The 57,024-nt window shown below is 45.8% G+C and carries 56 protein-coding genes (1 of these 56 only partly in view); 33 read left to right on the top strand and 23 right to left on the bottom strand.

The window, feature by feature from the left end; translation table 11 throughout:
- The 4 genes from R8N28_RS16095 to R8N28_RS16080 form a co-directional block, all read right to left on the bottom strand.
- A protein-coding gene (locus R8N28_RS16095; protein WP_065275112.1) for a hypothetical protein crosses the window boundary here: on the bottom strand, positions 1-174 show its 5' portion. Its footprint begins 261 nt before the window's first position; the window shows 174 of its 435 coding nt (coding positions 1-174); the start codon lies at positions 172-174; its stop codon lies off the left edge, out of view.
- Between the two features lie 20 nt (positions 175-194).
- Positions 195-758, bottom strand: coding sequence for a YtfJ family protein (locus R8N28_RS16090; protein ID WP_065275113.1), 564 nt, complete (start codon positions 756-758; stop codon positions 195-197).
- A 79-nt stretch (positions 759-837) separates the two neighbouring features.
- Positions 838-1,557 carry a carbonic anhydrase gene (locus R8N28_RS16085; protein ID WP_021821301.1) on the bottom strand — a complete coding sequence of 240 codons (720 nt, stop codon included), beginning with the start codon at positions 1,555-1,557 and terminating at the stop codon, positions 838-840.
- A 78-nt stretch (positions 1,558-1,635) separates the two neighbouring features.
- Positions 1,636-2,979, bottom strand: coding sequence for an OmpP1/FadL family transporter (locus R8N28_RS16080; RefSeq protein WP_065275114.1), 1,344 nt, complete (start codon positions 2,977-2,979; stop codon positions 1,636-1,638).
- Between the two features lie 772 nt (positions 2,980-3,751).
- Here R8N28_RS16080 and R8N28_RS16075 point away from each other — a divergent pair.
- The 3 genes from R8N28_RS16075 to R8N28_RS16065 are packed head-to-tail and all read left to right on the top strand — an operon-like array spanning position 3,752 to position 8,284.
- Positions 3,752-4,927 carry an efflux RND transporter periplasmic adaptor subunit gene (locus tag R8N28_RS16075; RefSeq protein ID WP_005384341.1) on the top strand — a complete coding sequence of 392 codons (1,176 nt, stop codon included), beginning with the start codon at positions 3,752-3,754 and terminating at the stop codon, positions 4,925-4,927.
- A 1-nt stretch (position 4,928) separates the two neighbouring features.
- Positions 4,929-6,893 (top strand): MacB family efflux pump subunit, encoded by a 1,965-nt coding sequence (locus R8N28_RS16070; protein ID WP_065275115.1) that lies wholly within the window; start codon positions 4,929-4,931, stop codon positions 6,891-6,893.
- 14 nt (positions 6,894-6,907) lie between these two features.
- Positions 6,908-8,284: an efflux transporter outer membrane subunit gene (locus tag R8N28_RS16065; protein WP_081048933.1), complete on the top strand. Its 1,377-nt coding sequence runs from the start codon at positions 6,908-6,910 to the stop codon at positions 8,282-8,284.
- Between the two features lie 96 nt (positions 8,285-8,380).
- On the opposite strand, the gene R8N28_RS16060 is transcribed toward R8N28_RS16065, so the two are convergent.
- Positions 8,381-8,923 (bottom strand): carboxymuconolactone decarboxylase family protein, encoded by a 543-nt coding sequence (locus tag R8N28_RS16060; protein ID WP_262635374.1) that lies wholly within the window; start codon positions 8,921-8,923, stop codon positions 8,381-8,383.
- 111 nt (positions 8,924-9,034) lie between these two features.
- On the opposite strand from R8N28_RS16060, the gene R8N28_RS16055 reads away from it, so the two are divergent.
- Complete coding sequence (locus R8N28_RS16055) at positions 9,035-9,634, top strand: TetR/AcrR family transcriptional regulator (protein WP_054728629.1); 600 nt, start codon at positions 9,035-9,037, stop codon at positions 9,632-9,634.
- 155 nt (positions 9,635-9,789) lie between these two features.
- On the opposite strand, the gene R8N28_RS16050 is transcribed toward R8N28_RS16055, so the two are convergent.
- Positions 9,790-11,046, bottom strand: coding sequence for a type 2 secretion system lipase (locus tag R8N28_RS16050; RefSeq protein WP_017819748.1), 1,257 nt, complete (start codon positions 11,044-11,046; stop codon positions 9,790-9,792).
- 466 nt (positions 11,047-11,512) lie between these two features.
- Here R8N28_RS16050 and R8N28_RS16045 point away from each other — a divergent pair, with 466 nt between their 5' ends.
- Both R8N28_RS16045 and R8N28_RS16040 read left to right on the top strand, forming a co-directional pair.
- On the top strand, positions 11,513-13,543 hold the full coding sequence (locus R8N28_RS16045; protein WP_065275116.1) for a S8 family serine peptidase: 2,031 nt from the start codon (positions 11,513-11,515) through the stop codon (positions 13,541-13,543).
- A gap of 9 nt (positions 13,544-13,552) precedes the next feature.
- Positions 13,553-13,915: an ATPase gene (locus R8N28_RS16040; RefSeq protein WP_065275117.1), complete on the top strand. Its 363-nt coding sequence runs from the start codon at positions 13,553-13,555 to the stop codon at positions 13,913-13,915.
- A 191-nt stretch (positions 13,916-14,106) separates the two neighbouring features.
- Here the strand turns inward: R8N28_RS16040 and R8N28_RS16035 are convergent, their stop codons facing one another.
- Genes R8N28_RS16035 through R8N28_RS16025 form a run of 3 tightly spaced genes read right to left on the bottom strand, consistent with a single transcriptional unit; the run spans position 14,107 to position 16,162 of the window.
- Complete coding sequence (locus R8N28_RS16035) at positions 14,107-15,363, bottom strand: PTS ascorbate transporter subunit IIC (protein ID WP_005384349.1); 1,257 nt, start codon at positions 15,361-15,363, stop codon at positions 14,107-14,109.
- Positions 15,364-15,372: 9 nt separating this feature from the next.
- Positions 15,373-15,660, bottom strand: a complete 288-nt coding sequence (locus tag R8N28_RS16030) for a PTS sugar transporter subunit IIB (RefSeq protein WP_065275118.1) — start codon at positions 15,658-15,660, stop codon at positions 15,373-15,375.
- Between the two features lie 58 nt (positions 15,661-15,718).
- Positions 15,719-16,162 (bottom strand): PTS sugar transporter subunit IIA, encoded by a 444-nt coding sequence (locus R8N28_RS16025; protein ID WP_025768034.1) that lies wholly within the window; start codon positions 16,160-16,162, stop codon positions 15,719-15,721.
- 248 nt (positions 16,163-16,410) lie between these two features.
- On the opposite strand from R8N28_RS16025, the gene R8N28_RS16020 reads away from it, so the two are divergent.
- The gene (locus R8N28_RS16020) at positions 16,411-17,439 is read left to right on the top strand and encodes a LacI family DNA-binding transcriptional regulator (protein ID WP_005442357.1); all 1,029 of its coding nucleotides are present in this window, start codon (positions 16,411-16,413) and stop codon (positions 17,437-17,439) included.
- An 86-nt stretch (positions 17,440-17,525) separates the two neighbouring features.
- On the opposite strand, the gene phnX is transcribed toward R8N28_RS16020, so the two are convergent.
- The 3 genes from phnX to phnW all read right to left on the bottom strand — a co-directional run bounded on the left by phnX (position 17,526) and on the right by phnW (position 20,940).
- Positions 17,526-18,341, bottom strand: a complete 816-nt coding sequence (phnX, locus tag R8N28_RS16015) for a phosphonoacetaldehyde hydrolase (RefSeq protein WP_065275119.1) — start codon at positions 18,339-18,341, stop codon at positions 17,526-17,528.
- Between the two features lie 89 nt (positions 18,342-18,430).
- On the bottom strand, positions 18,431-19,810 hold the full coding sequence (locus tag R8N28_RS16010; RefSeq protein ID WP_065275120.1) for an aspartate aminotransferase family protein: 1,380 nt from the start codon (positions 19,808-19,810) through the stop codon (positions 18,431-18,433).
- Positions 19,811-19,836: 26 nt separating this feature from the next.
- Positions 19,837-20,940: a 2-aminoethylphosphonate--pyruvate transaminase gene (phnW, locus tag R8N28_RS16005; protein WP_005432490.1), complete on the bottom strand. Its 1,104-nt coding sequence runs from the start codon at positions 20,938-20,940 to the stop codon at positions 19,837-19,839.
- Positions 20,941-21,206: 266 nt separating this feature from the next.
- Here phnW and R8N28_RS16000 point away from each other — a divergent pair, with 266 nt between their 5' ends.
- The 5 genes from R8N28_RS16000 to R8N28_RS15980 all read left to right on the top strand — a co-directional run bounded on the left by R8N28_RS16000 (position 21,207) and on the right by R8N28_RS15980 (position 27,068).
- Positions 21,207-22,217, top strand: coding sequence for a putative 2-aminoethylphosphonate ABC transporter substrate-binding protein (locus tag R8N28_RS16000; protein WP_005384363.1), 1,011 nt, complete (start codon positions 21,207-21,209; stop codon positions 22,215-22,217).
- Between the two features lie 325 nt (positions 22,218-22,542).
- Complete coding sequence (locus tag R8N28_RS15995; protein ID WP_065275121.1) at positions 22,543-23,649, top strand: putative 2-aminoethylphosphonate ABC transporter ATP-binding protein; 1,107 nt, start codon at positions 22,543-22,545, stop codon at positions 23,647-23,649.
- Between the two features lie 8 nt (positions 23,650-23,657).
- Positions 23,658-25,382: a putative 2-aminoethylphosphonate ABC transporter permease subunit gene (locus tag R8N28_RS15990; protein WP_065275122.1), complete on the top strand. Its 1,725-nt coding sequence runs from the start codon at positions 23,658-23,660 to the stop codon at positions 25,380-25,382.
- A 9-nt stretch (positions 25,383-25,391) separates the two neighbouring features.
- Complete coding sequence (phnR, locus tag R8N28_RS15985; RefSeq protein ID WP_005442366.1) at positions 25,392-26,096, top strand: phosphonate utilization transcriptional regulator PhnR; 705 nt, start codon at positions 25,392-25,394, stop codon at positions 26,094-26,096.
- Between the two features lie 66 nt (positions 26,097-26,162).
- On the top strand, positions 26,163-27,068 hold the full coding sequence (locus tag R8N28_RS15980) for an EamA family transporter (protein ID WP_065275123.1): 906 nt from the start codon (positions 26,163-26,165) through the stop codon (positions 27,066-27,068).
- A gap of 68 nt (positions 27,069-27,136) precedes the next feature.
- Here the strand turns inward: R8N28_RS15980 and R8N28_RS15975 are convergent, their stop codons facing one another.
- Both R8N28_RS15975 and R8N28_RS15970 read right to left on the bottom strand, forming a co-directional pair.
- On the bottom strand, positions 27,137-27,688 hold the full coding sequence (locus tag R8N28_RS15975) for an outer membrane beta-barrel protein (protein ID WP_005374044.1): 552 nt from the start codon (positions 27,686-27,688) through the stop codon (positions 27,137-27,139).
- A gap of 12 nt (positions 27,689-27,700) precedes the next feature.
- Positions 27,701-28,627, bottom strand: coding sequence for a VirK/YbjX family protein (locus R8N28_RS15970; RefSeq protein ID WP_005384371.1), 927 nt, complete (start codon positions 28,625-28,627; stop codon positions 27,701-27,703).
- A gap of 412 nt (positions 28,628-29,039) precedes the next feature.
- On the opposite strand from R8N28_RS15970, the gene R8N28_RS15965 reads away from it, so the two are divergent.
- The 5 genes from R8N28_RS15965 to R8N28_RS15945 all read left to right on the top strand — a co-directional run bounded on the left by R8N28_RS15965 (position 29,040) and on the right by R8N28_RS15945 (position 34,757).
- Positions 29,040-29,399 carry a DUF3316 domain-containing protein gene (locus R8N28_RS15965; RefSeq protein ID WP_064369428.1) on the top strand — a complete coding sequence of 120 codons (360 nt, stop codon included), beginning with the start codon at positions 29,040-29,042 and terminating at the stop codon, positions 29,397-29,399.
- Positions 29,400-29,617: 218 nt separating this feature from the next.
- Positions 29,618-31,018, top strand: coding sequence for an FAD-dependent oxidoreductase (locus R8N28_RS15960; RefSeq protein ID WP_065275124.1), 1,401 nt, complete (start codon positions 29,618-29,620; stop codon positions 31,016-31,018).
- A 113-nt stretch (positions 31,019-31,131) separates the two neighbouring features.
- Positions 31,132-32,256 (top strand): M14-type cytosolic carboxypeptidase, encoded by a 1,125-nt coding sequence (locus tag R8N28_RS15955; protein ID WP_065275125.1) that lies wholly within the window; start codon positions 31,132-31,134, stop codon positions 32,254-32,256.
- A gap of 454 nt (positions 32,257-32,710) precedes the next feature.
- Positions 32,711-33,691, top strand: coding sequence for an OmpA family protein (locus R8N28_RS15950; protein WP_065275126.1), 981 nt, complete (start codon positions 32,711-32,713; stop codon positions 33,689-33,691).
- A gap of 196 nt (positions 33,692-33,887) precedes the next feature.
- Positions 33,888-34,757 (top strand): LysR substrate-binding domain-containing protein, encoded by an 870-nt coding sequence (locus tag R8N28_RS15945; protein ID WP_065275127.1) that lies wholly within the window; start codon positions 33,888-33,890, stop codon positions 34,755-34,757.
- A gap of 68 nt (positions 34,758-34,825) precedes the next feature.
- On the opposite strand, the gene R8N28_RS15940 is transcribed toward R8N28_RS15945, so the two are convergent.
- Positions 34,826-35,701 carry a LysR family transcriptional regulator gene (locus R8N28_RS15940; RefSeq protein ID WP_065275128.1) on the bottom strand — a complete coding sequence of 292 codons (876 nt, stop codon included), beginning with the start codon at positions 35,699-35,701 and terminating at the stop codon, positions 34,826-34,828.
- Between the two features lie 248 nt (positions 35,702-35,949).
- On the opposite strand from R8N28_RS15940, the gene R8N28_RS15935 reads away from it, so the two are divergent.
- Positions 35,950-36,186, top strand: coding sequence for a hypothetical protein (locus R8N28_RS15935; protein WP_005374030.1), 237 nt, complete (start codon positions 35,950-35,952; stop codon positions 36,184-36,186).
- A gap of 121 nt (positions 36,187-36,307) precedes the next feature.
- On the opposite strand, the gene R8N28_RS15930 is transcribed toward R8N28_RS15935, so the two are convergent.
- A complete protein-coding gene (locus R8N28_RS15930; protein WP_065275129.1) occupies positions 36,308-37,678 on the bottom strand; it encodes an L-serine ammonia-lyase in 1,371 nt (456 codons plus the stop codon).
- Between the two features lie 131 nt (positions 37,679-37,809).
- Between R8N28_RS15930 and R8N28_RS15925 the strand changes: the two genes are divergently transcribed.
- Positions 37,810-38,652, top strand: a complete 843-nt coding sequence (locus tag R8N28_RS15925) for a YdcF family protein (RefSeq protein ID WP_065275130.1) — start codon at positions 37,810-37,812, stop codon at positions 38,650-38,652.
- On the opposite strand, the gene R8N28_RS15920 is transcribed toward R8N28_RS15925, so the two are convergent.
- Positions 38,642-39,298, bottom strand: coding sequence for a hypothetical protein (locus tag R8N28_RS15920; RefSeq protein ID WP_005374025.1), 657 nt, complete (start codon positions 39,296-39,298; stop codon positions 38,642-38,644). The genes R8N28_RS15925 and R8N28_RS15920 overlap by 11 nt on opposite strands.
- Positions 39,299-39,547: 249 nt before the next feature.
- Entirely contained in the window at positions 39,548-39,814 is a 267-nt protein-coding gene (locus R8N28_RS15915) for a DUF333 domain-containing protein (protein ID WP_065275131.1), read from the bottom strand.
- A 277-nt stretch (positions 39,815-40,091) separates the two neighbouring features.
- Between R8N28_RS15915 and R8N28_RS15910 the strand changes: the two genes are divergently transcribed.
- The gene (locus R8N28_RS15910; protein WP_005374021.1) at positions 40,092-40,610 is read left to right on the top strand and encodes an NUDIX hydrolase; all 519 of its coding nucleotides are present in this window, start codon (positions 40,092-40,094) and stop codon (positions 40,608-40,610) included.
- 435 nt (positions 40,611-41,045) lie between these two features.
- Here the strand turns inward: R8N28_RS15910 and R8N28_RS15905 are convergent, their stop codons facing one another.
- The 4 genes from R8N28_RS15905 to flgA all read right to left on the bottom strand — a co-directional run bounded on the left by R8N28_RS15905 (position 41,046) and on the right by flgA (position 43,445).
- Positions 41,046-41,792 carry a lytic transglycosylase domain-containing protein gene (locus R8N28_RS15905; protein WP_065275132.1) on the bottom strand — a complete coding sequence of 249 codons (747 nt, stop codon included), beginning with the start codon at positions 41,790-41,792 and terminating at the stop codon, positions 41,046-41,048.
- Complete coding sequence (gene flgN, locus R8N28_RS15900; RefSeq protein ID WP_005374018.1) at positions 41,773-42,210, bottom strand: flagellar export chaperone FlgN; 438 nt, start codon at positions 42,208-42,210, stop codon at positions 41,773-41,775. The genes R8N28_RS15905 and flgN overlap by 20 nt, the downstream gene beginning before the upstream one ends.
- A 20-nt stretch (positions 42,211-42,230) precedes the next feature.
- Positions 42,231-42,512 carry a flagellar biosynthesis anti-sigma factor FlgM gene (flgM, locus tag R8N28_RS15895; protein WP_005374016.1) on the bottom strand — a complete coding sequence of 94 codons (282 nt, stop codon included), beginning with the start codon at positions 42,510-42,512 and terminating at the stop codon, positions 42,231-42,233.
- Positions 42,513-42,647: 135 nt separating this feature from the next.
- Positions 42,648-43,445, bottom strand: a complete 798-nt coding sequence (gene flgA / locus R8N28_RS15890) for a flagellar basal body P-ring formation chaperone FlgA (protein ID WP_065275133.1) — start codon at positions 43,443-43,445, stop codon at positions 42,648-42,650.
- Positions 43,446-43,522: 77 nt separating this feature from the next.
- Between flgA and flgB the strand changes: the two genes are divergently transcribed.
- The 12 genes from flgB to R8N28_RS15830 are packed head-to-tail and all read left to right on the top strand — an operon-like array spanning position 43,523 to position 53,514.
- Positions 43,523-43,885 (top strand): flagellar basal body rod protein FlgB, encoded by a 363-nt coding sequence (gene flgB / locus R8N28_RS15885; RefSeq protein WP_005374013.1) that lies wholly within the window; start codon positions 43,523-43,525, stop codon positions 43,883-43,885.
- 2 nt (positions 43,886-43,887) lie between these two features.
- A complete protein-coding gene (gene flgC, locus R8N28_RS15880; RefSeq protein WP_005374012.1) occupies positions 43,888-44,322 on the top strand; it encodes a flagellar basal body rod protein FlgC in 435 nt (144 codons plus the stop codon).
- Positions 44,322-45,005, top strand: a complete 684-nt coding sequence (flgD, locus tag R8N28_RS15875; protein ID WP_005384410.1) for a flagellar hook assembly protein FlgD — start codon at positions 44,322-44,324, stop codon at positions 45,003-45,005. Before flgC ends, flgD begins: the two co-directional genes overlap by 1 nt.
- A gap of 27 nt (positions 45,006-45,032) precedes the next feature.
- Entirely contained in the window at positions 45,033-46,229 is a 1,197-nt protein-coding gene (flgE, locus tag R8N28_RS15870) for a flagellar hook protein FlgE (RefSeq protein WP_005374010.1), read from the top strand.
- A 12-nt stretch (positions 46,230-46,241) separates the two neighbouring features.
- On the top strand, positions 46,242-46,973 hold the full coding sequence (gene flgF, locus R8N28_RS15865; protein WP_005374009.1) for a flagellar basal-body rod protein FlgF: 732 nt from the start codon (positions 46,242-46,244) through the stop codon (positions 46,971-46,973).
- Between the two features lie 25 nt (positions 46,974-46,998).
- Complete coding sequence (flgG, locus tag R8N28_RS15860) at positions 46,999-47,784, top strand: flagellar basal-body rod protein FlgG (protein ID WP_005374008.1); 786 nt, start codon at positions 46,999-47,001, stop codon at positions 47,782-47,784.
- Between the two features lie 32 nt (positions 47,785-47,816).
- Entirely contained in the window at positions 47,817-48,488 is a 672-nt protein-coding gene (gene flgH, locus R8N28_RS15855) for a flagellar basal body L-ring protein FlgH (protein WP_017635111.1), read from the top strand.
- On the top strand, positions 48,473-49,609 hold the full coding sequence (locus R8N28_RS15850; protein ID WP_086026720.1) for a flagellar basal body P-ring protein FlgI: 1,137 nt from the start codon (positions 48,473-48,475) through the stop codon (positions 49,607-49,609). The genes flgH and R8N28_RS15850 overlap by 16 nt, the downstream gene beginning before the upstream one ends.
- 10 nt (positions 49,610-49,619) lie before the next feature.
- Positions 49,620-50,168 carry a rod-binding protein gene (locus R8N28_RS15845; RefSeq protein ID WP_005384422.1) on the top strand — a complete coding sequence of 183 codons (549 nt, stop codon included), beginning with the start codon at positions 49,620-49,622 and terminating at the stop codon, positions 50,166-50,168.
- The gene (flgK, locus tag R8N28_RS15840; RefSeq protein ID WP_005374000.1) at positions 50,169-51,542 is read left to right on the top strand and encodes a flagellar hook-associated protein FlgK; all 1,374 of its coding nucleotides are present in this window, start codon (positions 50,169-50,171) and stop codon (positions 51,540-51,542) included. It begins immediately after the preceding gene.
- A 13-nt stretch (positions 51,543-51,555) separates the two neighbouring features.
- Positions 51,556-52,455 carry a flagellar hook-associated protein FlgL gene (gene flgL / locus R8N28_RS15835; RefSeq protein WP_005373998.1) on the top strand — a complete coding sequence of 300 codons (900 nt, stop codon included), beginning with the start codon at positions 51,556-51,558 and terminating at the stop codon, positions 52,453-52,455.
- A gap of 18 nt (positions 52,456-52,473) precedes the next feature.
- Positions 52,474-53,514: a flagellin gene (locus tag R8N28_RS15830; protein WP_005373996.1), complete on the top strand. Its 1,041-nt coding sequence runs from the start codon at positions 52,474-52,476 to the stop codon at positions 53,512-53,514.
- 88 nt (positions 53,515-53,602) lie between these two features.
- Here the strand turns inward: R8N28_RS15830 and R8N28_RS15825 are convergent, their stop codons facing one another.
- Positions 53,603-56,266 carry a DUF2339 domain-containing protein gene (locus R8N28_RS15825; RefSeq protein ID WP_065275134.1) on the bottom strand — a complete coding sequence of 888 codons (2,664 nt, stop codon included), beginning with the start codon at positions 56,264-56,266 and terminating at the stop codon, positions 53,603-53,605.
- A gap of 440 nt (positions 56,267-56,706) precedes the next feature.
- On the opposite strand from R8N28_RS15825, the gene R8N28_RS15820 reads away from it, so the two are divergent.
- Positions 56,707-57,024 (top strand): cation:proton antiporter (locus tag R8N28_RS15820; RefSeq protein ID WP_318183392.1); only part of this gene is annotated, 318 nt, incomplete at its 3' end.

Below are 57,024 nucleotides of genomic sequence, written 5' to 3'. Positions count from 1 at the left end.
GATGTGGCTAAAACGAGCGTTAGCAAATGGTGACAGTGGATTGACTGTGTCGGTTTCCGATTTAAAACTGACGGTTTTATCTGCAATCTTGTCCCAATCGTTGTCTCCAGCAATCGATTGGAAAGAGGCTACAGCCGCTAAAAGACAGAGCGCGATGGTGTTGAACAGTTTCATAACTTTTCCTTACCTTAGGTTTAGATATTCTGTTTAATCAGTTCGATGACGTGTGTGACTTCGTCTTGAGTTAAAGCCCCTTCTTTCACGAATAAAATTTCACCTTGTTTATTTTGTACGATAATCGCAGAACTTTCTTGCTGCAGATCCCAAGTTGTTGCTAATACGCCATTTTTGTCTAACACCATGGAAGACCAAGAGAATGTCTTTTTGCTGTCCTCTGCCGACGATTTAACAAATGTACCGGTTCCCCAAATGGCGTCTTCTTGGTTGATCACGGTTGTGGTCTGATACTGATCTTCAGGAAAGTGAGCGGCAGTGATTGCTGACATCAGCGGCGCGTTCATCTCTTTGGCTTTACTACGACCTGCAATGGCTTGTATCACACGGACTTTGCCTAACATCTGCTGAGTTGCCCAAGGTTGATAAGCCACATCGTCTCCTTGCAGCGTCATTTCGCCATAGGTATCAATGCTGACGGAAGGGGTGGTTTGACCGACAGAAAGGTTATGAGAGAAGGCGAGTGTCGGGGCGAGTGCGAGTGCGAGTGCGAGTAAGAGTGACAGAACAGATGGAGTTTTCATTGGGGGTTCCTGTAACGAAGTGAGGTTAGAGCGAATCAAAATAAGGGGCAAATACGATGCCCCTTATCGGATGTGGCGTTTAGTTAGAAAGTACAACGCGCGCATTTAGCGGTTGCAGCGGACGATTGTTTTGTCCCATGACTTCCATCAGTTTCTCAGCTTGATCTTTGGATAAGGTTTGAGTGTCTTTAAGCACAAACCAGCGCACACCTTCTGAACATGGCGGTGTGGTTAAAGAGCCGTTAAATCGATAGTAGTTTGCAGTTTTTGGCAGTAAGTCGTTAATCTCAAACGTATCTTTAAAGAAAGTGGTTTGATTCTCTTGTGGGATTGCGTTGATCAGTTTAGACAGTGCTGCGTTTTGATCACCAGCATCAAACATCACCGAAATTACCGCCAACTCGCCGTCTGCGTTGGCGTGTACAAAGTGCGCTTCAAGTGGATATTGGCGGCCTTTGATTTGGTTTTCTGAAGGTGTGTGGAAATGGAACTGTTGCAGCTCGAACGTCTCGCCATCGATGGTGAAGCTGTTACGTCCGTTCACTTGCGCTTGCAGCGTATGACCATTGTTGGTTAAACCAATGACCTGACCAGTGTACGAAAGGTTCAGTGCTTCCAGTTTTGCGTCGGCTGGGTTGTCGATGTTGATTGGGCTTTGGTTTTTCGTGGTTGCGCAGTCTTTGGCGATTTCTCCCCAGTGCTCTGGCCCGTGTTTGTCATTGCCATAGCCCCATTCCGAAGCCTGAGCCGCGCTTAGAGTGAGAAGTGAGAGTGAAAAAGCAAGTAGTGTTTTGTTCATAATAATGTCTCTGTTCGGTCGCTTCGATAAGCGTTGTTACAAGGCAATGACCTAGAGGTTTGATCACTGCCTGACAAATTAGAAACGGTGGCTGAGTTGGGCACCAATTAGGAACGCATTTGAATGGGTCACGCCCGTCACCATAGGTGCAGGAACACCTTCATACGCGTACTCTTCTACGTTGACATCTTCACCAATCAAGTACGTCATGCCGATGTCAACCGTGGTATCTGATGACCATTGGTAAGAGGCGCCCGCAGATAACCAGTGACGGTTCGAATCTGGGATAGAAAGCGAAGTCAGCTCATCGACAGGTGTTTTGTCGAACATGTAACCCGTGCGTAGTGTCCAACGTTCATTGGCGTACCAAGTCGCACCGATGGAGTAGTGCGCGGAGTCTTGCCACTGAAAATCTTTTAGCAACTGATCATCAGCTTTCAAGCTGTCAAATGCTGACCAACCAATCCACTGCACAGAATAGTGCAGGGCAAATTTAGGTAAGACGCGGTGATAACCGGAAAACTCCGCAATATCCGGTAGCGGCATAGCAAGTGAGTCGTACGATTCGCCAGCAAAGTGGATGTCACCCTTGGCATTGATGTTAGGGCTGTGCTTGTAGCTTAAACCTAAGCGATGACGTTCGTTAAACTCGTACATCATGCCAATATTCGCGCCAAGCCCAATGCCGCCAGCTTCCACATCAAGTGCGTTGCCTTTTACGGATCCACAGCGTTGTTCTAGTTCGTTTCCAAGTATGTTCCCACCAACGCAAACACCCACGTCCATATCGCGGTACAGCTCACCAGAGCCGTAAATCACATCAATACCACCACCGATACTAAAACGATCGTTCACCTTGTATGCCAAGCTTGCGCCAAGGTTGACACTCGCTACGCTGGTGACACCGCCAAAAACAGGTGCGCCATAGTTTGGTTTAAACTCCATGTCGGTTCCGAAGTTGGAGTATGCCGATAAGCCTAGATACCAGTCGTCGTTGATAGGGTGAATAAAGTAAAAATTGGGTACAACGGCTGGTTGACCAACGCCATCGACGTCATCAATGTCGGTCACGGTTTGAGAGAAGGACGGGGTAATGTCAACTTGAGGGGACGGAGGAAAACCGCCCATACCAACATTGACATCCGCATTAATGTTAGCTCGATGATATTGCGCATTTTTAACGGTAACGTCAGGTTTGACGTAAGTGACACCGAACGATAAGGCATTTTGTTTAAACAGCGTCATCGCTGCGGCGTTGCGGCTGACTACAGATGCATTATCACCAATGACGGCATCACCAGCAAAAGCACGACCAAGACCCGTCGCCGAATGTTCGTTAATTTGAAAACCACCGGCATACGCCGTCGATGAGGCTAAACCGATTAATAAATAAATCGGTGAAAGAGTGAATTGTCGATGCATGTTTTTTCTCATGAATTAATTAGAGGTTGTATTGCAACGAAAAGCAGTAAAATAAACAAATCTGACCAGTATATTTAGGAGTAAAACTAACAATATGTTGACAATAAATTAATTTAACTTAATAAATATTTATTGATGAATTTATTAATGGTTCATGTCGTGAATGTGGTGATTATTTTACGTGTAAATTAAAATCAGAGCCTCTATTTTTATTTTTGCGGTATTACTTCTCTATTTTTGTTGTGCTGACTGTTCCCTAACAAACAGAGGCAAATCCAGCGATAAAGTGTCCGTGATGGAAACTCTGAGTCATTTGTATTTCCATTGCATCCCAACGTTGGTAGTTCGAATCAGCAAGAGAACTATCGTTTTAAACCCACATGACACACTCCTCTCGGTCTTACCTGTGTTATGTGGGTATTTTTTATTTAACTTATCACTTAACTCCTCTTGAAATTCAATAATTAAAAATGGCCATAATGAAATTTAAATGGATGGAATGTTGAATAATTTTGGATTTTACTGGTTTGTTGGTATTTAAAAGTTTTGTTTATAATACTTATAACTTGAATTTCTATATTAAAAATGGTCTTTGCTATATTTATTGGATGATAAAGTTTTGAAGTGACTATAATATTTATGATTTTTCACGTTAGTGAAGTTATTCCTTCAGTATCTTGACGTTAATTTACCTATCTTTACGTCTCGTACCCTGTACGGCTAAGGCAAATAGCAGTATAAAATCAAAACGATTATTTACTTCACTCCTGCTATGAAACTCAATAAAAAATGGCTCGTTTTGTGTGGCCTACTCGCTATTGGTGCTGGTGGTTATCATTATCTGCAACGTCCAGAACCCATTTCTCCTTACGCGACAGAAGTCGTTCGCAAAGGCAATATCGAAAAGGCGGTATTAGCCAACGGCATGTTGCAAGCGTCCAAATTGGTGAATGTAGGTGCGCAAGTATCTGGGCAAATTCAACGCCTCGCTGTGAACTTAGGGGATGAGATCAAACAGGGGGACTTGATTGCACAGATTGACAGCCTGACTCAGCAAAACAGCCTCAAAGAAGCCCAAGCGTCTCTTAATAGTCTCAACGCTCAGTACCAGGCTAAGCAAGCGCAGATTAAACAAGCAAACTATGAATACGTGCGCCAAAAAGGCATGTTGGCAGCGAAAGCGAGCTCACGAGCTGATTACGAGAATGCCGAAGCGACGCTCGCCATCTACAAAGCCGAGTTAGCGCAACTGGATGCCGAAATCGAGAAAGCCAAAATCAACGTCGACAATGCGCAGTTAGATCTCGGTTACACCACCATCAACGCACCGATGGATGGCACGGTGGTCTACACCGCGGTGGAAGAAGGACAAACCGTAAACGCCAATCAAACCACGCCAACTATTATCGAGTTAGCCAAGTTAGATACGATGACGGTGAAAGCCGAAATTTCGGAAGCCGATGTGATTTTTGTTCACCCAGGCCAAACGGCGCTGTTCACCATTTTAGGCAAACCGAATCAGCAGTTTAAAGGCACACTGCGCGCCATTGAGCCGGGGCCAACCATCATGGATGGCGATGACAGCGATTTGAGCATTTCAGATAGCGACGCCATTTACTACAACGCTGTATTTGATGTGAAGAACCCGCAAGGTATTTTGCGCATCGGCATGACTGCGCAAGTTTCGATTGTCCTTGAGCAATCGGAAAATACCTTGATTGTCCCTTCACAAGTGCTGCAAAAATCTGGCGGCAAAGGCAACTATACCGTGCCAGTGCTTGAACAGGGCCAAGTGGTGCAAAAGCCCGTGACAGTGGGTATTAACAACAAAGTGAACGCAGAAATTCTCTCAGGTTTGAAGGAGGGCGACCAAGTTGTTCTTGGCAATGCTATGGATGGAGAATCATCAAGCCGAGGTGATCGTCGTCGACCTCCAATGAGGTTCTAAGATGAGTGACGTGCTTTTAAAAGTTGAGGATTTAACTCGACGATTTGTCTCTGGCGACGAATCGCTTACTGTGTTGAACCACATTAATTTAGAGATAAAACGCGGTGAAATGGTCGCGATCGTGGGAGCATCAGGTTCAGGTAAATCGACGCTGATGAATGTGCTCGGCTGCTTGGATAAACCGTCCAGCGGTCGATACTTCATTAATGGGCAAGATGTCTCGACGTTGGAATCTGATCAACTGGCGGAACTGCGCCGCGAGTATTTTGGCTTTATATTCCAGCGTTACCATCTGCTGGGGGATTTAACCGCGGTGGCAAACGTGGAAGTACCGGCGGTTTACGCGGGAGTTCCTCATCGTCAAAGAACGGATCGAGCGCAGTCACTATTGGCTCGCTTGGGGCTGGAAGATCGTTTGACCCACAAGCCCAGCCAACTGAGTGGTGGCCAGCAACAGCGCGTGAGTGTTGCTCGTGCACTGATGAACGGTGGTGAGGTGATTCTCGCTGATGAGCCCACTGGCGCATTAGACAGTCACAGTGGGCAAGAGATGATGGCACTGCTTAAAGAGTTGCATCAACTTGGGCATACTATCATCTTAGTGACTCATGATATGAACGTGGCGAACTTTGCGGATCGCATCATTGAAATCAAAGATGGTGAAATCATTGCAGATACGCCAAATGCACAAGTTGTAATCAATGAGCAAGCAGCAAAGACACCGAGCGCATCTTTTCATCGCCCAGCGCAAGCCGCCAGTAAGTGGTGGAAGTGGGACAGTTTTATTGACGCGCTAAAAATGGCGCTGCTGGCGATGTCTAGCCACAGAATGCGCACGTTTTTGACCATGCTCGGCATCATTATTGGTATAGCCTCGGTGGTTTCCGTGGTGGCACTAGGTAATGGTTCACAACAGCAAATTTTGTCGAATATTTCATCCATGGGAACAAACACCATTGATGTCAGGCCGGGCAAAGGGTTTGGTGACCGCCGCTCCGGACGAGTGAAAACGCTAACCGGCGACGATGCTAAATCGTTGGAGAGTCTACCTTTTGTCGACAGTGTCACGCCGTCTTTATCCAACAGCTTAACCGTGCGTTACGCCAATCAGGATGCAACCGCGTCTGTGGAAGGGGTTGGGGAAGATTATTTCCGTGTGCGCGGTTATGAGATTGCCAAAGGTCAGTTTTGGGATGAAGAGAGCGTGAACTCACTCGCCCAAGAAGCAGTGATTGATGACAACACCAGAAAGGAAATGTTTGCGGATAGAAATCCGATTGGTGAAGTGATTTTTCTTGGTTCATTGCCAGTGCGTATTGTGGGTGTCACGCAGAAAAAAGAAGACGCGTTTGGTAACAGCGACGCGCTGAAAATTTGGGTGCCATACACCACTATGTCGGGACGCATGATGGGACAACGCTACCTCAACGGCATTACTGTACGGATTGATGAGAACGCCCCAAGTGCGGCGGTAGAGCAGAGCATCATCAACTTGTTAAAAATGCGCCACGGTACAGAAGATTTCTTCACGATTAACACTGACACCATTCGTCAGAGCATCGAGAAAACCACCGCAACCATGACGTTACTGATCTCAGCGATTGCGGTGATCTCCCTAATTGTCGGCGGAATTGGCGTAATGAACATTATGTTGGTGTCGGTGACAGAGCGCACGAAAGAGATCGGTGTGCGAATGGCTGTGGGTGCGCGGCAAGCGGATATTTTGCGTCAGTTTTTGATTGAAGCGGTACTGGTGTGTTTGTGTGGTGGCATTGCTGGTATTGGCTTGGCGTTTTTGATTGGTTTTGCATTCAGTACATCTGGCAGCAGCTTCCAAATGATTTACTCAATGAACTCGATCATCTGGGCGTTTATTTGCTCAACGTTGATTGGCATCGCTTTCGGCTTTTTACCCGCTCGCAATGCCGCCAAACTCGATCCGATAGAAGCGCTAGCGAGAGACTAAAAATGAGTAACACAATGAAATTCAAAACTCGATTGGTCGCGGCTGCCTTAAGCGCAGTGTGGTTGTCAGGTTGTGGTTCGCTTATGCGTAGCGACTATCAAGCTCCTGAGGTGCAAGTGCCTGCAAATTGGCAACAGATGCATGTTGCGGGTGATGTCAGTATGGATCCTTGGTGGTTGGCGTTTAACGACCCAACGCTTAATCAATACATTACTCAGGTGTTGGCTCAAAACAACGATTTGACGCTGGCAACGCTAACGCTAAAGAAAGCGCGTTTACAGCTGGGTTTAGCGCAAGATGACCTTTTCCCTACGTTGAGTTCTTCCACATCAGGACAAGTTCAAAAATCTCTTGATGGCGGGGAATCGGCAGATAGCTACAGCACTAACTTGTCCGTCAATTACGAGTTGGATTTGTGGGGAAAAATCTCGGCGGACGTTGACCAAGCCAAGTGGACGGCGATGGCAAGTCAACAAGATCGCGAGGCGACCGCACAAAGTTTGGTGGCAACGACGGCATCGTTATATTGGCAAATCGGCTATCTGAAACAGCGCTTAAACCTCAGTCAGCGTAATGTGGAAGACGCAGCTCAAACGCTACAATTGATTGAAAAACAGTACCAACTTGGCGCTGTGGATCAGTTAGATGTGCTTGAAGCCAAACGTACGTTGGCAAGCTTACAAGCGCAGCAAAGTGAGTTTGAACAGAGTTTACTTGAGGCAAACAACGCCTTTGCGATTTTGTTCAATCAACCGCCGAAGAGCATCAGTGCAAACATCCAAATGCTGCCTGAAGGCGATATGCCATCGTTGAGTGTTGGTGCTCCGTCTGATTTATTGATCCGCAGACCCGACATTAAAGCAGCGATTTATGAAGTCAAAGCCGCGCTAGCAAATAAAGACGCAGCAGATTTGGACTACTTGCCTAAGCTGACGCTCACTGGGGCTTTGGGTGGATCGTCACAAGCGCTCAAAGACCTGCTTTCCAACCCGATCGGCAGTTTAGGTGCAGATATGACGTTGCCGTTTTTGCAGTGGAATGAGATGAAAAATAGCCAAGCCATTGCCGATTTAGACTATCAATCAGCTATTGTAAGTTATCGCCAAGTGTTGTACGCCGCATTCCAAGATGTCGAAAATGCCTTGTCGGCACGCGAGAAATTGAAGTATCAGGCGGCGCGTTTACAAGAACAATATGATGCCGCAAGTGCCGCTGAGTCCATATATGCCGCGCGGTATCAGTATGGCTCGACATCGATCATGGACTATTTGAATGCCCAAGAAGACACCAGAAACGCACAAGCTTCTTTGTTGGAGAACCGCTACAACCAGTTTCTCACTCAGGTTACGCTTTACCAGTCTTTAGGAGGAGCCGACGTTGCGCCGTTGTAATTAGGTGTCAGCTCACACTAGCGAAGCGCCATGCAACAAAGCCTTTTTTGAAGGTATTACTGGTCCCATGAATGGGACCAGTAATAAAAGCTTAAGTTACTTGGCGAACTTCTTGAAAGGTGCATCAACCGGGGTGTCAGCTAGGTGATTGGTGTAGTTACTCATCACTTTTTGCGCTAGACCAAGAACAATTTCAAGCAGTTGCTGCTGTCCGTAACCTGCCGCAAAGAATTTCTCTATCTGAGACTCTTCCACTACACCACGTTGACGCACCATTTGAAGCGTTGTTTCTCGTAGTGTTTCAAGTTTTTCGTCTGCCAATGGTGTTTGGTTGACGAGAGCATCGACAATCTCCTGATCCACTTTCATTGACGCCGCGATCGCACTATGAGCAGGAACGCAGTAGTGACAACCATGTTCAACGTTGATGGTTTGCCATACGACGGTCAATTCTTCTGCGTTAAATGATGTTTGTTGAAAGAGCTCATGCACAACTTGATAACCCTCAAGCAAGGTTGGCGCTTCAGCCTTAACAGCATGAAGATTTGGTAGCATGCCAAACGCTTTGACTGAATTTTCAATCAGATGCTTTGATCCTTCGGGTGCGTTTTCTGCGGTATACAGTTTAAATTCTGCCATGTTTAAATCTCCTGTAGTTGGATATGAGCGAATTAGGCAAGAACAGGATAGTTGATTTTGAGCGGTCGCTCAATATAAAATTGAGCATATGTTCAAAATTGATAATTGCTCATGGCGAATACAAAGAAATTCCAACGTGATGAAGTGGTGAAAGCCGCCTCGGATCTATTCTGGAAGAAAGGTTTTCATGCAACATCTACACGTGATTTACAAGATAGCGTTAATCTGCGTCCTGGAAGTATTTATGCGACGTTTGGGTCAAAAGAGGGGCTATATTGTGAAGCGCTAAAAATGTACGTTGCGAACTTACAAGCCCTGTTTGAGTTGCATTTAGCTCAGAACACAACGGTTCTAGATGCAATAGAAGCTTTCGCGATTGATGTGGTTATCAATCAGCGAGACTCCAATCCCAGTGAAGTGTGCATGTTAGTCAAATCAGCAAGTGAATTTGCTGAGGATTTTAATGCGCTGCGCAATCAAACAAACAGCTTAGCAAACCAATTTGAATCTTTTCTTGCAAAGCTGTTTGAGCGAGCAATCGAGAATGGCGAAATTGAAGCTCAGGATACATTGCTTCTTGCTCAGTTGTTCCAGGTTCAGTTTACGGGTATACGAGCCTACTCATACCGTAGTGATGATGTAACCTTAAAGACGTTGATCTCTATTATGGTGGACAGCTTCCGCGGTAACGTATCAAAAACAGAAAGCTGAATGAGGCTGCTCAAAGTCAACGTCTCTAAATCAACGGCTTGAACTAAGCGAGCTCAAATAAACCCGTTATCGGGGGTCGATATCGATAAAAAATGACCACGAAGCATCGTGGTCATTTTTATGCAGATTAACTTGCAATGAACAACAACGGCTTATTAAAAGCGAAACTCTTCTAAGTTATTGCTGCTTTCTAACATTTTTTCAGCCACATAACGATGCGTTGCTGTGGTTGGGTGAGTCACATCCCAGAACACGAACTTATCTGCGCCAGATGCTGCACATTCAGAACGTAATGAGTGAGTGTACATGTAGTCAACAGAGGATGAACGGTTGATGTCTAAGCAAGGGTCGCTTGCATTTACGAAACCGTGTTCTTCTGGTGCCGAGGTTAACTTCTCAAACAGTGCGTGTGTATCAAACAATGCGATGTTGTAGCCTTGGGCTTTGTAGTACATCGCTTGTGCTTTGATGAACTCGTTCATTTTCAATACTTTCGCACGAATCGTTTCAATTTCTTCCTGTGTTGAGTATTTGAACTGTGGTGCTTTGGTTGCATCAGGCAGTGTCATCAACATGAAGTTCTTAGCGCCAGCGTCTGTTAAACGAATCAGAGCTTCAGCGTAATCCGCTTTTACTTCCGGCACGCTACGGTTGTAGTTCATGAAATCATTTAAACCAAACTCTAACGTAAACAATGTGTTAGCAGGGTTGTAGTTCTTCGCCAGCTTTGTGTAGGTTAAGTAAGAAGAAACTTGTTCGCCGACACCAGTTAGCGCGATGTATTGGTTTTCACCTGCTGCGCCACCAACTGCCCAGTTGTATAGCGGTAAGTTTTTGGCTTTAGCAACGTATTCCGTCCAAACAAAACCGTTTGAGAAGTGACCCAAGAACCAGCTATTCGGGTTAGGAAAGCGCCATTGGGACGCGTTAAAGATGTTGCCTGTATCAGACAAGCTATCGCCTAAAGCCACTACTTTGTTTATCTGATCTGGTTGCATTGCAGCATCATTGCTCCAGATCGTGTGGTTATAAGAATAACGATTGTCAGCAGCAAAAAATGTAATGTCTGCGTTCTCGTTCGCTAGATCTAGTGTTTCTTCACAACGCTGACGAATTACGTTTTGTGAGGTATTGGTGTAGAACATGTTTTTAAATGAAACAGAGCTCCACCAATAGCCATCGATAGTGAAGTCACTACCATCTTGGTTTTTTGCCCATTTCCAATCGGTAGCCGCATCGTCCTTAGAGTGGCTCGTACGATACCAGCATCGAACGTACGTATAAGTTTGATTTTCTTGCGCGCTAACCACTTCAGCCGCAGAAACCATTGCTGGTGATAAAGTTGGCTCCTCTGCAATGGCGGAGGCAAGCGGAAGTAATGCAGTTAATAGTGTGATTGTTTTTTTCATCATTCACTCTTCTTGTAATGGTTATTGTTCCGAATGCGTGAATACGCTCGGCTATAACAGTATTTAGATGAGAATTTTTCTCACTAAACCTTCTAATTCTGAGTAAATGCTCAAGACAGTCAACAACTAAATATTCAATATTTCAGTTTTGGCACCACGGTCAAAAAATCCATTCAGCATAGCAATCGATTAAATGGGTGATATTTAGAATAATTACTCACTAACATTAATTTAACATTCACTTTTTGTTAATTAAGTAATTGCTTTATAAGGTTTTGTCGGTGATTTTTAATGTTAACTTAAAGTGTTTATTGAATGATCTTTTGTACAAATTTGTATATTCATGAAACAAATTGTTTGGCATTTTTGCTCTGTAAACTATAGCTGAAGCTCTCATGTAAACATCATGATGATGACTTTTCATGAGAATATAGTGAATAAAAATTAGCTCAAATAAGGAATAGGGCAAATGCACTACACAACAAGTAAAAAACAAGGCTTATTTTCGTTGTCTGCCGTAGCAATAGCACTGACCACTTCGATGTCAGCGTTTGCGGCTCCACCAATGGGATTTGATGAATCTAAATTACCGACGAAGTACATCGTCAAATTCAAAGAAGATGCAGTCAGCCGTTCTTCAATGGGGGGGAACTCATTCTGGGGGCCACGAATCGCGCAGGAGTCTGTTCTAGAACAGGTGAAGGCACGTAAGGTGGAAAAACTGGGCAATCGCGCCATTTACAGCGTTGAATTGGATGGCGATGACTTAGAGCCGCTTCGCAACCGTAGTGATGTGGAATACGTGGAAGTCGATCCACCTCGCTATTTGCTCAGCGAAACGACTCCATGGGGATATGAAGCGGTTAATGCTCAACTGTTAGCTGACTTCAATGCGGGTAATCGCACTGTATGTATTATCGATTCAGGGTACGACATTTCGCACAACGACCTAAGCGGTAACCGCGTTGCCGGTACTAACGATAGTGGTACGGGATCATGGAGTGATCCGGGTAACAACAATGCCCACGGTACTCACGTCGCGGGTACGATTGCTGCGATTGCCAACACCGAAGGTGTAAAGGGTGTGATGCCAAACCAGAATGTGAATTTGCACATCGTGAAAGTATTTAACGAATCGGGTTGGGGTTACTCATCTGGGCTTGTTAAAGCAATCCAAACCTGTGCCGATAATGGTGCTAACGTTGTGAACATGAGCCTTGGTGGTAGTCAATCAAGCCGAACTGAGCAAAATGCACTGCAAAATATTTACGATCAAGGCGTTCTATTGATCGCCGCTGCGGGTAATGATGGCAATACAGCGCACAGCTATCCAGCTTCTTATGACTCAGTGATGTCTGTTGCGGCTGTTGATAATCAAAATGATCATGCGGCGTTCTCACAATCTACTAATCAAGTTGAGATCTCAGGCCCGGGTGTGGCGATCTTATCAACGGTTACGGTAGGTGAAGGTAAACTTTCTGATATTACCTTGAATGGTGTAAGCCAGTTTGATCGTGGGATTGTTCCTCACAATCGTTTGATCAATAACGGTTCTTCGTATGTTCCGGATCCAATCGCGGGTTCAGTAACGGCAACGCTAGATAGCTGTGATGTATCTGGCGGTAACTTTAACTGTGGTGATATGTCGGGCAAAATTTGTTTGACTGAGCGCATTGGCAACCAGTCTTCAGGAAACTACCCTGAAGTGGATGCGGTTCAGGCTTGTTACAATGCGGGTGCGCGAGCTGCAATCGTATACAGCAACTCTGAACTACCTGGTTTACAAAACCCATTCTTGGTAGACACAAACAACGCTTATCGTATGGTTTCGGTAACGGTTGATCGTGCATTTGGTCAAGAGCTGTTGGGGTATGTTGGTCAGGAAGTTACTGTTGCAACAACCTCTGGTGAAGATTACGAGTACTACAATGGTACATCAATGGCGACACCGCACGTAACGGGCGTAGCTGGTTTGGTGTGGAGTTACCACCCAACCTGTACAGCAGCGCAAGTACGTAATGCCCTAGTGAAAACTGCAACAGATATTGATGTTGCTGGTCGAGACAACCGTACTGGCCACGGCCTAGTTAATGCTGAAGCGGCGAAGCTGTTCTTGGACGCTGGCTGTAATGGACCTGATGGTGGTAGCTCTTCGGACTCTAGCTTCTCAAATACCAGCCCTGTTGCGATTCCAGATAATAAATCTTCTGGCGCAATCAGTGCAGTAGAAGTCGATCGCTCTGGTGATTCAGGCACAGTAAGTATTGACGTTGATATTAGCCACACTTACATCGGTGATTTACGAGTGACTGTAACGTCACCGACTGGTGGAGAAGTTGTACTTCACAATAATACCGGCAGCAGCGCTAACGATATAAAAAATACGTTCCAAGCGGATTTTTCTGGTTTTGAATCGCAAGGTACATGGGAACTAAAAGCGGTGGACAGTGCCAGAAGAGACACAGGCACCATCAACAGTTGGACTCTGACCTTTCAATAAGGAGTGACTATGAAGAAGTTGACCTTACTTTCTTTGTCTGTGGTAGGCGCTACCGCACTATTGGCAATCGGACTGAGCTCAAGCAGCTTGGCAAACAATCAAGGATTTCCTCTCGTGGATGAACGCCAAGATCAAGCCGAGCAGCAACCTGCACGTTACTTTGTTAAGTATCATGAAGGGAAAGAGAGCGAAGTGAGAGCGCTTCTTCGTCAGCACAACATTGAAGTGATCGACGCTCTGGTGAAACAACACGTGTTGGTTGTGGTGGGTGAACAGGCGGAAGTCGATAAACTCGCGGATCACGATGCGGTCGAATACACCGAGCAAGAGCCGACAAGAAAGCTGCTATCTAACGGAACTACGCTTCAATAAGCCAAACTTTCTTAAGATAGTACCAAAAAGAAAAACGCCCCTCACGTGCGGGGCGTTTGTTTTCTTTCATGCTCCGGTTCTTCTAAAGTCAGTCGCTTGCTATGACTAGAGACTCTTTAGGATTGATGCCGATGAGCCTATTCCCGCATCAATCAAGTCAGTTATCAGCTAGTCATATTCAGACTAACTACTTAACGAACAATCAGACCCAGTAGGATACCAACGGCGCCGAAGTCTGCGTCACTAAAGGTCGTGTTAGCAAAGCCTAGGTCACCCAGTACTGGCATTAGGAATACTGGTAGGAAGGTAATCAGTAGACCTTGTGCAAAAGCACCCAAGATTGCACCGCGACGACCACCTGTAGCGTTACCAAATACACCTGCCGCTGCACCTACAAAGAAGTGTGGAACGACACCAGGGATAATCACAGTAAGCCCCATCACGTAAAGTAGGAACATACCCAAAAGACCCGCCGCAAAGCTCGATAGGAAGCCAACCAATACTGCGTTTGGTGCGTATGGGAATACAACCGGACAATCAAGCGCAGGTTTTGCGTTTGGTACTAGTTTGTCTGAGATACCTTTAAACGCTGGAACGATTTCTGCGATAACCATACGTACACCTTGAAGGATAACGTACACACCACCGGCGAATGTGATGGATTGCATCAGCGCGAACATGAACCAGTGCTTACCACCGCTAACTTCGCGCACAAAGTCACCGCCAGCGAAGATACACGTCACCATAAAGATGATGCCCATGGTGAACGAGATTGCCACTGGCGTATCACGTAGGAACAACAAGCTCTTAGGTACGTTCATCTCTTCAGTAGAGTGTTCTTTGTTACCGAACTTGCTGCCAATAAAGCCCGCTAGTACGTAAGAAAGGGTAGAGAAGTGACCAATCGCAACGTCGTCAGAACCTGTTACTTGCTTCATGTACTTGTGAGCAATCGCAGGGAAGAACACCATCACAGAGCCCACAACCAGAGAGCCAAGTGCGATCAGTGGAACACCTTTCATGCCGCTAGAAGCAAGGATCGCCGCTACCATCATCGACATAAATAGCGTGTGGTGACCTGTTAGGAAGATGAATTTCCATGGCGTGAAGCGAGCGATCAAGATGTTCACTAACATACCGAAGAACATGATCATCGCCATCTCTTTACCAAATGCTTCTTGCGCGATAGAGACGATAGCTTCGTTGTTTGGAACCACGCCTGTGATGCCGAACGCGTGTTGGAAAATCGTCGCAAAGTCACCCAGAGAAGTCACAACTAGACCTGCACCTGCACCAAGCACGATGAAACCAAGAATGGTTTTTACCGTACCTTTAATACATTCAGTGACTGGTTTTTTCTGGGCAATTAAGCCGATTAGGGCGATAAGACCTACCAGAACCGCCGGCTCTGATAGGACATCGTTCATTAAGAAACTGAAAAATTCCATAACGCCACCTTATAGAGCGTCAAGCTCTTGAAGTGCCACAGATAGACGCTCTTTCATTGCCACTTTGTCGACCATGTTATCAAGCGCAACGATGCGAGGTTCAACGCCAAGTGCGTTCAACTGTTCAACGATATCGTTAGTACCGATGAAGATGTCACAATCCGTACCTTTTGCAGAACCTAGATCGATATGATCCACTTCTGCGTTTACATTCAATTCTTTCACGATGCCTTTGATGCTCATTTCCATCATTAGGCTAGTACCAAGACCGTGACCGCAAACAACCATAATTTTCATAATTCAGACCTTTTCTTTTTATAGGGGTGTATGCCCATTTTGAAGGGCACATCAGGAGTTAGTATTTTTCGATGATCGCGAGAACATCTTGTGTGTTTTGAGCGGAGCAGATGGCTTCTACATGCTCTTCATTCATAAACAACTCAGCCAGTTTAGAAATCGCATCCACGTGCGAGTTACTGTCTGTCGCGGCTAGCGTAACCAGCATTTTCACTGGGTCGTTACCTTCAGAATCGAAGTTCACGCCGTTTTGAATCACTGTGATGGCAAGAGACAAACGGTTAACGCCATCTTCAGGGCGAGCGTGTGGCATTGCCATACCAGGACCTACCACGTAGTAAGGACCGAGCTCTTCGTGTGAGCGGTAAATAGCGTCCACGTAGCTTGGCTCAATCGCGCCATTTTCAATCAGTGCTTCACAGGATTTACTCACCGCATCTTTCCAGTCAGTAGCATCAGAATGGATGCGAATCACATCAGAGGTAATCAGTTCACGTAGCATTGGATCTTTCCGGTTTGTTGTTTTGTTGATGGGTACTTTATCGATCAATTTGTCAGAAAAACCTGAGAATGATCACAAATGGTAGCGCTATCTGATAGCGCTATCATAAATTGTGATAGCGCTACCATTTTTATCAGTCATCCGAGTTTCATATGCTTGTGATCGACTTCTAATGCGCTAATATCAAAACCACTAAAACGCTGTGGTAAGATGTCGCGGCAGAAAATAGAGAACACTAAATAAAAACAATGAGCGAACCTCGCAAACGAAGAAGTACTGGCAATGTCACCTTGGCGGACGTCGCTAAAAAAGCCGGCGTAGGCACCATGACGGTGTCGAGAGCATTACGAACGCCCGAGCTAGTATCTGACAAGCTGAGAGAAAAGATTCAACAAGTGGTTGATGAGCTCGGCTATATCCCGAATAAAGCGGCAGGGGCTTTAGCGTCTGCTGAAAGTTACTCCATCGCTCTTATCATTCCTTCCCTGTTTGAAAAAGCGTGCGCGCTTTTCTTACCGAGCTTTCAACAAGCGTTGAACAAAGCGGGTTATCAGTTGCTGCTTGGCTACAGTGATTACTCGGTAGAGCAAGAAGAGAAACTGCTTTCGACATTTCTTGAGAGCCGCCCAGCGGGAGTGGTGTTGTTTGGTAATGAACACAGCCAGCGAACCAATCAGCTTTTGGAAGCCTCGAACACGCCAGTATTGGAAATTGCAGAGTTAAGTTCGAAAGCCAGTTATCTCAATATCGGCGTTGACCATTTTGAGGTGGGTAAAGCCTGTACCAAGCATGTGATTGAACAAGGCTTCAAGAACGTGGGCTTCATTGGTGCGCGTGGCGATCACTCCACTTTGCAACGTAAGCTACACGGCTGGCAAAGCGCGATGATTGAGAACTATCTTGCGCCGGATCATTTCTTAACCACGCACGAAGCACCATCTTCACAATTGGGTGCGGAAGGGTTGGCAAAGCTATTGCTGCGCGATTCAAGTTTGAATGCTTTGGTATGTAGCCATGAAGAGATTGCGATTGGCGCGTTGTTTGAGTGTCATCGCCGAGTGCTGAAAGTCCCGACCGACATTGCGATTATCTGTTTGGAAGGTTCTTCCATGGGTGAGCACGCCTATCCAAGTTTGACCTGTGCGGAATTCGACTACGAACGCATGGGGACGAAAGCCGCAGACAAGTTACTGCAAGCCATTAAAGGTGAGCCTGTAGAGCATGCAACGGATATGGGCTTTAAGCTAAAACGCCGAGCGAGTACTGCGATCAACTAACCTCATTTGGTTAGAAACTAATACGTGATACAAAAAACCTCTCGATGTTGAGAGGTTTTTTTATGCGTGAGAATAGTGACTGTCGGCTAAGGACGCTCACCTGCTGCTAGGCGACGTTCGATATCTGCAACCACTTCTGGGAAGTCAGCAATGGTGTCAATTAGGTAATGCGGCGAGCTCTTGAGCAATTTTTCACGTGCTTTTTCACGAGCAGCATTAAGTGTTGCTCCGTCCGCAGCTTGGTATTCTTCAAACGTTAGACCTGCTTCGTTACCAGAAAGCAGCAAGCCAACGGTCCACATACCGGCGTTGTGACCTTCGTCGATACCCGGTGCGGCGTCATCCACTTTGATACACGCATTAACGTCGGTAACATTCAGCTCAATCACGTTTTTCAGTGCCATAAATGGTGCAGGGCGACCACCTTGCGGTAGGTCATCCGTTGCTACTACGTAATCTGGCTTGTAACCGTAATCCGCTGCAACAGGAATCAGTACATCCATCACTTCGCGAGGGTAACCAGAACAAGAACCGATCTTGATGCCTTTGTCTTTCAGACTGTTCACAACTTCAATCGCATTTAAGATAGGCTCTGCATGGTCAGCCACTTTTGCTTTTTGCAGAGGCATAAATGCTGCGTAGATAGCGTCGATGTCTTCGCTGGTCATTGAGCGACCAAACTTCTCATTCCAACGCTTATCAACCGCAGGGATGCGACCCACTGCTTGGATGTGCTCCCACTTACCAAGACCCATTGGTTCGCGCGCTTCTTCAAGGTCGATTTCAAAATTAAAGCCTTGTTTGAATGCTTCCACAAAGATGCTGGTTGGCGCAAAAGAGCCGAAATCGACGATAGTGCCAGCCCAGTCAAAGATCACTGCTTGAATTGGTGAGTTGCTCATGTTCAATCCTTTTTCTTGCTTGCCAGAGCGCTGCCTACACATTGGAACCGCGCTCTGAATCAATTGGTGTTTGTTGAGGTCTATTGACCCTAGAAGTAGTTAAAGTCTTTGCACACTTTGGCGATCGCTTCTTCGAAAATTGCCAACGCTTCTGTCAGCTGTTCGTGAGTGATGATCAGCGGTGGGCTGAGTTGAATCACGTTACCTTGCGATACCTTGAAGCTCACTCCGTTGTTGAGGCATTGGTACAGCACAGCTTCCGCTTCGTCATACGCGCGTGCTTTGCTTTCGTGGTCGGTGACCAGTTCAATGCCCCATAACATGCCGATGCCACGCACATCACCAATCACTGGGTATTTGGCTTTCATCTCTAGCAGCTTTTCACGCATGAACTGGCTGTCGGCTTTGGCTTTATTTAGCAAGCCGTCTTGTTCAATGGCTTCCATGGTTGCCAGTGCTGCAACACAACCGATAGGGCTTTTCTCATGAGTGTAATGACCCATGGAGATTTGCTCGGCGGTGTTGTATTTGTCTTTGGTGACCATGGCTGCGATAGGCACTAAGCCACCACCCAAGCCTTTACCGATGCACAGCATATCTGGCTCGATGTCGTAGGCTTGGTAGGTAAACCATTCACCGCTGCGACCCATACCGTTAGGGATGTCGTCGATGATCAGCATGACATTGTGTTTGTCACAGATTTCACGGATGCGTTTCCAGTAGGCTTTGCTCGGCACTTGAACATCCGTGTTGCGAACCGCTTCTGCGATAAATGCGCCCACGCCGCCTTCTTTCTCAATCACGTATTCGAGGTAATCGGCGTAATGCACGTCGCTGCCGTCCTCTACTGGGAAAGCGCCTCGGTAAGACACGGCTGGTGGAATGCGCTCAACACCTGCCATTAATGGTCCCATACCTTGGCGGAAACACGCTTCGCCACCTACTGAGATGGCATCCAATGATGCGCCGTGGAAGGAATCCCACAGCGACACCACCTTGTAATTGCCCGTGATGTGGCGTGCTAATTTAAGAGCCATACCAACCGCAGATGTGCCACCCGGAGCAAACAGCACGCGGTTCAATTCGCCGCCACAGATTTGGGTGAGTTTTTCGGCACATTCAATCGCAGTTTCATTGGTAAAACGACGTGGTGAAAACGGCAGTTTGGCAATTTGCTCTTGCACACGTTTAATCACATGCGGATGACCGTAGCCCAGCTGATGGACGTTATTGCCATGGAAGTCCATGTACTTTTTGCCGGTGGCATCTTGGATGTAGATGCCTTCTGCTGCTTCCAAGGTATCTAAGCAAGGCGTCGACATGGCTTGATGAAGAAAGACTTCCGAGTCACGCTTCAATAATGCTTGCGTGCGTTCGTCGTCCATCGATGCATTCCAAGTTTGGCGCGCTGGTGTCGTGTTGACATCACCTTCGCTGCGGAAATGAGTCGGTTTGATATTCTGAGTCATAACGCTTTCTCAATCAGAAGGCTGCTTTACGCAACTTGCCAGTACATTGCTTTTTCAATTGCACCGATTAAGCGCTCGATATCTGCTGGGTAAACTTCGCCAATGTTGCCGATGCGGAAGCAATCTGCGTTCGATACTTTACCCGGATAAATCACGAAGCCTTGCTCTTTCAAACGCGTGTAGAACGCTTTGAATTGGTAATCACTGTGAGTTGGAGAGTAGAAAGAGGTGATGATAGGCGAGTGAAGGTCATCACTCAGTAGCGGCTCAAACCCCAAAGAACGCATACCTGCAACCAGTGTTTTCTGGTTAGTTTGGTAGCGGTTATGACGAGCCTCAATGCCGCCTTCTTGTTCCAGTTCTAGCAATGCTTGATAGAAAGCGCGAACTGTGTGCGTTGGAGACGTGAAACGCCATTTGCCGTGGTTCACTTCCATACAGTGCCACTGGTCGTAAAGATCAAGGCTCAAAGAACGCGCCTGACCTTGGCACTTTTCTAGCTCAGTTTGTTTCGCAATCACAAAGCCAAAACCCGGTACGCCTTGAATACATTTGTTTGCAGAGCTGATCATAAAATCGATGCCTAGCTCTGCGATATCGATAGGAATGCCACCAAAGCTCGACATGGCATCGAGAATCACGACTTTACCGTGTGCTTTTGCCGCAGAAGCAAATGCCTCAATTGGATTCAGCATGCCAGTGGTTGTCTCACAGTGAACAATCGCCACGTGTGTGATCGCAGGATCCGATGCCAATGCAGTTTCCACCTCGTTCAAGTGTGGCTGTGATGTTTCGCCTGGGGAAACTACATGGCATGGAATATTTAGGTAATCAGCGATCTGAGCGATACGCGCACCGTAAGCACCGTTGTCGACAACCAACAATTTTCCATCTTTGCCAATGGCACTGCCAATCGTTGCTTCTACTGATGCGGTGCCGCTACCTTGCATTAGTACGCTAGTGTAGCCGTCTTGCTCCGTCGCCAGTTTTACAAGCTTAGTGCGGATCACTTCTACAATGTCTTTGTTGTATTCATCATCCCAAGTACACCAGTCTTTTAGCATGGCTTCACGTACTGTTTCAGAAGTAGATAGAGGACCTGGAGTCAGTAGTAGGTATTCGTTTTTCATCTCGATTTCCATCAGAATAGGCTAGTTGGTCTACACCAAATTTCGAGTTCACTCTAGCGAGGAAGAAAAGGGCAGTAAATAGGCGAATGTCCAATTTCATAAAACTTTAATATCCAGAAAATGGTGGATCAATTGAACGATTATTCATCGAAAATTTTCGTAAAACTGCCATTTAATGGTCATGAATTCGTCACAAAGGCTCAGTAGGGTGTATATCGTCAACTGGTACAGACCAAATAATAACTTGGCCAAATTAACTGGAGGAAATGATGAAAAACCGTTTGATGAAAGGATCGCTGGCTGCACTTGTCTCTCTGCTAGCTACGAATGCAATGGCAGCACAGGAAGTCACGGTTTACACCGCTTTCGAAACTGACATTCTTGCGAAATACAAGTCTGCGTTTGAGAAAGATAACCCAGATATAAAGATTAAGTGGGTTCGCGATTCAACCGGTATCATGACGGCGAAATTGCTGGCAGAAAAGAACAACCCTCAAGCGGAAGTGGTTTGGGGTCTTGCTGGCTCGTCAATGGCACTGCTTAAAGATGAAGGTCTTCTTAAGCCTTACACACCAAAAGGTTTGGAAGAGCTGCACGCGAACCTAAACGACCCTCAATCAAACCAAGCTTGGTTCGGTAACGATGCGTTCTTTAACGCAGTTTGTTTCAACGAAGCGGTAGCGAAACAACTTAACCTACCGAAACCAACATCTTGGGAAGACCTAACGAAGCCGGTTTACAAAGGTCACATTGCAATGCCTAACCCAGCTTCTTCAGGCACTGGCTACATGCAGGTTTCTGCTTGGCTACAAAACATGGGTGAAGATCAGGCATGGAACTACATGCGTGACTTAGACAAGAACATTGCACACTACACGCACTCTGGCTCTAAGCCATGTGTTCAAGCTGGTATGGGTGAAGTGGCTATCGGTATTTCGATGGCGAGCCGCGGCGCGAAGCTGAAAACGCAAGGTGCACCACTAGCGGTTATCACACCAAAAGGCATCGGCTGGGAATCAGAAGCCGTTGGTCTAGTAAAAGAGTCTGATGCAGCGAAGCGCGTTGTCGACTGGTCAATCTCTAAAGCGGCAAACGAGCTTTACGTAGAAATGTACCCAGTGGTTGCACATAAAGAAGTGAAAGCGACCGTGTCTAACTTCCCGAACGTTCAAGAGAACATGGCGAAGATGGACTTCGCGCAAATGGGCAGTAAGCGTGCAGAGATTCTAGCAGCATGGTCTGAGAAGTTTGATGCGAAATCAGAGCCAAAATCTTAATTGAATTTGCTTTGAGTTGAATATTGAAATCCACCTCGGTTGAGGTGGATTTTTTGTTCTCTCTGTTATTTCAGAGTTTGCTGTAAGTAGATTCCTAGTCTCACCTAGGTTCGCTGGAGTGACGGACTTAAGAAAGTTGGGAGCTTCTATCTGCACTCACCACGTCATTCTCGAGAGCGACGGAGGAGCGAGTCGGGAATCTCTAATTACCACTTGAACAAACCTCATCGCCCTTCATCTATTTGTCATCTTCTGGCTATAAATTTGTCATTGGAACGTAACACTCCAAAACTAAAATTGGTATATACCATTTGGAGCATGTGTTATGTCAACTAACCAACATTACCTAAATATCGAAAATGTAGTGAAGCAATTCGGACAGTTCACTGCGTTAAAGAAAATCTCGCTAGCGATTGAAAAGGGCGAGTTCGTTTGTTTTCTTGGTCCTTCTGGCTGCGGTAAAACCACTCTGCTACGTACCATTGCAGGTTTAGACTTGCCAACGTCTGGTGCGATTTTTCAAAACGGTCAAGAGACCACATTCCTACCACCAGAGAAGCGCGACTTTGGCATCGTATTCCAATCTTACGCGCTGTTTCCGAACCTAACTGTGCAAGAGAACATTGCAGTGGGTTTGAAGAACCAAGGTATGTCGACCAAAGAAGCGTTAGAGAAAGTGGATTACTGGTTAGAAACCATTGGTCTTCCAACCTCTGGCGAGAAATTCCCTAACCAACTTTCTGGTGGTCAGCAGCAGCGTGTTGCTTTGGCTCGTGCATTGGCGCTATCTCCGGGTCTACTGTTATTGGATGAGCCGCTGTCAGCGCTGGATGCAAAAGTACGTGTTCACTTACGTGACGAGATTTGTAAGCTGCAACGCAAGCTGGGCATCACCACCATCATGGTTACGCACGATCAGGACGAAGCGCTGTCGATGGCGGATCGTATCGTGGTAATGAACCATGGTGTGATTGAGCAAGTCGGCACACCTCAAGAGATCTACCAACAACCAGCGACGCGCTTTGTTGCTGAGTTTGTCGGCAGCATGAACTTTATAGAAACCTCAGTAGCTACGGACTCCCAAGTACGGATTGCCGAAACCTTGATGCCAGCGCCAAGCTTGACCAATCGTAAGATTCAACGAGGTGACTGCTTCGACCTTGCGGTGCGCCCTGAAAGCATCAAGTTCGTTGAAAACTACACCAACTCTTTACCTGTGCGAGTTACCGCAACCGAGTTTCTAGGGGCGTTTTTCCGCATTGATTGCGTATTGCAAAACGACAGCTCAACGAAAGCCATCGTAGTGGATGTGCCTGTGGAAACGGTTCAAAAACTCAATATCAAGGCGGGCGATGTACGTTACATCCAGTTTGCTGAAGAAGGGCTGCATGGTTACGCCGTGCCCTCGGTTGATAAAGCGCTAGCAGCGTAGGTGTAAACATGGATGCGAAGACAATGACGATGAATAGCCTGACCACACAAGACAAAGCAAAATCCTTACTCGGACGTGTTAGCCGCGACAACCTTGTGTTGTTCGGTCTGCTCGCTAGTTTGTCGACCATGATGGTGCTGTTCATCTTAATGCCGCTTTGGGCAATGTTGATCAAGAGTGTGCAAAATGCCAATGGCGAATTTGTCGGTCTGGCAAACTTTGCGACGTACTTTTCCTCTTCAAGCTTGTGGGTGTCGGTGGGAAACACCTTCACTTTGGGCGTGATTGTGACCTCTGTAGTGGGTGTGCTTGCGTTTGGTTATGCCTACGCGCTGACTCGTTCATGCATGCCGTTTAAAGGCTTGTTTCAAATCCTAGGCACTGCGCCAATCCTTGCGCCTTCGTTGTTGCCGGCGATCAGTTTGATCTTCCTTTTCGGTAATCAAGGCATTGCCAAAGAGATGCTGTTAGGAAACTCGATTTACGGCGTGATTGGTATCTCGATGGGGTTGATCTTCTGGACCTTTCCTCATGCATTGATGATCTTAACCACTTCGCTGCGCACTTCTGATGCTCGCTTTTATGAAGCAGCCCGCGCACTGAAAACTTCGCCCATCAAAACCTTCTTTATGGTGACGTTACCTGCGGCGAAATACGGTTTGATCAGTACGCTTATCGTCGTCTTTACGCTGGTTATCACGGACTTTGGTGTGCCGAAAGTGATTGGTGGCAGCTATAACGTTCTGGCGACTGACATCTTCAAGCAAGTTGTGGGACAGCAAAACTTTGCCATGGGTGCGGTGACCAGCATTATGCTGCTATTTCCTGCGGTAATGGCGTTCGGCGCAGACCGTTGGGTACAGAAAAAACAAAAGAGCTTATTTGACACTCGCTCGGTGCCATATCAGCCAGAACCCAACAAAGCGCGCGACAGCATTTGTTTGGTTTACTGCAGCATCATTTCTATCGTAGTGCTGGCAGTACTTGGTATGGCGGTGTATGGCTCGTTAGTTACGTTCTGGCCTTGGAACAAAGCGCTGACGCTAAACAACTACAACTTTGCTGAAATGAGCACCTACGGTTGGAGCCCATTCTTCAACTCGCTAACGCTGGCAGGTTGGACAGCGGTTATTGGTACAGCAATCATCTTTGTCGGTGCTTACTGCATTGAGAAAGGGCGTGCGTTTGGTCCAATTCGTCAAGTGATGCAAATGCTTAGCGTGGTGCCAATGGCGGTACCGGGTATGGTGCTTGGCTTGGGTTACATCTTTTACTTCAACGATGCGAACAATCCTCTGAATGTGCTTTATGGCACCATGGCGTTCTTGGTGATTAACACGGTAGTGCATTACTACACAGTGGGTCACATGACCGCCCTGACAGCGCTAAAGCAGTTGCCATCGGAGATTGAAGCCACAGCAGCATCGGTGAAGCTTCCTCAATACAAGTTGTTCTTTAAAGTGACATTACCTGTGTGTTTACCTGCGATTTTGGACATTGCGACTTACTTGTTTGTTAATGCATTGACCACCACTTCTGCGGTAGTATTCCTTTACTCAACCGATACGATTCCGGCTTCGGTCTCGATTCTGAATATGGACGATGCAGGTCAAACTGGCGCTGCAGCGGCAATGGCTGTCATGATCATGATTGCTGCCGCAATTGCGAAGATTGTTCAGATGACTTTGGGTAAATTGTTAGAAAATCGCACACAAGCTTGGCGCAAAAGATAAGGACACTTCGTGCAATACGTAAAAATTAAAGATTCGATTGTTGAACAGATTGAAGCGGGCATGCTATCGCCGCGTCAAAAACTGCCAGCAGAGCGTAAGTTGGCGGAGTCGTTCGATACTACACGCGTCACTCTGCGTGAAGCTTTATCACTGCTAGAAGCGGAAGGTCGAATTTATCGCGAAGATCGCCGAGGTTGGTTTATCTCACCTGAGCCATTGCGTTACGACCCTACCCAAACGCTAAACTTCCCGAACATGGCGAAAGCGCAAAATCGTGTGCCAAAAACAGAGTTGGTCGCAGCAAAAGGAACGTTGGCAAACAAACAAGCGGCGCGCTTGCTGGACTTGCAGCCTTTCTCGGATGTGTATCGAGTTGACCGTGTGCGATACCTTGAAGACAGGCCTGTGGTATTCGTAACAAACTACATTCGCCCAGAGCTGTTTCCGAACCTGTTGGACTACGATTTATCAAATTCACTGACGGACATTTATCGCGATCATTATGGCGTTACATATCAAAAGATTCGCTACCGCATTTCAACCAGCACTTTGTTGGGTGAAATGGCTCAAGCACTGCGCGCGACAGCCGGCACGCCAGCGATGGTGGTGGAGCGCATCAACTACAACCAGCACGGTGAGTTGATTGATTGCGATATCGAGTATTGGCGACACGATGCTATCAGCATTGAATCTCTTGCGGAACTCAATCGTTAAGTGGATTTTCTCATTATATAAGGCTCCATCTCGGGGCCTTTATTTTATTCAGACAGGAACATTGAAATGGATTTGTTGGCGATTGGTCTCGTCGTTTTTTCTGCTGTTCTTCATGCGGGCTGGAATATCCTTGGAAAAAGCAACTCTGGGTCAGGGCTCGCGTTTACCATGGCCGCCAGCTTTTCAGCATGTTTCATTCTTACCCCTTATTTGATTTGGTATTTGGCAACCATTGGCTGGACATCATTACCGAGTGAGTTTTGGGGATTGCTGTTCATTAGCGGCATTTCACAAATGGTCTATCTAGTCGGTTTGATTGTCGCTTATAAGCACGCAGACGTGGGGGTGGTTTATCCAATTGCTCGGGCGTTGCCTGTGATGATGGTCGGCGCAATCAGTGTGGCATTAGGGCATGAATTATCCAGTCAGCAGTGGCTTGGATTCTTGCTGATAACCCTTGGTTGTATGCTGGTACCACTGACGAACTTTCGTCAGATGACGCTGAGCTCTTATTTGAATGTCGGTGTGTTCTGGGCATTAATTGCCGCAATAGGCACAACGGGTTACTCCGTGGTTGATAAAGAAGCGCTGAGTTTACTCACAGGACAAGCATCAGAGATCTTGAATGATCAGTACAGTGCAATCTTCTATTTGGGCGTGCAGTTTTGGGCAATTGGTATTCCTGCCCTTGTGTGGTGCTTGGTTACGGGCAAACCAGATGAGATTAAGACAGCCTGGCATATCCGAAAAACAGCCAGCATGGCAGGGGTAATGATGGCATCCACCTACGGCTTGGTGCTGTTTGCGATGACCATGACCGACAACGTGAGTTTGGTCGTAGCACTAAGGCAAATCAGTATTGTGTTTGGATTGTTTATGGGGATTTGGTTTCTGTCTGAGAAATGGTATCTCACCCGAGGGCTTGGCGTTACTTCTATCGTGGCGGGGATCATTCTCGCGCTTGCGTATTGACCTATATTCACGAAAAAAGGCAGCGAATGAGCCTCTCGCTGCCTTTTGTATTAACTTGTAAGCCTTGTTTAAAAACGCAGTTGCGCACCAAACATCACGCCACTAGAGTCAAAATCGCTGTTTTTTGAGTACACATATTCTGCATTCAAACCAAAGTGTTTATAGCTCCAGCCGATACCGCCAGCCGCTTCACCTCCGACACTTGAGTGTTCGATGTTCTTGCTCTGACCGTTCACTTTATAAGTGTATTCGAGAGTGTAGAGAGTGACACCTGCCTTGCCGTACAGTTCGAAACCTGAACCCAGAGGATAGCTAGCATAGCCACTCAAGCGAGGTCCGGAGAAGCTCGTATCGGTGACTTCTGAAATCGGACTCACGAGTATCGAGCCGATACCGTCAAACGCGCCTTTATAACCTGCTTCAATACCAAAGTTATGTGTTGGCATGTAGCGGTAATATATTTCACCTAAGAACATGTCGCCTGATTCTTTGCTTGTCGGAGCATCGTAGTTCACATCGCCATAGCCAATGTTTGTACCTATGATGTGCTCACTGGTTTCTGCATTGGCTGACAAAGAAAAAGCCGACAACACTAAAGCAGTAATGAATGAATAACGCATGAACGCTTCTCCTTAGCTTTTAGCTTGCTCGCCTTTTAATATTTGTTCGAAAGTGATCTTGGTGTTGTCTAGCCATTCATAACGGCGACGATACATCGAACGCTTAGAGCGCGACATGCCTTCGATATCTCGACGGGGTGCATTTACATCAATTGAGTAAAAATGACGATTGTATTCGGTGCCGCCCAATTCTTGCCAGAGTGCATCGTAATCCGTTTTGATTCGCCCTTTGCTGTAGCGCTTAGCTGCGTAAGTATGGGACTGCGTTTTCACTGCTAGAATCGTGTTCACTTCCCAAATTTGTGCGAGCAAAGTGAGCAAGCTCACCATCAAGCTTTTTGGTCTCTGTCCGTAAAGCTTACGAGTTAGCTTTTTAATTTTCGCGTTGTTTTCTTCACTGCTTCGCGGTCCTTGTAAGCCGCCAATCATAATGCTGCGTCCAGATTCGATGTGACCGAGCGTAAAAGAGAGCGTGTAGAAGTTGCCATCTTCAGCGCTGTGCAGCACTAGGCTCATGTCGCCTTCTTTTTGATAACGTGCTTCGTATACTAATCTCACCGAGTACAGTATTTCGTCAATTTCAAAAGAGGCTAATGTTAGGCCTTTCGAGTCTGTGTAGATTTCTTCGATTGTTTGTTTAGAAAACAGTTCTGAAATCGTTTTGTAGTGATCAACCACCAAGTTAGAACGATCGAACGCTGAGTTGTTTTTGATGATATACGGACGAAACGGCTTCTCTAAAAATCGATGCGTACGTGTACAAAGCAACTCTAACAATGACGATTCAATATTGTCTGAAAGGTGCTTAAACGCACGTTTGTAATAAAGCGCACGTAAGATGAACTTAGCTCTGTAGGTCCAAATTGGCTTGTAGACATCAGCATAATCATCTGAGTAAATCGATTTGCTATGGTAAAAAATGGATTTGTTCGCGGTCATTTTCACTCCAGATTAACTTGTGCTCAATAGCGAAAATTAAGAACCGACGGACGAGCAGCGAAGAACCCGAAAAGGAGGAATGCAAAGCACGACTGAAAAGAGGTGGTTTTTGCTGTGTCCGACGTTTGTGTAAGGTTTTGAACGGTGTTCTTTTGCTGGAATTCTAAGAGAAAATTGACCTTAGGTATTGTATGGTTTGGTAAGGAAGTGTCAGGTTGAAACCCATTGTTCAAAAGGAAGAAAATGCGAATGTCGGCTGAATATGACGTTGAGTTGCTAAGTTAATGTGAAATAAGTTGAACGAAAATTGAACATTATTTGAAATTGTTTTGACGTGTTTTAGGTCTTTATACGTACCTTATAAGTATCGAGCCAATTTTGGCCCGATGTAAAGGTAAGTAAGGAGAGGTTTATGAAACGCTTAACAACTTTAGCAAGTACGATTGCTCTGATTGCTGCACCTTCTATGGCTCTTGCTGGTGGTTATCATTGGACAAACGATACCGAAACTATCCATGGCGACGTAATGGATAGCAAACAAGCGGCTTATGAAATGGGCCGAGACATGATCCAAAGCTACCAAAATAAATCATCTGGACAACTCCGTGATGAGTTTACGAGCCTTACAACGTATGTTGATCGCCAATCGTTTTCTATCACTGACTCAAAAGTCATGGTAAATGAGTTCTTGCAAAGTGACGGGCAAGTTGTTTACCAGCCTATTCTCAATGTTCAATACGAGTACCGCATGCGTGATACCGGTAAATATTAACCAGTAAGACGGACTCGAATTGTTTACCAGTAATATTTTTGCTGTTTGTTTTGGGGAGCCACGAGCTCCCCATTTTGTTTTTGTTGGAAGCGAAAATTCGCACACTCTCAGTGCAACATTTTCTATCGCTCAGCGTTAGATTTTCTTGCTCGTTGATTGTCATCATCGTTTGTAAAGTGTTTGCGGAAATGGATGTAACGCACTAACGAGGATACCCGATGACACATCATTCATATTGGTTCAAGCAGGCAATTGAAGCTGAGCAACCAGAAACGCCACAACCGTTACAGCAGAACATTAATAGTGACGTTGCGATTGTTGGTGGCGGATACACCGGACTTTGGACCGCGATTATGATTAAGCAGCAATCTCCGGAAAAAAAGGTAGTCGTGATTGAAAAAGGCCTTTGTGGCAGTGGTGCATCGGGCGCAAACGGCGGTTGTATGTTGACTTGGTCTACCAAGTTCCCGACATTGAAACGGTTATTCGGTGAAGAACATGCTGCTTGGTTAGTAAAAGAGTCGGAACAAGCAGTGCTCGAGATTGACGACTTTTGTCAGCAGCACAACATCGATGCGCAATTATCGTTAAAAGGGGTTTATTACACTGCAACCAATCAGGCTCAAACTGGGGGAATGCAGCCAGTTGTGGACGAGTTAAAGCGATTAGAAGTGAACAGTTGGCGTCGTTGCTCGGTGGAGGAACTGCGTGCCAATGCGGGTTCACCTCGACATATAGAAGGCTTTCACTCTCCAGTTGCAGCCAGCGTTCAACCTGCATTATTAGTGAGGGGGTTACGCCGTGTTGCTATTGATCTGGGTGTAGAAGTTTATGAGAACACGCCGATGACGCGTCTAGATTATGGAAAACCTGCCATTGTCTGTACACCTAAAGGAAACATTCAAGCGCAGCAGGTGGTATTGGCATTAAATGCATGGATGGTGGAGCAGTTTAAACAGTTCAAAAACAGTATCGTGGTGGTTTCTTCCGACATGGTGATCACCAAGCCGCTTGGTGATTCACTACCTCTATCTGGTTGGCAGGCAGGTTTTAGCGTGTTGGATTCACGTATCTTCGTCCACTATTACCGAGATACGCCAGATGGCCGTTTGATGTTGGGGAAAGGCGGCAATCAGTTTTCTTTCAATAACCAAGTTGACGCAATGTTTAACAAGCCAACACGCTACCAAGGTCTACTGCGCAAGTCGTTCGATAAGTTGTTTCCTCATTTGAGAGGAGAGGAGTTTGCTTATTCATGGACGGGGGGCTCTGATCGTTCTGCTACTGGTTTCCCTTTTTTCGGCGAGCTAGATAAACAGAGCAATATCTTTTACGGATTTGGTTATTCAGGCAATGGTGTAGCGCAGACTCGAATGGGCGGAAAAATCTTATCTTCGTTGGCATTGGGAATCGATAATGAATGGACGAAAAGCGGTTTAGCCAAAGGGCCGTTGGGGCATTTCCCACCAGAACCGCTTCGCTGGACCGGGGCTATGATAGTGCGCAACGCGGTACGTCGAAAAGAGGAAGCAGAAGATAACGAGAAAACGCCGTTTATCTGGGATAAGTGGCTAGCAAAACTTGCAGGACCAGCAGGCAAAGCGGATAAGCTTGACTAAACTGAAGACTTTAGCCACAAACGAGACAGTTTGCAGTGAAAGTCATTGGGGCGCGATGAAGCCTTGTGTTAGCCTCTGTCTTTCAAGCTCAGATTTAAAAGGTGAGTCATAAAATGAAAGTATTCAGCAACTTCGATAGCGGCAGCATTCACGTAGTGAAAGCGGACGACAAAAACGACATCCAACTCAAAATTCCTAACGACAATATGTCGGAATTCTACCAGTGGTTCCACTTCCGTCTTGAGACAGAAGCTGAGCAATCGCACACCATCAAATTGCTTGATTTGGCTAAATCGGCTTATCCAGAAGGATGGCAAGGTTACGATGTGGTTGCGTCTTACGATCGTGAAGAATGGTTCCGAGTACCGGCAGAGTTCGATGGCGACACGGTGACTTTCACTGTAATCCCTGAGCGCAGTTCAATTTACTTCGCGTACTTTGCGCCATACACGTACGATCGTCATTTAGACTTGTTACACATGGCACAAAGCACGCACCATTGCCAACTTGAAACACTAGGCCACACATTAGACGGCAACGACATGAGCTTGCTTACTTTCGGTGAGCCAGAAGAAGGTAAAAAGAAAATCTGGATGATTGCACGTCAGCACCCAGGTGAGACAATGGCGGAATGGTTCATGGAAGGTATGATCCAACGTCTGTTAGATGAAAACGACACGGTTGCGCGTGCATTGCTTGAAAAAGCGGTGCTTTACGTCGTACCAAACATGAACCCAGACGGTGGTATTCGCGGTCACTTGCGTACCAACGCAGTAGGCGTAAACCTAAATCGTGAATGGCAAACGCCATCAATGGAAAAGAGCCCAGAAGTCTACCTTGTGCGTCAGCGCATGCTGGAAACGGGTGTTGACATGTTTTTAGATATTCATGGCGATGAAGCGATTCCGTATAACTTCGTCGCTGGCTCAGAAGGTATTCCTTCTTACGATGAAAATCTTGCCGCTTTAGAGACATCATTTAAGCAAGCGTTACTGACTATTACGCCAGAGTTCCAAGATGAGATTGGTTACGATAAAGATGAGCCTGGTAAAGCGAATTTGACGGTCGGTTCAAATTGGGTTGCAGAGCAGTTCAAATGCTTGTCTTACACAATCGAAATGCCATTTAAAGATAACAACAATCACCCAGATCCACTTTACGGTTGGTCTCCTGAGCGTAGTGTTTTGTTTGGGCAAGATGTATTAGCTGCAACGTTAACCGTAGCGGATAAAATTTAGCTCGACGAGTTAACGCTTTTTCATTATTTCGAAAACAGCTCATTTAAATGAGCTGTTTTTTTGTGCTCTCCAGATCCACGCTCCCCTGTAAAAATTTGTTGCCATTCACAAGCTTAAATGATGATTCTTAAATTTGAGAAAGTGGCTTTTTATGGTGATTTGCGTCACAGAAAGTTGGCTTCTTTGTGATATTCTCCGCAACGAATTGACTATGGCTAAACCAACGCAACGAACTTTGTTTTTCGGTTGGGTATGCGGATGAAGCTCATGAATAGATGGTCTTGAGGTTACCTTTTTCCGTTTTACGTCATTGGCGTTTGAATATCATTTTTGATTCTTTCCTACGCTATTTAGCTATTTCTATTCGAAGAAAAGAGAAAGTTACGGCTTCATATTTTACGGCAGTATGCTGCCGCGATGTGTTGCTTTGTGTACAAGAAAAAGGAAAAGAATAATGAAAAAAATCGCTATAGCAGTGGCTACTGTACTTGCTGGTGGTGTGATCTCAAACGTTGCACTTGCTGACACTTACATGGGCGGTAAAATAGGTTACAACTCTCTAAACGATGCGTGTTACCTAAACGAACCTTGTGACGACGACAGTTTTGCAGCATCTATGCACTTAGGCTACAGCTTCAACAAGTACGTTGCAGCAGAGTATGGTGTTGATTACCTTGGTGACTTCACTGCAAACTTCAAAAAGCCTGGCCTAAACACCGTTGATGGTGATCTTTGGGCGTTGACGCTTGCTCCTAAATTTAACCTACCGCTAACGGATTCTTGGAATCTATTCGCGAAAGTTGGTGCTGCATACATGATGGCTGGTGACGAGAAAGATTTCGTACCAACTGGCTCTCTGGGTGCTGAATACCAAATCAACTACAACTGGAGCCTACGTGCTGAATACCAACGCTACCAAGATATGTCTGATGATGTAATTGAAGACATGGATTCAGATTTCTTCGGTATTGGTTTCAACTACAAGTTTGGTTCTGAGCCTGTCGTTCAAGAAAAAGCCGTTGAAGAGGTAGTAGAAGCACGTCCTGCAACACGCATTGTAGATCATGTTTACCCTGCTCAAACAACAGCGACAGTACAATTCGACTTAGAAAGTGCAGAAGTGAAAGACGCGTCGAACCTTTCTGGTACCGTTGATTTGATGAATACTTACCCACAAGCTCAAGTTGAGATCACGGGTTACAGCGATACGACAGGTTCTGCTGCTTACAACAAGCAACTCACAGAAAAACGTGCGAAAGCCGTTGCTGACGAGTTCCAAGCAAAAGGTATTGCGGCTGAGCGTATGACAGTGAAAGGCATGGGTGAAGCTAACCCAGTGGCAAGCAACGAAACACGTCAAGGTCGTCAAATGAACCGTCGTGTTGAAGTGGTTGTTCCTGCGTTTGAATACCAAACAACTGAAAAAGCAGAATAATTCCTGCTTAAGATAAAGTTCCAAAAGCCAGCGTGTATCACGCTGGCTTTTTTGATCCCGCTTAACTAAGTAGTTGTGTAGAAACATAGTTATATCGGGACGCTTTGACATGTGCTCAACATACGTAAACTCAGCACCTTCATCAATTTGTCATCACCAGTTCATAGCATGACAGCCAAGTGTTTGGGAGAATGATATGCAAAGTTTACCGCCGCTCAATTTGCTCCGAGCTTTTGAAGCCACGGCGCGACTACAGAGTTTTACAAAAGCCGCAGAGGAGCTAAATGTGACTCGTGCGGCCGTCAGCCAACAGGTGAAATCGCTAGAGTCACAGCTCAATGCGACGTTATTCGAGCGTAAGGGCACTCACCTTACGCTGACCTGCTCCGCACAAGAATACTGGCCTGTGGTTAATCATGTGCTTCAAACATTATCGACCACGACGCAGCATTTATTTACTCGTCCCAAGAATACGCAAGTTAACTTACATGTCGCTCACAGCTTTTGCTCTCAGTGGTTAATGCCAAGATTGGCTGATTTTCAGCGACAATTCCCAGACATCTCCTTTAAAATCTCGACTACTGCTAATACAGTTCCAAGCGCCAGTGCGATTGCGGATATCGAAATTATTAACGGAGATGGAGATTGGCAAGAGCAAGAAGCCATACGATTAACCCAAGAAAACTGGATCGTTGTCGCAAGCCCCGGCTTTATGCATTTAAACCCGATAAATGACCTCTTGCAGTTAGCTAAAGCGCCTAAAATTTGTACTGGCGGTTATCATGAATCTTGGCAAGAGTGGCTTACGCACCAAGGTTATCAAGGGAAGGTGAGCAAAGTCGTCGCCGAGTTTGAACACTCATTGCTTGCTATTCATGCTGCGATGAATCAACTTGGCGTGTTGCTGGTAAGAGACTTTCTTGTTGAGGATGAGCTGCAACAGGGCGTATTAGTCCAGGCTGGAAATTGGCATATGCCAAGTTCTGGTGCACATTATATGATGGTTCGAGCATCCGAAAAATCACACGTAAACACCTTTGCTCAATGGTTAATACAGAGTCTTTAATGTTCGTTCAGCGAGTAAGTAGAGCGCATGTGTGGTTTGGCTATTATTAGCAGTAGCAAGTCATCAGTCTAGGACTGAGCGACATGCTTAATGACATCTAATAACCACTGATTTACCGGAGCTTGCTGTTGAGAGCGACGACAGCTCATCACGTAGCGAACATCAAGCTCTAGCCCAGCAGGAAGCGCGATACTCCGGCAACCCTTAGGAACATGTCCACTCATCGTTATGCCAAAATGATTCGTTTGCAGAAGCACTTTTTTAATCATCGCTGGATGCTCAATTTCCACTTTAGGCGTGGTTCTAAAACCCATATGTTTGAGCCTTTCTAACACTGGGTATCGGTAGTCGTTCCATCCCGGCGTTTTAAAAAGTATAAAAGGGTATTCTTCTAGTTCTTGGGAGTTTTGAGCGGGATGATCTTCTCGAACAAAAAATACCGCTTTTCCTCGCCCTAGTTCGGTCTGAACAATTGACTGTGGCAGATCTTCATCAAAGTAATGAATCGCAATGGCGTTTTCACCGTCAATTAATCGTTTTTTTGCTTCGCTACCCCAGCGCAAACATGAGAATTTTGCGTTTGGGGCGTGCTTTAGTAACTCCAAGTAAAACTTGTCACCAAAGTACTCCCAAAACAATGTGTTGGCATAAATAGTGATTGAACCGTCAAAATGAGCTGGTGAAAAATGCTGTGGTTTGATGGAATCAATACTGTTGATTATTTGCTCAAAATGCGCAATGTTCGCTTCCACAAAAGCTGTTGGTTCAAAGCCATTTTTGGTCTGAACGAATAGCGGATCATTGAGCTGAGTTTTCATCTTAGTCAGATTTTTGCTGATTGCTCCTGACGTTTTACCGAGTGATTCTGCGACTAACCGGACGTTACGTAGCTCATACATCCGTTTTAATACCAAAATGTTTTGAATATCCAGATTAACGCTCATACATTCTCTCGCTTGGCTTTTGTCGACAAATCATATCGCTGAATTTCTTAAGAAAAGACAACGCTCGGTCAATTTAAGTTGCTGCCTTATCCCTGATTTATTGAAGGTAACGATAAGTTATTCTTGGTTACATCAGTTTATTAGCATGGATTTCCATTTGGTAAATAATGGCTTTCCTCGTATGAGCGCGTTTCTGTTGTTACAGTTTTTCCACCGACAGAAAGTAAGAACGATAATAGAGGTGATGTATGAAAAAACTAATCGCACTTGTTTTGATGGTTTGCTCAACAAACGTAGCATTTGCTGGCGATGGGTCATACACGGGCACGATTGATATGACGATGGCAACGAAAAATCAGGTTGACGTAGAGCGTGCAGATTCTCAATTGACGCTGAAGGGTCGCAATGAAATGGCCTATGGCGGTGTAACAATCCATTCGGATGCTGCAACTCAAAAAATTGAACTTCGTGGTCGACGTGATTAATCGAATAGTTTCTTGTTAAGAAAATGCCGCGAAGAACGCGGCATTTCTATATGTAATATCATCAGATCATAATTACCAGATAAGCGTATGGTGAGAAGCTAAGCGCAATGACCACCTGCCATTATTCGCATGGCGGTGCCATATGAATGACAGCTAAGCCCCCCAAAGAGGTTTCACGGTATTTTTTATTCATATCTTTACCAGTCTGATACATGGTTTCGATAACTTTATCTAACGAAATTAAACATTTACTTGTGCGCTTTAATGCCATACGCGATGCATTAATCGCTTTCATTGCTCCCATGGCATTTCTTTCAATACAAGGTACTTGAACCAAGCCGCCAATCGGGTCACAAGTCATACCCAATGAATGCTCCATCGCAATTTCCGCAGCAATACAAATCTGCTCGTTACTGCCCCCTCTTAGCGCTGTTAAGCCAGCGGCAGCCATGGATGAAGAAACCCCAACTTCTCCCTGACACCCCACTTCTGCACCAGAAATTGACGCGTTAGTTTTATATAAGATGCCGATAGCGCCGGCGACTGCGAGAAAGTCTTTTAGCTGTTTAACATCGAGCTCTTTGATGAAGCGATGGTAGTACATCAATACCGCCGGAATCACCCCTGCTGCACCATTCGTTGGAGAAGTGACGACTTGCCCTCCTGCTGCATTTTCTTCACTAACCGCAAAGGCGAAGAGATTGATCCAATCCATGATCTCCATCGGATCGTTTTCAATTGCAGCGTTGGCTTCGAGCTTTTTCAAAAGGTTTGGTGCTCGACGAGTGACATTTAGACCACCTTCCAAAATCCCTTCCGTATCGAAGCCACGTTGCATGCAGAGCGACATCACTTTCCAAATTTGCTCTGCTCTTTGGTTAATTTCTTCGTCTGAGCGAAATGCGAGTTCGTTTTGGAGGATCATGCCTCCCAAGCTGAAACCGTTCGTCTCGGCTTTTTCCAGCATCTCATCTGCGGATGTAAACGGAAATGGTACTGCGACCTCATCTTGTTGCGTGCCGTTCTCTAGTTCGTCGGCGGTGGCGATGAATCCGCCCCCAATGGAGTAATAAATTTCAAACGCTACTTGATCTCCAGCAGCGTCTAATGCCGTAATCGTCATGCCATTTTCATGCAAGGGAAGGTTGTCGCTATGAAAGACGATGTCATGGTCGTAGCTAAACTCAATTTGGTGTGTACCGGCGAGCATGAGCGTATTATTGTCTATGGTATTTTGTAGCGCACTTTTGGCACTGCTCATTTTGATGGTATCAGGTTTATTTCCCATCAAACCAAGGACCGTGGCTCGGTCTGTATGGTGCCCTCGACCTGTCAGTGACAATGAGCCATAAAGGTCCACTTGCACCCGATGCACTTTCGCCATAGAGTCGCTAACTAGCTGAGTGAAATGGAATCCGGCAAGCATAGGACCATTAGTATGGGAGCTGGATGGCCCGACACCAATTTTAAATATATCGAAAATCGACAGCATAATTGACTTCCTTTAGCAGTGAACCTTTATAAAGGTCTCTAGAACAGTGTTGTTAACTAGATGTTAAAGCTTGTGGGTCGGGAGTGAAAGAAGATTTTTGTAACACTGCCAACTAAGCGCGAGATTTTAAAATGAAGTTAGACAACATCGTCATCGTTTTAGGTAAACGTCTCGTCAATAACAGGTTGACCTCTGAGGGCATAACAAGAGTCGAAGCTTTGTCTTGTAGGACTGCATCACTACCGACAGAGCGAACGGCGATTATTTTTTGTGGCGGAGTAACGCAAGGACAAAGTGTTTCTGAAGCAGAGGCGATGTACGCGTATTTTAGAACCCTAAACGCAGACTCTGTGAATCCGTTCCCTGAACGTCATATACTCTTAGAAACGGAGTCGTTGAACACGTTTCAAAACATGCGTTATGTTTCCCAAGTTTTGTGCAAAAGTGGGTTGTTCGAGTTATGGTCGGGGCATCCGGTTGAGGTTATCTTGCTGTCTAATGACTACCACCTCGAACGAATCATTGATATCCAGAATTTGATGGATGAGCAAGGCTTATTACGAGTACTTAAATCCGATTGCGAATCCATGGGGGTGACCCTCAATATTCCACTGGATATCAGCAAACATATTAGCGTGCCATACCCACATAAAGGGCTTATGGCGGAGACATTCTTGCTACTCGATGAACTCACAACCTACCGAGTTTATTTAGAAGGGATCAAGCATGGCGCATTTTTCCGAGATTTATCAATTGTCCGAAAAAAGCCACTTATGATCGCAAGAGATGCTATTCACAAATTGCTCTCTTTACCGCTCGATAAAGAGGCTTTGCAACATATTGAAGAAATGAAAAAGGCCGTCGAAATGACGGCCTTGGATGAATCTGTAGGTGCTGCGGAAAAGGCATTAAGTATCTTCCATCCGATACTGACGGCATTGAACCGTCTCTTTGACCCAGAGTCTATTCATTAAGCTCGCGTTTTGTGCGGACGGCGCTTAATGCGATCAAACAGTAGCAAAGCAGTTCTATACCTTCTTCTGAGATATTTTTAACATCACGGATGTAATTTTCGTCCATCACTTGTTGCCAAAAACTACCCATACCATACAAACGAGAGAAGACTAATAATAGCATTACAGCACCAACTAATAGCTTCATATGTGGCACCGTTAAAATGGTCGCCATTTCGTTCATGGTACCTTTACCACCTTGGTAAGCTTTGGCGCAAGCCAGTGCGGTGACAGCAAGTGCTGGGAAAACCCAAGAGCCATGATGAATCATGTCTGTCCAATAGTCCGTTTCGCGAATAATCAGTACTGCAAAAAATCCTGCAATCAAAATAGCCGCATGCTTTAGCTGAGGCTGTTGTTTCGATAAGCTGAAAAACGACCATGATGCAATAGCAAGCATCACAAGCTGGAGCGTTTCTGTAACGGAAAGCTCGCCAAGGCTTGATCCCAACACGACATAATCAAGACGAAGACTAAGGTTAACGAGAATACTTATAGCGACAATCATCAAGGCGTTTAAACTCGATTTATAAATAATGCGCTTTGATTTTTCAGTAACAACGTTGCTTGGGGCTGACTCGGCTTCTTTTACTATTTGTGTTTTCATCTTGCTCACCTGTCCCAGAAAATGTGGAAGAAATGTGAATTAGTGTGATCTGTGTTTGGAATTTTATTGTCCAAGTGGAAAGTTATGTCAGGGGAATGTCAAGAATAGAACACTGTTCGATATAGGGTCGATGTGCGGTAAAGTCAGAGATATGTAAAAACAACGTAAGAACACTTTGATAAATCAAATAAAAAAGGAGCCCAAAGGCTCCTAAGTGATAGAGGGAAGGTGACGTATCGATAAAAATAATTAGTAGTTGTCACCCTCATTTTCTTTGTGATTCTCGCGATAGTATTCCCATTGCTCGACGCGTTCATTGTCCGACAGCACACAGTAAGTGACACGTTCGCCGTTTTCCGACACGGTATCCAGCTCACCACCTTTCTGAACACAGTATACGGCTGCGGGATTTGCAACGGAGGTATACTCAGTTGATCGGGTCGCTCCCTCGTAAGTTGAACAACCAGCCAGTACCAATGTTGCAGCCATAGCCATCATTAAATTTGTCTTTTTCATTCTTTATCTCCGCATGGGGTGGGCGAGTATTGTATTGATTATAGGCAACTTTAAGAGATTATTGTCTTATCGATGTTAAAAGTAAGAGGGACGTATAAGAATTTAGATATTCTCATTTATTGCTGATTAGCACGTCACACTTCTGTTCTAGGCGTATTGTTGTGAAGGTCATATCAATCACTTCCTGACAAGCGCTCGAACGTACCTGGTCTACAACAATGATTTAAAGTGTGAAATTCGGTAATATGCGCACAAAACATTGACCGTGGTATTTTCGATGAGACATTTAAAATCGACCGTTCATCCAGACATAGAGCATTTGGATGACAAAATTGTTTTTCAGCGCAATGCAGCGCGAGCCATTGTACTTGATGGTGAAGATGTGCTGTTGCTCTATACAGAACGTTACCATGACTACACGCTACCAGGCGGTGGTATTGATGATGGTGAAGATGTCATTGCTGGATTAGTCCGTGAATTAGAGGAAGAAACGGGCGCCCAAAATATACATGGTATTAAGCCTTTCGGAATCTTTGAGGAGTTTCGTCCGTGGTACAAGGATGACGCTGACGTGATGCACATGGTGTCGTATTGTTATACATGTAAAATCGAACGTGAGCTAGGCGAAACGGCGTATGAAGATTACGAAGTTAAAAATGGAATGCGCCCGGTATGGATGAACATACACGAAGCAATTGCACACAATGAAAAAACGATGGCAGAAAGCCCGAAAAAAGGCATGAGCATTGAGCGCGAAACGTTTTTACTTCAGTTGATTTCTAAAGAATTACTATAAACAGCTAGTTTGCATCATTACGACTTAGCTTCTGTTGGCTCTATTGTGGGCAAAGATTTTAGAGCAATAAAAAAGTCCGGACTCCCCCCCGGAACCCGGACTTATTCCAGACGCGCAAGCGAAGCGTCATCTTGATATGTTAGATTTGTTTCGAACTATGAAAACAATAGCTGTTTTACATTTAGTGTGTAAATAATTATTAGGTCTGACCATTGGTTTTCATGTTTTTTTGCAAACGCAATGTGACGCATATCTACCCAATTGCCAAGCGCAATTGGGGCGCTTTTTAGTAAACCACTACTCTTTCTTATCTTTGAGATACCTTACCTCAACTTTTTTGCACACGTTTGCATAGAGATCACGAGTTTTCAAATCCGCCGAACAGGATCTTGTGATTTTACGTTTCTCTGACATTGAGCGCTGTCGTAGCTTTTATCACAAATTAACTAGCGGAGGCAGTCGGCTAAAGTCGACAAGCGGTTGTGAAATCATAGGAGCGTCTGGAGCAAATAAGAGTAAAGGTTGAAATGATGAGGATTGTAACTGACCGATATCTATCAACTTTTCCAATGCATAGAAGCGGCTGACATATTGGCGAGTCTCGTTAGGCAGCGTGAGTTGTTGGAAATCTCGACTTCCTGCTCGCTGAATAGCACGTGCAACACGTCCTTCTCCGGCATTGTATGCAGCTAAAGTGAGAGCCATATTTTGATCGAATTTGTTGTATAAAAACGCCAGGTACTTGAGCGCGGCCGTTGTGCTGGCTTCAGTGTCAAAGCGATCGTCTTGTTTTGTATTTATCGTTAATCCGAATCGTTTCGCTGTGGTTGGTATCAATTGCCAAAGTCCGGCGGCGTTAGCGTGAGAAACGGCTTTGGGGTTGTAAGAAGATTCTAACATTGGCACTAAGGCTAGGCTATTTGGTAATGAGTGGTTTTGAAGCTGTTTGAAAATGTGGTTAATTACCGGTTTGGATGAATCGAGACGCTTGGCAATTTGTGGCTTGTATGGGGCTAATACTTGATACTGCGTTTGAATATCGGCAGCATTTGGTTTTGCCTGGCATGTGATTGGAAGGTAGGACAGAAAGGCAATAAAAATAAAAAGGCCTACAGTACTCAGCCGAGATGGCGACTGAATCTGTAGGCAAGACGAACATCGTTTAGAACGATTTATCTTCATAAGTGTGTTGCACAGGTTGTTTGAGTTGACTGACCAACTCATGGAACGCCGCAGAGCTGTGGCCATTGCTCTGATTGTATTGTTGGCACTGACTTACCAACGTTTCCAATAGCGCCCATTGTTTTCTAGCTTGCATACCTATTTGGGCAGGCAAAGCATTGAAAATTCGTTTTACGCTGGCGTCATTACACGCTAACCCCAGCGCTCGCATACACTGGCTTCTGTCATTGGCGGAGCGGCTGAGTTTATTGAGTATCGGCATTTGTTTCTGAACGTTGTCGTTCAGTGCCTCTCCATCAAACTTTAAGTACAATACCTTTTGCTGCTGCAGCAAAGGAAGCAGTTGTTGATAAAGCTTAATATCCTCAGATATAGAGCGAACAAATTGTTGAATTCGCTGCGATACTGCGCTTGCCATGATGTCTTCCTAGCGTTTTATTACTCGTGACCTGTATGGAACTGCATGATTGCCTTGGATAGCACTTTTGTATCTAGGCTAAGTTCACCACGCGCTAATGCGTTGCGTACTTGTTCTACTTTTTCCATATCAACATCAGGTAGTGATGCCATTTCAGCTTGAGCGCGATCTATCGCTACGGTATTCGCTTGAAATGCAGGCTCGTGTACTTTGCTCTGTTCGACGACGTCGACAGGCTGTTTGCTTGCTTGCTGTAATTTTGTTTGTGGGACATGACCGCCCGCGACTTTGTCGATTTTCATGCTGTGGTCCTCATCATCATGTTCTAAATTAAGTAGGCGGTTAGAATGTGATAAACATTAAATATTTTTTTGTACTCGAAGTTCAGTGTTACTGACGAGAGCCAAAATTAAAAAATGTTACCCCGAGTCAAAAAATCAAAATTGAGTATGAACCTGGTTTAATCCAGTTACGACTGCTCTTATGACCTTGCCCGAACTTGGGTTTTCCACGTCAATTTGTTGCCCTTTCGCTCCATCTTCTAAGGCGACTCCTTTTGTGCTGGCACTAAATCCATTTTTGCTCGCAATGACTATGACTTCATTGCCTTTCTCGATTAGAGGTGGGGCCGACAAATTGGATGGATTAACCACTTGTCCAGCCCGCAAACGACGAGAGGTTTCTAAGCCTACTGCTTGCACGGGGCGAGTATAAAAATCGTCTTGGCGAGAGATGGTTCGGGTTTCAAGCTTTATGTGTTTAGCCGTTACGACTTCATTTCGGCCAACCGTGGTTGTCGCGACCAAAACAGGCAGAGTCAGCGAAGACTTTATCGTAACGTTAATTCGCCATGGTGATGCGATATTGTCGCAGCTGACTGAGCGCTTGAGGTTACCGACTGGCAACGTGTTGTTGTCACGACCTGTGATAACTAAAGGAGATTCACATTCTGGCAAGTGATTGGCTGAACCGGGCACCCACATGTCGAAGTCTAGTTTGTACTCCCCCCACTGATTGGAGAGCGCTACGCGATCCACCTCTTGTTCGAAATCCGTTGCTACAACGGACCTTATCTCTTCAACGCTTAGGGTTTTGTCATTGGTGTTGGCGAATGCTTGTTCTGATGTCAAAGCGAGTAACGTCAGCATTATTGTTGAGGAAGTGGACACTTTCCTCTTGTTTTTAATGCTTTCCGAGAACCGGAAGTTTGGCTTCCATCCTTGTTTGTAAATCATTGATATATATAGCTATTTTTTATGGCACGTATCTTGTTTGTATGTTGGCGTATTCGAGCCAACTGTAAGGAAGATGCATGGCGATCACATTTGAAAATGCTTTAGGAGTACATCCAGAGGCACTTAATTTTCGCGTTCAGCGTACCAAAGTCCTCGCCAGTAACCTAGCAAATGTTGACACCCCTGGGTATTTGGCGAAAGACCTAAGTTTCACCACCGTAATGAACCAAGTAACGGCAGGTGGTGTGAACAAACCGGTGCCAAAGTTCCAGGTTCAGGCCCAATACTCGGTGCCTTACCAGAATAGCAAAAATGGCAACACCGTAGAGCTTGGTGTTGAACAAGCAAAATTCACGCAAAACAACATGGACTTTCAAACTAGCCTGACGTTTCTCAACATGAAATTTAATGGCTTAGCGAAAGCGATTGAGGGACGTTAATTATGTCATTCACTGATATTTACTCGATCACTGGTTCCGCGATGACAGCACAAACTGTGCGTCTGAATACGGTAGCCAGTAACTTAGCAAACGCAGATGCAGTATCTGCAAATCCAGAAGATGCTTATAAAGCGCTTAAGCCAGTATTTGCGACTGTGTACCAAAAAACGCAAATGACAACAGAAAATGGAGCTTATCCCAATGCAGAAGTTCGCATTGTTGACGTTGTTAAAAATGCTGGAGATGCAGAGAAGCGTTTTGAGCCGAACAACCCACTGGCTAATGATGAAGGCTATGTGTTTTACCCAGATATTGATGTAGTTGCTGAAATGGCAGACATGATGTCCGCAACACGCAGCTTCGAAACGAATGTTGAAGTATTAGCCAATGTAAAAAGTATGCAGCAAGGTCTGCTTAGATTAGGGCAGGGCAGCTAATGAGTATTGCACAATACACCCCTTTATCGTCTGACGCTCCAGTAAATACAAAAGCAAAAGACAGCAACGGTATCTCACCAAACCCTAAAGACATGAACAGCGCTTCTTCATTGGAGAATGAGTTTATTTCTTTGATGGTGGCTCAAATTCAAAACCAAGACCCACTTAATCCCCTTGATGGTACGGAATACGTTGGTCAATTGGCTCAGTTCTCGCAGGTACAAAGTACCGAGAATATGTCTAAGACAATGCAACAGAGCATGGTGTTACTGGACAACATGCAAGTGCTATCAACAGCGGGCCTTGTTGGGCAAACGGTTTACGTCAATGCGGATGAATTTCAGCTTGGTGAAGACGTACAAAACGGAAAAATCGAACTCGCTCATAGCTCAAACCAAGTCACGTTAGTTGTTAAAGATGAATTTGGTCAATCAACTAAAGTGCCACTAGGTGCTCACGGCAAAGGTGACGTCGACTTTTCAATTAATCCTGAAGAACTTGGTCTTAAACCAGGCAAATACTCAGTGGCCGTAGAAGTGCAAGAAGGGCAAGCAAGTCCAAATGTGCTGATGGCAGGCACTGTTGAGCAAGTGCGCATTCCTAATACCGGTGGCGCAGCATTAGTCAATGTCCATGGCGTTGGCAACGTTCCTTTCTATCAAATCACTCAGTTTGGTGCTTAACCAAATACGGAAATCAGAGGTCTATTTATGAGTTTTAACATCGCACTAAGTGGTCTGGACGCGACCAACACAGAGCTAAACACAATCAGTCACAACATTGCCAACGCATCAACGTATGGTTTTAAAGGTGGCCGCACAGAATTCTCCGCTGTATATAACGGCATGCAACCTGGTGGTGTGGAAGTCGCGTCAATTTCACAGAACTTCGACAAAGACGGCAGTATCACAGGAACTGGCCGTGCGATGGACCTAGCTATTAATGGCGGTGGCTTTTTTGTTACTAAAGATAATATGGGTCAAATGTTGTACACACGTTCAGGTGTGTTCTCAACGGATAAGAACAACTTTGTTACGGCTAACAGCGGTGCAAAGCTTCAAGGTTACAGTGTCGATAGCAACAACAACCTAATGACAGGTTCTGTGGGTAATATTCAGGTATCGACTTCCTCACTGAATGCTAAAGCAACAGACAGCTTAGATTTTGTTGCGAACTTCGACGCAAGCGCGTCTGTTATTGATAAAGCCGTAACGCCATTCAATCCAAAAGATCCAAGCTCATTTAACTCGTCTTACACAACAAAAGTCTACGACTCACTGGGTAACTCGCACACGGTAACTCAGTACTTTACTAAGACTGCTTCTAACTCGTGGGAAGTGAACGTTCAAGTAGATGGCGGTACGACGCCAGTAGCAACTGTGCCTGTAACGTTTGGTAAAGACGGCTCGCTTTCAGCACCAACTGCGCCGTTTAATGTTTCATTCCCTGCTGCAGGCGCGAACGCGATGAGTGTAGACATTAACCTGAAAGGCAGCACGCAATTTGGTGCAGCTTTTGGCGTAAGTACTAATAGTCCTAACGGTTACACATCAGGTGAACTTGCAGGTGTACGCGTTGAAGGTAACGGCATGGTTTACGCGACTTACACTAACGGCCAATCACAGCTACAAGGTCAGGTTGTTCTTGCTGATTTTGCAAACACACAAGGCTTAGCGAAAGTGAGTGGAACATCATGGACTCAAAGCTTTAGCTCAGGTGCTCCAATTATGGGTGTTCCGGGTTCAGGTACGATGGGTGACCTAACTCCGGGTGCATTAGAAGGTTCTAACGTTGACTTAACCAGCGAGCTTGTTGCTCTAATGACTGCACAACGCAACTACCAAGCAAACGCAAAGACAATTTCTACCAGCGACAAGCTTACTCAAGCTTTGTTTAACGCGGTGTAATGGGAGTTTTGCATGGATAGTTTGTTATTTACGGCAACGTCGGGTGCCAGCCGAGTTCTTAAAGCGCAGCACGTTCGTTCAAACAACTTATCAAATGCTGATACTGCGGGTTTTCGAGCGGATATGGAGCGTGTGCGTAGTGTAGAGATGCAAGGCCCAGGTTTTGATGGTCGCACTATGGTTGTGACCAACTCTGCCTCAACACGTTTCGACGCTGGCGATATTGTGAAAACAGGACGTCCGTTGGACGTTGCGGTTATGGGTGAGGGGTATCTCTCTGTAGAAACCCCAGCGGGTAACGAAGCTTACACCCGTGCAGGCAATATTCAGGTCGATACTTTTGGCGCTCTAACAATCAATGGGTTCCCTGTCCTCGGTGACAATGGTCCTTTGGTTGTGCCGGATTATCAAAAGATTGAAATCAGCGAGCGTGGTCAAGTCTCAGTGATCCCACCAGGTGGCGGCGCAGAAATTGTGGCAGGCACTTTGAAGTTGGTTAAACCGGAAATTAATCAACTGCAAAAAGAGAGCGATAGCTTGCTGCACAGCGTAGATGGCGTGCCATTCGCGGCAGATGAAACCGTGCAACTCTCTCCTGAGCACATTGAGGGCAGTAACGTATCTGCTATTGATGAATTGGTTAGTGTGATGTCGCTGACGCGCAACTTTGAAATGCAAGTTCGCATGATGAAAACGGCGGAAACTTTAGCAAAAGCTGGTAACAAATTAATGGCGGCGAGCTAAGTCTCGCCCCGCAAAGGAGTAAAAAATGCATTCAGCATTATGGGTAAGTAAAACAGGCATGGCAGCGCAAGACACGAAGATGACTGCCATTTCTAACAACCTAGCAAACGTAAACACGGTTGGCTTTAAGCGTGACCGAGTCGTATTTGAAGATCTTTTCTACAGCATTCAGCGTCAACCAGGCGCACAAGTAGACCAAGTTAACGAACTACCAAGTGGTATTCAGCTAGGTAGCGGTGTTCGCGTTGTTGGCACACAAAAAGTGTTCACGCAAGGTAATACCCAAAACACAACGCAAGAGTTGGATCTTGCTGTAATGGGTCAGGGTTTCTTCCAAATAGAAAACTCGGACGGACAGATCATGTATACACGTAATGGTCAGTTCCATCGAAACTCAGAAGGCTTAATGGTGAACAGTCAGGGCCTGCCTTTAGAGCCTCAAATCCAGATCCCAGACAATGCGGTCTCTTTCTCTGTGGGTGTTGATGGCACCGTGACTACAACAACAGCAGACGATCCAACACCTCAGCAGCTTGGTCAAATTACACTTGCAAAATTCATCAATCCAGCAGGCTTAGAGGCCATGGGTGGCAACTTATTCCGTGAAACGGAAGCCAGCGGTCCAGCTGATGAGCTGATTGCAGGAGCTGATGGTGCCGGCATTATCAAGCAAGGTGCACTGGAAGGGTCAAACGTACAAGTAGTAGAAGAGATGGTCGACATGATCACCACTCAACGTGCGTATGAGATGAATGCGAAAGTGGTCTCTGCTGCAGATGACATGCTGAAGTTTGTTTCGCAATCAATGTAAGTATGAAATTGGTGATGATGAAGGAAAAAGCAATGAAATGGCTTTCTAAGAGTTGGGCAGTAGCCGCCGTGTTGCTGGTGGGATGTGCTGGCCGTCAGGAATTTATTCCGCCTGAGCCGAATGCTGAGGAATATGCACCACCAACGCTCGATTACACGCTGCCGGAAACCCAATCTGGTAGCCTTTATCGTCACCAATACACGATGACCCTGTTCCAGGATCGTCGTGCTTACCGAGTTGGCGATGTATTAACGGTTCAATTATCAGAAGAAACCTCATCGAGTAAAAATGCGGGTACTAAGTTCGGTAAAAGTTCAGCAATTAACTTTGTGGCGCCGACCATAGGCACGAAAACTATCGATGAGTTAGGGGTTAGCGTGGATGGCAAACGTAACTTCGATGGCAGTGCATCAAGTTCACAAGGCAACAAGCTTCAAGGTGCCATTACGGTAACGGTACACGAAGTATTACCTAATGGCGTATTGCGTATCAGCGGTGAAAAATGGCTTCGTCTGAATCAAGGCGACGAGTTTATTCGTCTAACCGGTATCGTCCGTGTGGATGATATTAACCGCAGTAACCAAGTTTCTTCTCAACGAATTGCTGATGCAAGAATTACCTACGCAGGTCGCGGAGCGCTAGCTGACAGCAACGCAGCCGGGTGGCTAACTCAGTTCTTCAACAGCCCATGGGTACCTTTCTAATGAAGACAATGCAATCTTTCTTTATGTCTCTCCTATTGGTGTTGACCTTGGGACTACCAGGCACTTCACGTGCTGAAGCGGAAATTCCGATCATGGACTTGGTCGATGTTCGCGGCATTCGAGAAAACCAACTGGTTGGTTATGGTTTGGTGGTTGGCTTAGCCGGCCAAGGTGACCGAAACCAAGTGAAATTTACCTCTCAATCTATTACCAACATGCTACGTCAGTTTGGGGTTCAAATTGATGACAGTATGAACCCTAAGCTACGAAATGTGGCTTCTGTGAGTGTGACAGCGTCCGTTGATCCAATGGCAGGCCCAGGACAAACGTTGGATGTGGTTGTGTCTTCAATCGGTGATGCAAAGAGCCTTCGTGGTGGTACGTTATTGCTAACGCCTTTACGTGGTATTGATGGCGAAGTGTACGCGATTGCGCAAGGCAACGTGGTTGTGGGGGGCTTATCTGCAGAGGGGCGAAGTGGCTCCAAAGTAGAAGTAAACACACCAACGGCGGGTCGCGTTCCGAATGGTGCGACTTTAGAGAGAGAAATCAAAACCGATTTCAACCAACGTGATGAAATCACCCTAAACCTGCGCAAGCCTAGCTTCACTACAGCAAAAAATATTGCGCGTGAAATTAACAACACTTTTGGGCCTAACGTTGCAGTTGCGATCAATAAAGCGCGCATTGATATGCGTGCACCAAAAGATACACAGCAGCGTGTCGTCATGATGTCGATGCTTGAAGAAATGAGCGTCGTTGAAGGCCGTAAACCTGCTCGTATTGTCTTTAACTCTCGCACTGGCACCGTAGTGATCGGTAAGAGTGTCAAAGTGAGTGAAGCAGCAGTAAGTCACGGTAACTTGACCGTGCGAATTTCTGAATCACAACAAGTTAGTCAGCCTAATGCGTTTGCAAATGGCGATACGAAAGTCGTTAACCAAACGGACCTTGATGTGAATGAAGATCTTGCTCAGATGGTGATTTGGCCTCCAGGCACGGAACTTAACACCATAGTTAATGCGGTAAATAGTTTAGGTGCCACGCCTACAGACTTGATGTCTATCCTGCAAGCTTTGAGTGAAGCGGGTGCATTGAACGCTGAATTGGTCGTGATATAAGGAGTTAAGGATGAAGCTAGACAGTACCAATGAACAAACTCAGTTAAATTCGATGCTTTATCACGACAATAGTGCATTGGCTAACATCAAGCATAGTCGTGATCAAGAAGGCGCACTTGAAGTCGTCGCAGGTCAATTTGAGGCAATGTTCCTACAAATGGTGTTACGCCAAATGCGCAGCAGTAGTGACGCTCTTGCTGATAAAGACAGCCCGTTTGCCAGTCAGCAACAAGGGGTGTTCCGTGATATGTATGACGGTCAGCTGGCGATGGAACTAGCAAAGAAACAGAGCTCAGGCATTGCCAATATGCTCATCCAGCAGCTGAGCCCGTCTATGCGTGAGGTTGCTTTCGATGCTGCGCGCAACATCTCATCCGCTAACGATGGTAAAGGTTCGAATTCTGAATCTATCTCACAAGTAGATTCTAAAGAGGTGGAGAAGAATTCAAGCCTATTTAATACCGCTTCTCAAGCCGTCGCCTCTGTTAAACAGGTATTCGGTGAGGCCGGTATGACTACCGCGTTTTCTCAGCCGTTGATCAGAAAAATGGAGCTGTAAATGAACCTAGTTAATATTGCCCTTTCAGGTTTAGGCGCGAACCGTGTGGCCCTAGACGTAACCGCGCAAAACGTGGCAAACGTGAATACCGTGGGTTACAGTCGTCAACAAGCGTTGATGGCGTCTGTCGATGATGGTAAAGCCAATCGCTTAAGTCCAGGTTTAGGGGTAGAAGTCACTAGCATTCGCCGCGTTACTGATCAATTTCTGATTAAGCAAACGTGGTCGACTAACAGTATGGCGGCATACGCATCTGGATACACCAGTAACATGAGTCAGCTGGAGAATACGCTTGGTGCCGATGGTTTCAGTATATCGGCTGGCTTGGACTCGCTAAACGCTGCGCTTAACGATGCGACCGTTAAGCCGGAATCCATACCTTACCGCCAGCAGATCATTAACGAATCTGAAGCTTTGGCCCGCCGTTTTAATACGCTTACCGAATCTTTATACAATCAACATAAAGACATGAGCGATCAACGTAATGCAGCGCTTAACCACGCGAATAGCCTTATGGAAAATATCGCGAAGGTGAACAAGCAACTGGTAGAGATGCAAGGTACAGGTGGTAACCCATCACAGTTAATGGATGAACGAGATAGGTTAATCGGTGAGTTATCTCAAACCATTGAAATCAAAACAACACAGCAGCATGACGGCAGTGTTCAGGTCACACTAACCTCTGGTCAACCGCTTGTGATGGGTACGGACCATGGCAAACTGGAAGCCATTCCTGACCCGAGTGATCCTTACTTGGCGGACTTACACGTCACGTTCTCGAATCAAAGTTTTGCGATTGGTGACTCGCTTGGTGGCAAATTAGGTGCGATTAATGACTATCAAACCGAAGTGTTGAAACCAAACCAATTGGCTCTGAATGACATGGCGAAAGCTCTCGCGGATGAATACAACGCCGTGCTTGCAACTGGCAAAGACTTAAATGGCAACCCAGGTAAACCTTTGTTCAGCTATGACCCAGCAAACCCTGCAGCCAGTTTGGATATTACCAAGCTAACTCCAGATGAGCTTGCGTTCTCAAGTGATGGCACACCTGGTAACGCAGATGCGTTGCAATCATTGATCGAGTTAAGCAACAAGCCAGTGGCGGTATCAGGTTACGGCTCAGTAAGCTTGAACGATGCCTTTAGTTCAATGGTGGGTCAAACCGCAATTAAAGCACGCCAAGCTAATGCTGATTATCAAGCGAAGTTAGCCATGAACAAGCAAGCGCACGCAGCTCGCGATAATGTTAGTTCCGTAAACAGCGATGAAGAAGCGGCTAACCTAATGATGTTTGCTAATGCGCACAATGCCAACATGAAAGTGATCAGCACAGCAAATCAACTGCTCGATTCTATTCTGCAGTTATTCTAAGAGGAAAGTTTAGATGCGAATTAGTGACAATCAATTTAGTCAAATGATGTTGCACAGCTTGCAGAGCAATAGCGCGGGATTAGGCGAAGCTCTGCAACAGATGTCTACTGGCAAGCGCTTAACCAAGCTGTCTGATGATCCAATGGCTTCGATCAAGTTGCTTAACTTAGACCGAGAAACCAGTGCGATTGCTCAGTACAAAAACAACATTGAAAACGTAAAAACGACGCTATCGAGTCAAGAAACCCATTTAGATTCGATCAAAGAAAGCTTAAAAAGCATGCGAGACATCGCGCTTTGGGGTGCGAACGGCTCTCTTACTGACGAAAGTCGTGGCGGTATGATTACAGAGCTTAAGAGTTACCGTGACTCTATTGAGTCGTCTTTTAACGCGCAGGATGAAGAAGGGCACTACCTTTTCTCTGGTACTAAAACGGATACTGCGGCTGTAAGTAAAGCGAGCGGCAGCTACGTAATTGAAGGTAATAGTGACAAGCGCGTAGTAACAATTGCTAAAGGTGTCACGATGGATTCCAATATGACTGCAAAAGAAATATTGGACCTTGGGGGAGGCCATAACGTGCTTAACCAAATTGATGCGCTGATCAAAGAGTTTGAGAGCCCTACCGCCAACTTCAGAGCTGAAGTTGAGGCGAGTATCAGCGCTATCGACGATACTTTTTCAAACGTACTAGGGACCATGACTGAGATTGGTGGTCGACACAACAACTTAGATCTTGTTGGTGGCGCGCACAGTGAAAACAAGCTGTTCGTTGACAAAGTATCTGGAGACCTCTCTGCTCTGGACTATGGTGAAGCGTCGGTACGATTGAGTAATTACATGGCCGCTTTGCAAGCAACGCAAGCAAGCTATGTGAAGATCGATGGTTTGTCGTTGTTTGACCGATTATAAGGTTAGGAAGTTCTTTTTATGGTAATGAGTACAGTAGAGGTTAGACCCCATAGCATACGCTTAGGTGGACAAGAACAAGCCTCTATCATGCCGACCCGTTCTGCAGACTCAAGTACGGCAATTAAACCGCGCCCGGCGCAAATTCAGGCTGACACTGCGTCAGCCTACTCTGTATCTGGTATTCAGCTTACACAGGGTCAGCAGCAAGCCACGGCGGTTCAGATCGCGTCCAAATCGCTGCAGGTGATTGGCAAAGAGCTCACGCAAATTAAACGTGGTTTGACGCAAGCTATTAATCAAGGCGTACAAAATGTTCCTGGTTTGCAGGATACATTGGTTCGTTCTAAAGCCACCATCCAAAAAGTCGTTGAGCAAGCACGTTTCGATGGCCAGAAAGTCCTAAATAACGAACTGCACTTAAAACTGGATAAAGCGGATATTCGTCGCTTTTCTATTCCAGGTTTGAATGTTCATCGCTTAAGCGACAAGGCCGAGCAAATCCGTTTGGATTTTCCTCAAGGTCAAGCGGTGATGATTCAGTTTGATGGACAATCAGACGGTGAGCGAACGGTCAAAATGCTGGATCGCAGCTTGATTGCGTTAGGAATGCGAGCCTCGTTAGCCGATGATGGCAGCATTTTATTTGAAGCCAGAGACAACGCTTATCAACAAATGCAGCAAAAGGTGATGGTAACGGGGGAAGGGCACCGATTCCCTGCGGGGCAGCCTAACGTTTTGAACTTAAAGTCTGAGCCAGATGGTATTGCGGAGCTCGGGTTTGATCTAGGCTCACGCGATGGCATCAAGCAGACGATTGCCAAAGTAAATCAGCATCTGAAACAAGTTCAAACGAGCTTGCAGGAAGCGAAAGCTTTTCATGGTGAACTGAATACTCAAATGCGTTCTATCCAAACCAAAACCGCACAGCTTTCAGTCAATGAAGTGAATGCAAAACTGGATGGATTCATGCAAAAGTCTGGCGAGTTTACTTCAACTTTTCAGGCATTGAATGCGCAAGCAAACGTGCGTCGTCATACCGTGGTCGCTTTACTGAAGTAACGAACACTCCAATGATTCCCGGCTTTACACTGTTATCGTCCCCCAATAACGAAAACAGCGCACTGTCGGGAATCTCTCTTTGACTCGTCTAGGGCTCGAGTGCTTTTGCCACCGAACGATTCAATTTCTGGAATAGCCATCCAAGTGCTATCAAAGATGCACCTAAGCCTAAGAAGCTTATTGCTCGCCAGAACCCATCCAGAGAGCTCACATCCCATAAGAATACTTTCAGTGCGACACCGGCAAGGACCACTAGACCGACACGCTGCATCATCAGCCCCTGTTGGGTCACGCCGCGCCAAGTCAGCAATCCACCTACGAGCAAGCCAGCCACTGAATAACTGAACAACTCTGCCATGCTGGTTGGCTGATACAGCATCATCGATGTGGTTTGCCAGAATTGACGGATAGACATCCCCAACCAAATGGCTGCAAGTAAAAAGCCTAGACTAGCAATCGCAAATCGATGAACTTGCAACGTATTCCAGCGTTTAAAGGTTGCGATAAGCAGGATGCAAGCTGGTAACAGCCAGCCGATACTCAGCATGTTAAAGATGGGAAGTGCTTGTGCCGAGACGTTATCAGTCACCAACGGCGATTCTGCCGTATTAAGCAAAATAATCAATATAGCGAACGCGCACCAAAGCAAGTAACTATAGATTTCGTAGATACGGCTTAAGCGTTGCGCAAATTGGCTGCGGTAGCTGTATACCAAACCCATAACTAATGCTTGATTGGCAAAGACTGCCGCACTTGTGAAGTCGATGTTCCCCAAGTAACCATATTGCCCCGTTAACCAGTAGTTAGTTTGGGTGAACAATGCCATTAAGAATACATGTAAAAACGCCCCTTCAAACCAGTTGGTCAGTTCTCGGTCCACTTGTTTTAGTGTTGAACGAGCATAAGACAAGATGAAGAGAGAAGGCAGATAACTCACCAGAACCCAAGCCCAATGCCCAGCTTCTACCGGTTGCCATTCGGGTATGAAAGGTAGCAGCGTGAGTCGGATAACCAGTATTCCCATTGCCACTTTAATCGCCCAACTCGCAGGTCGAAATAACCCGACTTGAGCCTGTAAGGCCATTATCGCAACTTGTATTGAGATTGCTGTTGTTAACCAAGTGTCGCTCAACCAAACAAAAGCGATACCTACGATTAAAGCATGCATAACGGCAGAGCATTCTAATGCCAACGAACGTGCACGCTGACCAAGCACAACGTAGTAAGTGGCCATCAATGCGCAGAATGCAGTCCAATACCAAAGGTAGCCTTGCATAAATTCGTCAATATAAAACAACGTAATTAAGCTCATCGCGGGAGCCAGTACCAGCAGAAGCAGCCCACTGAGTTGCGAACGGCCACTAAGTGATTGGCAATATGTTCGATAGCAGATCAGCGCAATACTCACCGCCAATGCGAATAGGATGCTAGCTTCTCGCTCTAACATATACAGCGCATCAAAAGCGATAGTAAGAACAATCTGCGCGGTTGCCGAGACGAGAATGGATGGCAAAAATACACGTAATGACCAGCCTGTACGAAGTGCTGGTAGCCAGATGATCGCAACAAGCAGCGTATAACAGTACGCCATTTGTAGAGTGTTCAGCTCCGGCATTCTGGTGACGGCAGAAAAGGTCAATAATACAATTGCGAGAGCGGTAGCGGTCGGCGAGTTTGTCCACTTGCTTTGATAGTGACGAAAGCGAGGATTGAGCATCCAACCCATTCTCGGAACCGCGAAAATGAGATACAAAGTGATGGAGAGATAAATCACGAGCCACGAGAACAACAGTTCTGTTGGTACACTCTCAATCAACAGCAACATCCAAATGACATGTGGAATCGCGATACTTGGCGTAATCCATGCCCTACGCACTTTTTGCATCAATAAGGTCGCCGCGAACGAAATCGCGCAGATGTATCCGGCTAACAAAAAGTAGTTGGGTTCACTACCTCCAATCCACAGTGGTGCTGTGTAGCCACCAATTAAGCCAAGCACGGCCATTAACGGCCCTTGTCGCAATGATAATGCTAAACTGAAAAATGCTGCTGAAGCCAAAATGATCAACGAGATACTTGGCGTTAGCATTTGATAAACCACAAAGGCAAAAATGACGGTGCAGTAAATGCCCGTTAATCCCGTACCGGTAACGGCAGCAGGAACATACGTAAAGCCTTGGGCTCGTGCTGCCCGTTGCGGATTCTGTTGTTCTTTACGGTGAAACCACTCGCCAACAAGCACCATAAGTAATGAGATCACAAAGGCAAAGGACACTCGCATAAATGGCGAAAACTGGATGTGACTACCAATCACCTGTACGAGATAACCTCCACCGATCAGCATGGCCAATGCGCCTACCCAAACCAACCAATTTTCTTGAATGTTGCTAAGCAGGCTCTGAACTTTACTCTGAAGGAATGACTCATTTTCTTGACTAAAAACATCCAGTTGCACTTCTCTTGTCTGGGCGTACCCTTGATTCGCAGCGCTCTGGTCAAAATCTAGGTTGGCAGCTGGATCATGTTCCCCAGAGGATGAGACATTTTTCTGTTGTGATTCTATGTGAGGTGACGTCGCTACAGATGGTGTGTCTTTTTCGATGCTGGATTGTTGGTGCACTTGTGGGTTTGAGCCCCCATGGACACTGGCTCGTAGTGATGTGACTTCCTCACGAAGTTTGGCTAGTTCTTTTTCTAAAAGTGCAGCTCGGTTGGCGGCTTTCACTCCGATGAGGATGGCGAGACACGCCATGAACAGTGCTAGTATTACGTACAATCCATTTCTCCTTGCGTACGTCGCGTGACCCACGATTCTTAACTTTGAGCACTTACGCTAAAGCTTAGTTCATGCTCTATGCCTTAGCCTCATATAGTGCTAGGTTCCGCGCTTTCTTCAGAAATCATTCTACATAATGAAACTCAATGCGTAATGATGAATTCGACAAAGTCGCACACTTGTGTGCCACTTTAAGACCTGATGAACAAAAATGAGTCGTTAAGTCATTGGGGGTCAACTATATTCATAGTTCTGATGCGATCGCCAAAGGACTTCAAACATGTGCGTTTCGTAGCGATGTCATCGAAGGTCAGTCGTTTGATTTGCACGTTCGGTTGTTTCTATTTGACCGTAAGGCTGAATGTATTCGGGTATAGCGCATTCACGCGAAAAAAGACAAAAACAGGTAATTATTGATGCAAGTGGGTAATGAAGCGCTGGTGCTGTCAGCGGTTGGGGTTATTGGTTTAGGTTGCCAATGGTTAGCTTGGCGATTGCGTTTGCCAGCGATTTTATTTTTGTTGTTGGCAGGGCTGATCGTCGGGCCATTTATGCAGTGGTTAAATCCTGATGAGATATTAGGTAATTTGCTCTTTCCGTTGGTCTCTTTGGCGGTGGCAGTGATTTTATTTGAAGGCAGTTTGACCTTAAATTTTAAAGAAATTCGTGGCGTGAGTGGTTCGGTATGGAGCATTGTTTCCATCGGGGCGATCATTTCGTGGGCGGCAACCAGT

This window comes from Vibrio sp. Vb1554 (genome assembly GCF_033344235.1).
The sequence above is the reverse complement of the archived record's forward strand: the minus strand, read 5'-3'. Positions and strand labels throughout refer to the sequence as shown.

What these genes read in the sequence shown, in the direction of transcription:
- phnX (WP_065275119.1), bottom strand. Translation starts at nt 18,341, where the DNA reads ATGAGCAACTCACCAATTCAAGCAGTGATCTTTGACTGGGCTGGCACT.
- R8N28_RS15975 (WP_005374044.1), bottom strand. Translation starts at nt 27,688, where the DNA reads ATGCGTTATTCATTCATTACTGCTTTAGTGTTGTCGGCTTTTTCTTTG.
- R8N28_RS15905 (WP_065275132.1), bottom strand. Translation starts at nt 41,792, where the DNA reads ATGAAGATAAATCGTTCTAAACGATGTTCGTCTTGCCTACAGATTCAG.
- flgE (WP_005374010.1), top strand. Translation starts at nt 45,033, where the DNA reads ATGAGTTTTAACATCGCACTAAGTGGTCTGGACGCGACCAACACAGAG.
- R8N28_RS16020 (WP_005442357.1), top strand. Translation starts at nt 16,411, where the DNA reads ATGAGCGAACCTCGCAAACGAAGAAGTACTGGCAATGTCACCTTGGCG.
- R8N28_RS15825 (WP_065275134.1), bottom strand. Translation starts at nt 56,266, where the DNA reads ATGGCGTGTCTCGCCATCCTCATCGGAGTGAAAGCCGCCAACCGAGCT.
- R8N28_RS16075 (WP_005384341.1), top strand. Translation starts at nt 3,752, where the DNA reads ATGAAACTCAATAAAAAATGGCTCGTTTTGTGTGGCCTACTCGCTATT.
- R8N28_RS16090 (WP_065275113.1), bottom strand. Translation starts at nt 758, where the DNA reads ATGAAAACTCCATCTGTTCTGTCACTCTTACTCGCACTCGCACTCGCA.
- R8N28_RS15960 (WP_065275124.1), top strand. Translation starts at nt 29,618, where the DNA reads ATGACACATCATTCATATTGGTTCAAGCAGGCAATTGAAGCTGAGCAA.
- flgC (WP_005374012.1), top strand. Translation starts at nt 43,888, where the DNA reads ATGTCATTCACTGATATTTACTCGATCACTGGTTCCGCGATGACAGCA.
- R8N28_RS15955 (WP_065275125.1), top strand. Translation starts at nt 31,132, where the DNA reads ATGAAAGTATTCAGCAACTTCGATAGCGGCAGCATTCACGTAGTGAAA.
- R8N28_RS16055 (WP_054728629.1), top strand. Translation starts at nt 9,035, where the DNA reads ATGGCGAATACAAAGAAATTCCAACGTGATGAAGTGGTGAAAGCCGCC.
- flgB (WP_005374013.1), top strand. Translation starts at nt 43,523, where the DNA reads ATGGCGATCACATTTGAAAATGCTTTAGGAGTACATCCAGAGGCACTT.
- flgN (WP_005374018.1), bottom strand. Translation starts at nt 42,210, where the DNA reads ATGGCAAGCGCAGTATCGCAGCGAATTCAACAATTTGTTCGCTCTATA.
- R8N28_RS16080 (WP_065275114.1), bottom strand. Translation starts at nt 2,979, where the DNA reads ATGCATCGACAATTCACTCTTTCACCGATTTATTTATTAATCGGTTTA.
- R8N28_RS15925 (WP_065275130.1), top strand. Translation starts at nt 37,810, where the DNA reads ATGAAGTTAGACAACATCGTCATCGTTTTAGGTAAACGTCTCGTCAAT.
- R8N28_RS16025 (WP_025768034.1), bottom strand. Translation starts at nt 16,162, where the DNA reads ATGCTACGTGAACTGATTACCTCTGATGTGATTCGCATCCATTCTGAT.
- R8N28_RS16000 (WP_005384363.1), top strand. Translation starts at nt 21,207, where the DNA reads ATGATGAAAAACCGTTTGATGAAAGGATCGCTGGCTGCACTTGTCTCT.
- flgM (WP_005374016.1), bottom strand. Translation starts at nt 42,512, where the DNA reads ATGAAAATCGACAAAGTCGCGGGCGGTCATGTCCCACAAACAAAATTA.
- flgH (WP_017635111.1), top strand. Translation starts at nt 47,817, where the DNA reads ATGAAATGGCTTTCTAAGAGTTGGGCAGTAGCCGCCGTGTTGCTGGTG.
- R8N28_RS15965 (WP_064369428.1), top strand. Translation starts at nt 29,040, where the DNA reads ATGAAACGCTTAACAACTTTAGCAAGTACGATTGCTCTGATTGCTGCA.
- R8N28_RS15950 (WP_065275126.1), top strand. Translation starts at nt 32,711, where the DNA reads ATGAAAAAAATCGCTATAGCAGTGGCTACTGTACTTGCTGGTGGTGTG.
- R8N28_RS16035 (WP_005384349.1), bottom strand. Translation starts at nt 15,363, where the DNA reads ATGGAATTTTTCAGTTTCTTAATGAACGATGTCCTATCAGAGCCGGCG.
- R8N28_RS15830 (WP_005373996.1), top strand. Translation starts at nt 52,474, where the DNA reads ATGGTAATGAGTACAGTAGAGGTTAGACCCCATAGCATACGCTTAGGT.
- R8N28_RS15920 (WP_005374025.1), bottom strand. Translation starts at nt 39,298, where the DNA reads ATGAAAACACAAATAGTAAAAGAAGCCGAGTCAGCCCCAAGCAACGTT.
- R8N28_RS16045 (WP_065275116.1), top strand. Translation starts at nt 11,513, where the DNA reads ATGCACTACACAACAAGTAAAAAACAAGGCTTATTTTCGTTGTCTGCC.
- R8N28_RS15845 (WP_005384422.1), top strand. Translation starts at nt 49,620, where the DNA reads ATGAAGCTAGACAGTACCAATGAACAAACTCAGTTAAATTCGATGCTT.
- phnW (WP_005432490.1), bottom strand. Translation starts at nt 20,940, where the DNA reads ATGAAAAACGAATACCTACTACTGACTCCAGGTCCTCTATCTACTTCT.
- flgD (WP_005384410.1), top strand. Translation starts at nt 44,322, where the DNA reads ATGAGTATTGCACAATACACCCCTTTATCGTCTGACGCTCCAGTAAAT.
- R8N28_RS16050 (WP_017819748.1), bottom strand. Translation starts at nt 11,046, where the DNA reads ATGATGAAAAAAACAATCACACTATTAACTGCATTACTTCCGCTTGCC.
- R8N28_RS16030 (WP_065275118.1), bottom strand. Translation starts at nt 15,660, where the DNA reads ATGAAAATTATGGTTGTTTGCGGTCACGGTCTTGGTACTAGCCTAATG.
- flgF (WP_005374009.1), top strand. Translation starts at nt 46,242, where the DNA reads ATGGATAGTTTGTTATTTACGGCAACGTCGGGTGCCAGCCGAGTTCTT.
- flgG (WP_005374008.1), top strand. Translation starts at nt 46,999, where the DNA reads ATGCATTCAGCATTATGGGTAAGTAAAACAGGCATGGCAGCGCAAGAC.
- R8N28_RS15935 (WP_005374030.1), top strand. Translation starts at nt 35,950, where the DNA reads ATGAAAAAACTAATCGCACTTGTTTTGATGGTTTGCTCAACAAACGTA.
- R8N28_RS15980 (WP_065275123.1), top strand. Translation starts at nt 26,163, where the DNA reads ATGGATTTGTTGGCGATTGGTCTCGTCGTTTTTTCTGCTGTTCTTCAT.
- flgL (WP_005373998.1), top strand. Translation starts at nt 51,556, where the DNA reads ATGCGAATTAGTGACAATCAATTTAGTCAAATGATGTTGCACAGCTTG.
- R8N28_RS15990 (WP_065275122.1), top strand. Translation starts at nt 23,658, where the DNA reads ATGGATGCGAAGACAATGACGATGAATAGCCTGACCACACAAGACAAA.
- R8N28_RS15910 (WP_005374021.1), top strand. Translation starts at nt 40,092, where the DNA reads ATGAGACATTTAAAATCGACCGTTCATCCAGACATAGAGCATTTGGAT.
- R8N28_RS16040 (WP_065275117.1), top strand. Translation starts at nt 13,553, where the DNA reads ATGAAGAAGTTGACCTTACTTTCTTTGTCTGTGGTAGGCGCTACCGCA.
- R8N28_RS16065 (WP_081048933.1), top strand. Translation starts at nt 6,908, where the DNA reads ATGAAATTCAAAACTCGATTGGTCGCGGCTGCCTTAAGCGCAGTGTGG.
- R8N28_RS16010 (WP_065275120.1), bottom strand. Translation starts at nt 19,810, where the DNA reads ATGACTCAGAATATCAAACCGACTCATTTCCGCAGCGAAGGTGATGTC.
- R8N28_RS16060 (WP_262635374.1), bottom strand. Translation starts at nt 8,923, where the DNA reads ATGGCAGAATTTAAACTGTATACCGCAGAAAACGCACCCGAAGGATCA.
- R8N28_RS16085 (WP_021821301.1), bottom strand. Translation starts at nt 1,557, where the DNA reads ATGAACAAAACACTACTTGCTTTTTCACTCTCACTTCTCACTCTAAGC.
- R8N28_RS15940 (WP_065275128.1), bottom strand. Translation starts at nt 35,701, where the DNA reads ATGAGCGTTAATCTGGATATTCAAAACATTTTGGTATTAAAACGGATG.
- flgK (WP_005374000.1), top strand. Translation starts at nt 50,169, where the DNA reads ATGAACCTAGTTAATATTGCCCTTTCAGGTTTAGGCGCGAACCGTGTG.
- R8N28_RS16070 (WP_065275115.1), top strand. Translation starts at nt 4,929, where the DNA reads ATGAGTGACGTGCTTTTAAAAGTTGAGGATTTAACTCGACGATTTGTC.
- R8N28_RS15995 (WP_065275121.1), top strand. Translation starts at nt 22,543, where the DNA reads ATGTCAACTAACCAACATTACCTAAATATCGAAAATGTAGTGAAGCAA.
- R8N28_RS15970 (WP_005384371.1), bottom strand. Translation starts at nt 28,627, where the DNA reads ATGACCGCGAACAAATCCATTTTTTACCATAGCAAATCGATTTACTCA.
- R8N28_RS15915 (WP_065275131.1), bottom strand. Translation starts at nt 39,814, where the DNA reads ATGAAAAAGACAAATTTAATGATGGCTATGGCTGCAACATTGGTACTG.
- R8N28_RS15930 (WP_065275129.1), bottom strand. Translation starts at nt 37,678, where the DNA reads ATGCTGTCGATTTTCGATATATTTAAAATTGGTGTCGGGCCATCCAGC.
- flgA (WP_065275133.1), bottom strand. Translation starts at nt 43,445, where the DNA reads ATGATTTACAAACAAGGATGGAAGCCAAACTTCCGGTTCTCGGAAAGC.
- R8N28_RS15945 (WP_065275127.1), top strand. Translation starts at nt 33,888, where the DNA reads ATGCAAAGTTTACCGCCGCTCAATTTGCTCCGAGCTTTTGAAGCCACG.
- R8N28_RS15850 (WP_086026720.1), top strand. Translation starts at nt 48,473, where the DNA reads ATGGGTACCTTTCTAATGAAGACAATGCAATCTTTCTTTATGTCTCTC.